The organism is Streptomyces sp. NPDC127106 (assembly GCF_042677605.1).
In the GTDB taxonomy this organism is placed as follows: domain Bacteria; phylum Actinomycetota; class Actinomycetes; order Streptomycetales; family Streptomycetaceae; genus Streptomyces.
Genome location: NZ_JBHXTC010000001.1, coordinates 458,011 through 515,507 on the forward strand (window position 1 = coordinate 458,011; position 57,497 = coordinate 515,507).

A 57,497-nucleotide genomic window follows, 5' to 3' on the forward strand; every position below is an offset into this window, starting at 1 on the left:
GCGGCGCAGCCCGTCCTCGGCCGCCACGCGCGGCTCCCACTGGAGCTTGTCCCTTGCCAGCGTGATGTCGGGGCAGCGCACGGTCGGGTCGTCGGTCGGCCGCTCGATGAAAGTGATCTCCGAGGAGGAACCGGTCAGTTCGACGATCCAGCGGGCCAGCTCCAGCATGGTGAGCTCGTCGGGGTTGCCGAGGTTCACGGGCCCCCGCATCCCGTGGTCGGCCGCCGCGAGGATGCCGGCGACGGTGTCCTCGACGTAGCACAAGGAACGGGTCTGCAGACCGTCACCGGTGACGGACAGTGGGGTCCCCGCCAGCGCCTGGCGGATGAACGTGGGAACAGCGCGACCATCGTAGCCCCGCATACGCGGACCATAGGTGTTGAACAGCCGTACGATGCACGCGTCCGTGCCCAGGGCCGAGGCGTGGGCGCTGGTCAGCGCCTCACCGAAGCGTTTGGCCTCGTCGTAGACGCTACGCGGGCCGACGGGATTGACGTGCCCCCAGTACCGCTCGCTCTGCGGGTGCTCCTGCGGATCCCCGTAGACCTCGGACGTGGAGGCGAGGACGAAGCGGGCCCCGCTGCGGTGTGCCAGCTCCAGGGCGTTGCGCGTGCCGAGACTGCCCGCCTCCAATGTGTGGAGCGGCAGCCGGAGGTAATCGGCGGGGGAAGCCGGGGAGGCCAGGTGCAGAACGAGGTCCGGAGCCGTTCGTATCGTGAAGGGCCGCGAGACGTTCGTCTCCAGCAGGGAGAATCCGGGATGGTCCCCCAGTTCTGAGATGTTCTCCGGCCGCCCCGTGCTGAAGTCGTCGACGCAGGTGACGGCGGTCCCCGCGGTCAGCAGGGCGGAGCACAGGTGGGAGCCGACGAAGCCCGCACCGCCGGTGACGACGGCGTGCTTCCAACGCGGCGCATGCGATGAGCCCATGGTGATCTCCTCGTACGGCAGGGACAGCGCGGGACGCAGCAACCGGGAGGGGCGACACACGGCCCCGCTCACGCAGGGAAGAAGCCCGCAGGTACGGCCTCCAGCCTGCTGGAACCGTAGTAGTGCGGCACGTGGGATCAGGCAGTCGGGTGACGGCGGCCGTGTTCAGCCGAGGACGACGCAGGCGGCGGCTGGGACGTCCAGCCTGCCGGCCGGGTGCAGGCGTCCGGTCTCGGGATCGGTGCCGAGCCAGGTGACGTCGCCGGACCACTCGTTGGACACGTACAGATGGCGCCCCGACGGGCCGGCCGCCAGGTGCCGCGGCCATTGACCGCCGCAGTTCGCCACATCGGTGATCCGTGGCTTTTCGGGGCCGTCGGACAGCGACAGGGTGGTGATGAGGTTGCTGCCCCGGACCGCCGCCCAGATGAAGCGACCGTCCGCCGAGACGAGCGTGACCGACGGGTACTCCCTGGGGTCCGCCGCGGCGTCGGCCGAGCCAAGCGCGACCTCACCCATGGGGTACAGGCGCCCGGAGCCGGCGTCCCACCGGCAGACGGTCAGCTGCGGCTCCAGCTCGTGGATCACGTACGCCACGTCTCCGCGGGGGTGGAAGGACACCTCCCGGGGGCCGCTCCCAGTACGCAGCGGCGTCTCGGCCCGTACACGGAGGGGCCCGCCGGCCGGGTCGGGCAGGCACACGCGTACCGAGTCGGTGCCGAGGTCCACGCTGAGCACCCAGCGGCCGCTCGGATCCGGCGTCACGTGGTGGGCGTGCGGGCCGGCCTGGCGCTCGGGGTCGGGCCCACGGCCGCGGTGGTCCAGGACGACGGCGGGGCCCTGTGGCCTGCCGTCGGCCGCGATCGGGAGGCTGCTCACGTTGCCGGAGGTGTAATTGGCGATCAGCAGCTGGTCCCCGACGACGCTCAAGTGCGCGGGACCGAGGCCCGCGACAGGAACGGGCTCTCCGAGCGGAGCGAGGCCGTCTGCGGTGATCCGGTACGCGGCCGCCATGCCGTGGTCGGTCCCCCCGGCGGCGTAGAGCACCTGCCGGTCGGCGGACAGGGCCAGGCACGGGGCGTCCCCCGCGCTCTCGACGACGCCCAGTACGGTGAGCGCCCCCGTGACGGGGTCCACGGCCGCCGTGGTGATCCCGCGGCCTCCGCCGGAGGCGAACGAACCGATGTGAGCGCGCTGTCCGGCGCCCCGGTACATGCTTCCCGCGCCGCCTACCGGGTGGTCTTTCCGCCGTCGGTCCCCTGCCACCGGGCGAAACTAACACCCGGCCGCCAGGCACCCGCCCGACGGGGCCGGTAGGGGGCCTCAGGTTCGGCCGCCAGGGGGAAACACAGATCGGGATGGTCTGCCCGGCAGCCAGCGGACCTGCCCGGATGGGACCGGCACTCAGGGCCGGCGCCACCGGTCGTGGTCCATGTGTGACCCGGCCATGCGTCCCGTCCGCAGCATGCCCCCGTCCACCGCCCAGGAGGCGCCGGTGACGCAGGAAGCCGAGGATCCGGCCAGGAAGGCGATGACGGCGGCGACCTCGTGGGCGTCGCCCGGCCGGGGTTCCGTACGCACGTCCTCGTCCTCCTGGCCGGTCATGGGGTGGCGATCTCGCCCGGAGCCACGGCATTCACGGCGGTCAACGGGCGGCCCGGCGCCGATTCCGGAGTCGGAGCCGGTGACCACCGCAGTGGTGGGGGAAAAGTCCAATGGGCTGATCATGGTCGAGCCTTCCGTCACGGCCAGGAGGGTTCCCGGCGGGGCACCACGACCAGTTCGCCGACCACGCTCCCGGCGGGCACGGACAGCGCGTACATCACCGTGTCGGCAACGATCTCCGGACTCTGGAGCAGGGCGGTGTCGGCGTCCGGGAAACGGTCCATGATGAAGGCGGTCTCCATTCCGCCGGCGATGATCCCGGTGACGCCGATCCCGGTGCAGTCCCGCTGGGCCTCCTTGAACAGGGTGTGGGTGAACGCACGCAGCCCGGACTTGCTCGCCGCGTAGGGGCCCGCTTCCGTCCACGTCCGGTTCGCTGCGGTGGAGAGGATGTTCACGATGTGGCCCCCGCCTGCGGCCACCATGCGCCGGTACGTGTGCAGGCAGAGGTACATCGGGCCGAGCAGGTTGGTGGTCACCACGTGCCTGACCTCCTCTGCGGTCAGGTGCTCGACGGACTTGGACACATCGACCGCCGCATTGTTGACCAGGACGTCCACCCGACCGCCGTCCGCCGCGACGTCCCCGAGGACGGCCGCGACCGCGTCGGGGTCACACACGTCCATCTCGACGAAGCGGGCACGGCCGCCCGCCACGACCAGGTCCGCACAGAGCTCCTGAGCGAGGTCCTTGCGTACGTCGGCGACAAGGACGGAGGCGCCGGCCGCTGCGAGCCGCCGCGCGATGGCGGCGCCCAGACCCCGGGCCCCGCCGGTGACCAAAGCCTGCTTGCCCGTCAGGTCGACCTGTACCGCGCTGTTCATGCTGTGCCTTGCCTTCCCTGGGTTCCACCGCCCGACGCCGCCCGCCCTCGGAGTAGAGGGGCCGGGGGCCGTCGCGTCTCGTGGGACCTACTTTGGGCAGGGACCGGGCACCCGGCGCGCGGGATTAGGCCACCAGGCGGCGCTTAGGGCCGCATCCAGCGTGCCTGCGCATTCTGCGAAGGCGTCCGCGCTCCTACTGCAGCACACGGGCGGCCACGGACAGGTCGGCCACGAGTCCCGCGAAGGCCGCCTCCCGGTCGTCGGCCCGCAGAACGGCGGAGGGATGGACTGTGGCCAGCAACTGGCCAGGAGCAGCTCTGGACAGCTCACCGAAGGGGTCCGGCATGGGCAACAGGACACCACGCCGCTCGCCCACCCGGAACGAGGACCCGAGCAACGCCTTGCCCGCCGTCCCTCCCAACACCACCAGCACCTCGGGTGCGACGCGTTTCAGTTCCTCCACCAGCCAGGGCCTGCAGGCGGTCATCTCCCGCAGGCTCGGAGACTTGTGGATCCGGCGCTTGCCGCGCGGGGCCGGTGTGAACTTGAAGTGTTTGACCACGTTGGTGAAGTACGCCTTCTCGTCACCCAGCCCGGCCTCCTCAAGCGCCCGGCGCAGCAGTTGCCCCGCCGGGCCGACAAAGGGCTCCCCCTTCACATCCTCCTGGTCGCCCGGCTGCTCCCCGACCAGCATCAGCCGGGACCCGCCCGGGCCCCTTCCGAAAACCGTCTGCGTCGCTTCGAGGAAGAGCGGGCACCCGTGGCAGTCGGCCGCCGCCCGGCGCAGAGCCGCCAGGCCGCCACGCGAGGGCAGGTAGGGCGTGGCGTCGTACCCCTGGCCGCTGTCCGCGGCCGAATCAACCTCCGCGAACGCGTCCGCGTCCATGACAGCCACCTTCAAGCCGTGGAAGCCGTTCGTAGGTTCTTCGGTCGGTTTCGTGAGCGACCCACCGAACGGCAGTCGGCTTCTGCCCGAGCGGCCGGGGCCGAAACCACCCCACGCGCGCCCGGTGTCGCCGGGCCGTTGAGAGTGACCGGCCGCAGGTCGGGCGTGCCGTCCGCCCGCCGACGGCCGTCACCCGCGGTCGAAGGCCGGCGGACGGCCTCCGAGATGGCCCAGCCGCTTGCGGTTCGCGGCCTTTCGGGCTGCGGAATCACTGTCCGGATCCCGCGCGGCCGCAGATGACAACGGATCGCCCGGGAGGAATAGGCCCTGCCTTGGCGTTGGCCCTCGGCCGTAGCGGGGCCGTAGGCCGTTGTGCCTGCGGCCCCGCCCGAGCGTCGGGGTCAGGACGGGTCGCCGTACTGGAGGCCACGTCCGTTGGTGCCCACGTACACGCGGCCGAAGGCGTCGGGGTCGCCGGTGATGACGCCGACGCCGCCGATGCTGCCCCACTGGTGGGCGTCGTCGTTGACGCGGACCCAGGTGGCGCCCTTGTCGATGGAGCGGAAGACGCCGGTGACGTCCTTGACAGTGCCTATCAGGTACAGGGCCTGGTAGGAGGCGCCCGGCGCAGCCTTGCCGAAGCCGAGGGCGGAGGCGGACTTCACTGGGGCGAGCCTGGTGAAGGTGCGGCCACCGTCGGTGGAGTGCAGGAGCCCCTGGCCACCGCCGGCGATCCACAGGTCCCCCGCGACTCCGGGGACCGCCTCGAGCCGGCCGTCGGCGGGCAGGTTGGCGGCCCGGGCGCTGAAGGTCGCCCCGCCGTCGGTGCTGGCGTAGAGCGTGCCGCCGGCCAGTGAGTAGAACGTCCCGGCCGAGGAGCGGTCGGCGACGACGACGGCGTCGGTGCCCAGGCCGCTGACCTTCGACCAGCTCGCTCCCTTGTCGGTCGAGCGGTACGGGGCCTGGCCGGTCTGCGTCCAGACGATGGCCGAGCCGTCGGCGGAGAGCGCTGCACGGCCGCTGTCGGCGCCAGCCACCGGTTCTGACGCGAAGCCGTTCCAGCTGCGGCCACCGTCGGTGGAGTAGGCGCCGTCCTGCGCGCCGCCACGGCCGACGCGGACCATCATCGAGGGGTTGGACTGTGCGAAGTCGATGGATGTGCTGTTGGTCATCATCGGGTTCTTCAGTCGCCCGGCGGGCACCTCGGTCAGGGAGTCGTGGCGGAATCCGCCCAGGTCGCCCATGGCCGTGATGACGTGGGCGCCGCCGGGCGGGGCAATCGCGTCCAGCAGTGCGGTCTCCTCCAACCCGCGGGCCCCCACGCTCCAGTGGCTGGTGCCGCCGCTGTCGAAGGCGTTGGCGTCCTTGCTCCGCAGGATGCCGCTGCCGGTGCCGTACAGCACGTGCCCCGAGTCGAAGGGATCGATGGCCAGGGCGGTCATCCAGTGCCCGGTGCCGGTGCCCACGTACGGAGCGGCGGAGGCGTCCCGCACCGACTTGTCGGCCAGTGCCTTCCATGTCGTGCCGCCGTCGGTGGTCCGGTAGATCTCGTCCTCCGGCCACCAGCGGCCGAGCGTGGTGACCATCACCGTGGAGGGCTTGCGCGGGTCGACGGCCAGACCGGAGAACCCGTAGTTGCCCTGGGACGGGGAGATGTTCTTCCACGCCCCGCCGGCCGGGGTGTGCTTCCACACCGAGCCCCCCGTCACGCCGTTGGGGCCGGGGGCATTGGTGTACGTCAGGTACAGCGAGCCGTCACCGGAGAGCACGCCGTGCTGCGGCATCTGTCCGGTGGGCTGCCCGGGCACGGCCTGCCAGGTGCTGCCGCCGTCGGTGGAGCGGTAGAGGGAGGTGGACCTGTCGGCGACGCCGACGTAGACCGTCTTACTGCCGACCGGGCCGTACGTCACGAAGGAGATGCCCGCGCCGCTGCTCGCCCCGTCCTTGACGGGGAACGAGGAGACCTGGCTCCATGTCGCGCCGTGGTCGGTGCTGCGCCACAGGCCGTTCTTGCGTGTGCCCAGCAGCAGGGTGCCGTTGTCCGCGGGGTCGATCGCCAGCCGTTCGCCCGCCCCGCGGCCGTCCTCGTTGCCGCCCAGCTTGAAGGGCAGGTCGGTGCGCTGGAAGGTGCGGCCGCGGTCCTTGGAGCGCAGGATCGCGCCGTTGCCGGCCCAGTCGTTGGTGTAGGTGCCGGTGGCGAGGTAGAGCCGGTTGGGGTCGACCGGATCGGTGGCCAGCGCGTCGATGCCCAGCAGGTTCCAGTCCTTCTCGCCGAGCCAGTCGGTCAGCGGGATCCACTGCTCGGCCCCGGTGTCCCAGCGGTAGGCGCCGCCCATGTCGGTACGCGCGTACAGCAGGCCCTTCTCCCGCGGGTTGAACACCAGCCCGGTGACGTAACCGCCGCCGACAACCTGGGCGTTTCGCCACGTGTACGGTCCGGATCCGGGCGCCGGGGTCTCGGCCGTCTTCACCAGCTTCCACTGCTGGTTGCTTCCGCCATGGCCGCGGTACTGGATGACCGCCGCGCCGTCGGTCGTGGCGCCTCCGGAGACGTCCAGGACCTGGCCGCTCCTGCGCGAGGTGAAGACGACGGCGCCGGAACCGCTCACGTCGTCGATCCGCCATTCCTGGGAGGTGGAGGAGCTGTCGGTCTGCTGCTCGGCGGCGGCCGCCTGGGCGGTCGAATCGCCCGCTATGCCCAGCACTTTGCCGCTGTTGCGGTTCACCAGCTCGTAGTAGCCGTCCCCGGTGGGTCGCAGCTTCCACTGCTGGTTGGCCGTGTTCTGGTCGGTCCACTGCTGGATGCGGGTGCCGTCGGTGGTGGAGAAGGCGTTGACGTCCAGCGCCTTGCCGCTGCGTACGGAGACCAGCCGGTAGTAGGCATTGCCGTCGACCGTCGCGGCCTGCGAGTCATCCTGTACGAACAGGAGATACGGCACGACGACGGCGGGCGCACCGAGCAGCAGTCCGGTCCCGGTCCAGCGGCGGCGGTGACGTCCGCGGCGCCCGCCGTTCGTGGGGTTCTTCATGGGGAGTTGTTCTCCTTGCATATCACCGTGGATCGGACAGGTCAGCGCTGCAGGGTGAGGAGACCCGGCCGGTACGGCAGTCGGTCGTAGGGGCCGCCCGCTGAAGGGGACTTGCCCTGGTAGAGGAACCGCAGGTTGCAGGGGTCGATGGTCATGGTCTGGTCCGGGTTGTCGCGGACCAGGTCACCGTGGCTGATGTCGTTGGTCCAGGTGGCACCGCTGTTCGCCTTGCCCGCGAAGGGGTTGCTTTCGCTGCCGGCCTGCGGGGTCCACGAACCGCTCAGGCTGGAGGCCGTGAACGAGCGGAAGTAGCGCGCCTGGTTCGCGCCCCTCGCCTCGACGATCATGAGGTACTGGTTCTGGCCCTGAACCTTGTAGACCTGCGGCGCCTCGAACAGGTTCTCGGGCGTGTCGCTCATGACCGTCGTGTACGAGGAGCCGAAGTTGCCCGGGAAGTTTCCGATCGGCATGCTCGCCCGGTAGATCTTGCCGTTGTCACCGGCGAAGAACAGATACATGTTCTGGTCGTCGGCGATCAGGGTCTGGTCGATCGGGCCGGTGGGGGAATCGGTGCGGGGGATGCTTCCGGTGAACAGCGGCTGCGGCGCGGACCAGCCGTTGGGGTTGGTCGGGTCGCTCGACGTGCGGTAGATGAAGGGCCACGGACCCCACTGGTACGCCAGCACCCAGATCTTCTTGGGCGCGAAGTAGAACAGCGTGGGAGCCACCGCGGCCTGGCTCATCCCGTTCTGGCCGGCCGCCGCCATGTCCGACCAGTTCGTGAAGGGCCCGACCATCATCGAGCCGTACGAGGAACCCGAGAAGTTCGACCCGTAGACCAGGTGCTTGCCGTTGTACGTCACGTGGGTGAAGTCCTTCAGCGAGGCCCACCCGTTCGCCGGCTGCGCCAACGCACCCGTCGAGGTCCACCGGTACGTCGACGGAAGAGCACACGTGCCGCCCGTCGGCGCGGGGGTTGTCGGGGTCGACGTCCCGGACAGGCCGGTCCACTTCTGGTTGCCGCCGGACCAGCAGGAGTGCAGCTGGATCTTGGTGCGGTTGGCGGTGGCCGCGCCGACGGCGTCGAGGCACAGCCCGGACTGGACCCCGGCGATCGTGCCGTGGGTGTTGATGTTCCACTGCTGGCTGACGCCGCCGTTGCAGTCCTCGATGACCACCGCGGTGCCGTTGCTGGTGCCCTTGGCCCTGGCGTCCAGGCACTTGTTGCCGTAGATCATCAGCTGCTTGCCGGAGGTGTAGGTCCAGCGCTGGTTGGTTCGTCCGTGGCAGTCCCACAGCTGCGCCTGGGTGCCGTTGACGGTGCTGGAATTGTTGATGTCGATACAGCGGCCGGAGGCGACGCCCTTGATCGCCCCGGTACTGGTCCCGCCGGTGGTGGCGGGGGCGGTCTTGAGGGCGTTCACGACGGCGGTGTAGGCGGCCTTGGGGTTGCCGTTGTTGTCGAACAGCAGGGGGTTTTCGCCTCTGCGCCAGGAGTCGCTGTCACGGATGCCCCATACCGTGATGCCGGTACACCGGGCCACGGACAGGCAGGCCTTGACCGTGTTGGCGTAGTGGGTGGGCGACGCCTGGGCAATGTCCAGCTCGGTGATCTGGACGTCGACACCCAGGGCGGCGAAGTTCGACAAGGTGGTCTGGAAGCTGGACGGGGGGCCGCCGGTGCCGAAGTGGCTCTGGAACCCGACGCAGTCGATCGGCACGCCACGTGACGTGAAGTCCTTGACCATGCTGTAGACGCCCTGGGTCTTGGCGTCCGACCAGTTCTCGATGTTGTAGTCGTTGTAGCAGAGCTTGGCGGAGGAGTCGGCCGCCCGGGCGGTGCGGAACGCTTCCTCGATGAAGCCGTTGCCCAGCACGTTCTGGAACACCGAGCTGCGGTGCTGGGTGGAGCCGTCGGCGAACGCCTCGTTGACCACGTCCCAAGAGTGGATCTTGCCCTTGTAGCGGGTCATCAAGGTGCTGATGTGGTTGTTCATCACGCCGCGCAGCGTGTTCGCATCGCCGATGGAGCTGACCCATGACGGGAGCTGCGCGTGCCAGACCGCGGTGTGGCCGCGCAGGCGCTGGCCGTGTGCCGCGGCATGGTTGACGATCTGATCGGCGGGGCCGAAGGCGAATGTGCCGCGGGACGGTTCGATGGCGTCCCACTTCATCTCGTTCTCCGGGGTGACCATGTTGAACTCCCGGTCCAAGATGGCGGCGTACCTCGAATCGCCGAGCCTGCCGGCGGCCACAGCGGTGCCGAAGTACCTGCCCGAGGGCGCTGCCTGCGTGCCCAGGGGTGTTGCAGCTCCGGCAGAGCTGGGGAGGAGCGTCATGACCCCGGCCACCAGCGCCGCGGCCGACAGTCCGATCGTCAGTGTCCGGCGACGCCGACCGCGCCGGTGCAGGCCCTTCATGATGCTCCTCGGGGGTCTCGGGTCGCCTTGGGTTCCGTGATCGTGCGTGCATCGGCCGGTACGGCCTGATCCGCCGGGAGCCGGGTGCGGTGCAGGTGGTGGCGCCGATCCTGCATACCGGTCGCCCGGGGTTCACGGGTATGTCGCGTCATGGGGGCGCTTTCTTCAGGGGATGTGCCGACGGGGAAGTGGGCGGCCTCCCACGCCGGCACGCATGGTGAGCGGCGGGAAGAACACCTCACGAAGTGGAGGCTTCCGGAGCCGAGGCCGCGTAACAGAAATGTGGCGCCACCCCGACGATCGCCCCGTGATGCATCTCGCAGGCAAAAAGTGTTACGCCAGGCGCCGCGATCTGGTCGTCCCTGTGAAAGGGGAGGCCGCCCTGCTCAGCAGTGGTGTCTGTAACGGCACCGGTGGGCGGTTGCCGTGCTCGGACTTCAGGCCGTCCGGTTCAGCGAGGCACCAGTCGACGCATGCGGACCGACCCCGGATTCGGCGCGGCACGCGGGCGGCTCACTGCCGGGTTGTGAACTGCGCAGTGCCGGAACCGGGTGCAGGTCGCCTGTCACTACGCGGCTCCGTCCGGAATGTTCAAGGAGCGGTTCTCAAGACCAGGCCTTGCGGACGACGAAGGAGGCCTGGCCTGCGAAGGCCCGAGTGCCGTCGGAACCATCGAGCCAGATGCCGCCGTCGCGGTGGCGGATGACCGATCCGGGGTAGTTGTGGGAGTGCAGGGTCACCGACCCTGCGACCGCCCCGGGGCGCGGACAGAAGGTGGCGTCTTCCCGGAACAGTTCGCTGCCGTCGTCGGTGCTCAGCCGCAGCCGTAGATAGTGATGCCGCAGATAACGGCCGTCGGCAGCACGGAAAGTGACGCACCGTGTGTCGGCCAGACCCCGGACCACCGTGAACGTGACTCGCTGCCGTGTCTGCGCGCTGCTGGACGCGGAGACCCGGCCCAGCGTCGCGAAGTCGTCCGAATACGTCAGGTACCGGGCGGGTTCGTCCACGGACTCCAGTGATTGTGCGCCCAGCGGAACAGTGCCTGCAACGGCGGACGGACTCGCCGACGGCGGTCCGGCCGACGTGGGGGTGCTCGACGGGATCGGCGTGGGATTGCCGACCGTGGGAGCGGCGCTGACGCCGGGCGCCCGGTGCGCCGGTTCCGGCCAGGTTGCGTAGGTGGCGGCCCCGGTGATGAGCACCGCGCCGGCGGCGAGGCTCGCCAGCGGATGAGCGGTCACCGCGTGGAGTTTGCCGGTCAGCGCCCCGTGCAGACTGCCTCCCCCCGTCGCCGTGCCGACGGCGACGGGTGCCGTGGCCAGCCCGGCGGCGCTCGCCGCCGAACCCGACACCAGGCCCTTGGCGGTCAGCGCGGCGATGAGTCCGGCAGGGACGGCCAGGGGTACGAGGCTGAGGAGTAGTAGCTCGGCAGGGACCCGGCTCGCCGTCGTCGCCGTGCAGTCCGGGCAGTCGCGGGTGTGCCGCGCGATCCGCTTCCGCCACACCGATGTACGCAGACCGTCCCAGCCGGCGACGGTCTCCCCCAGTTGTGGACAGCGCGGGTCGGCCTCCAGCGCGGCGACGATCGTCCGGCTCAGGTCCAACTGCTCGCGCATGCGTTGCAGGCGCACTCCCACGTGGGCGACCGTGAGGCCCGTCGCGGCGGCTGTGTCCTCACGGCTCAGCAGTCCGGCGCGTTCCTGCCACCACAGTGACAGCAGCACCCGGTGGTCCGGGTCGAGCCACCGGCCGGCTTCGGCGATCTGACGGCGCTCGTCCGACACATGGAGACGCAGGATCGTCGCGTCCTCGGGTTCGGGGCGGGCGTCCGGTATGTGGAGTGCCTCGTCGATGACCGCGGTCCGGTCGGCGAAGGCGCGTTGCCGGTTCCAATGGGTGTGTATCTGGCGGAGCGTGATCGACACCAGCCAGGAGCGGAAGCTGTCGGGGGCGCGCAGGGCAGGCAGGTCGCGCACCACGCGCATCAGCGTTTCCTGGACGACGTCGTCGACGTCGGCATGTGCGTTCAGCGCTCGTCGGACGATGTTGTAGATCAACGGCAGGTAGGCGGCGATCAGCTCTTCTCGCGCCCGGTCATTCCCGGCCTGCGCCGCGACAACCAGCCCCGCGTGGTCCGCACCCATGAGCCTCATTCCCACCTTCCTCCTTACGGCGTCAGACCCTAGCGTCCGCAAAGGTGTGCGGCCAAAGCCTGTGCCTTGGGCCGAGGATCGGGCCCCTGCCGGTGGGGAGGGCCCGGTACGGCGGCCTCGCAACCGAGAAACGGGCGGCAGGAGTCGGGCAGAAATGTCGGTGCATGCGATGCGCCGCTCCCACCAAGTAGATCGACGAGTCGTGCACGGAAAGCGAGTGTTAGCGCTCACAATATCCCCGACACTTCCGCCGGGTCGCCGCACCCCGCCTGTGGCCGGAGCCCCCGATGGAGGTCACCTGTGCAGCCGGCGCCTCGGCCAACTGCCAGCGTCTGCACGTTCCAGGAACCTCCCAGGTCGCCCCTCCCCGATCGCTCTGCGCATCAAGAACGGGTAACGGCCGTTAGAGCCCTTGAGTTACAAGCCTGTTAGCGCTCACAATGTCTCGCGTTCGCCAGGCACCGCTCTTCGGGGGCCGACGCTTCACTCTGCCTCCGCCCCCGGCTCGACCCCCGTTGCGCAGCGCTGCCTTCGCCGGGCCCATCTCCCTGAGGGCTCCGCCTGGTACGACGCACGTCCCGAGAGGATCCACGACATGGCCCACAGAGCCCTCCGCATCATCGCCGCCACCGCCCTGGCCGGCAGTGTGCTGACCGCCTGCACCACCGAGCCCGCGCCCACCGACGGCCCCGGCGGCGCCGGCAAAGGCTCCTCCGACGGCAAGCTGGTGCTCGGGTTCGCCCAGGTGGGAGCCGAGAGCGGCTGGCGCACCGCCAACACCAAGTCCGTACGCGAGGCGGCCGAGAAGGCCGGCGTCACCCTGAAGTTCTCCGACGCGCAGCAGAAGCAGGAGAACCAGATCAAAGCGATCCGCACCTTCATCCAGCAGAAGGTGGACGTCATCGCCTTCTCGCCGGTGGTCGAGTCCGGCTGGGACACCGTCCTGAAGGAGGCCAAGAACGCCGGCATCCCGGTGATCCTCACCGACCGCGCCGTCGACTCGCAGGACACCTCCCTCTACCGGACCTTCCTCGGCTCCGACTTCGTCAAGGAGGGCCAGGAGGCCGGCAAGTGGCTGGTGAAGGAGTACCAGGGAACCTCCGAGCCGGTCAACGTCGTCGAGCTCCAGGGCACTACCGGCTCCGCCCCCGCCAACGACCGCAAGGCGGGCTTCGCCGACGCCATCAAGGGCGACCCCAAGTTCAAGGTCGTCGACTCCCAGACCGGGGACTTCACCCGCGCCAAGGGCAAGGAGGTCATGCAGGCCTTCCTCAAGTCCCACAAGGACATCGACGTCCTGTACGCCCACAACGACGACATGGCTCTGGGCGCCATCCAGGCCATCGAAGAGGCCGGCAGGAAGCCGGGCACCGACATCAAGGTGATCTCCGTCGACGGCATCAAGGACGCCTTCGTCGCCATGCAGGAGAAGAAGATCAACGTGGTGGTCGAGTGCAACCCGCTCCTCGGCGACCAGCTGATGGAACTCGCCAAGAAGGTGGCGGCGGGCGAGAGCGTCCCGCGACGGATCGAGGTCAAGGAGGGCGTCTTCACCCAGGACCAGGCCGCGGCAGCCCTGCCCGGCCGCCAGTACTGACCTCCCGCCCGCACCAGACCGGGGGCGGCTCCCGCGCCGCCCCCTTCCTCAGGAGAGGAGGGCGGATGGCAGCCCCGCCTACCCCCCGCACACCCACCCGCACCGACCGGCCGGCCCTGGAAGCCCACGGCATCCGCAAGGCCTTCCCCGGCGTCCTCGCCCTCGACGGCGTGGACCTGCGCCTCTTCCCCGGCGAGGTACACGCGCTGATGGGCGAGAACGGCGCCGGCAAGTCGACCCTCATCAAGGTACTCACCGGGGTCCACACACCCGACGCGGGAACCGTCTCCGTCGACGGCAGCCTCCAGTGGTTCGCCGAACCCCTGGAAGCACAGCACGCCGGAATCAGCACGGTTTACCAGGAGGTGAACCTGTGCCCCAACCTCTCGGTCGCCGAGAACATCCTCATCGGCCGTGAACCGCGGCGCCTGGGACTGATCCACTGGGCGGCCCTCCACGAACGCGCGGCACGACTCGTCACCGAACTGGAACTCGACCTCGACGTCCGCCTGCCGCTGAGCGCGCAGTCCCTCGCCGTCCAGCAACTGGTGGCGATCGTAAGGGCCGTGGACATCAAGGCCAAGGTCCTCATCCTCGACGAGCCCACCTCCAGCCTCGACCGGGACGAGGTCGCCCAGCTGTTCACCCTGGTGCGCCGGCTGCGCGACCGGGGCGTCGCGATCCTCTTCGTCACCCACTTCCTCGACCAGGTCTTCGACCTGTGCGACCGGGTGACCGTCCTGCGGAACGGCCGCCTCGAAGGCGAGTACCGGATCGACGAACTGACCCCCGTCACCCTCGTTCACCGCATGGTCGGCAGCGCACTCCGCACCCTCGACGAACTCGCGGAGACCTCCCGCACCGGCACCGCCGCCCCCGCTCCTGCGGAATCCCCCTTCCTCAGCGCCCGCGGGCTCGCCCGGTCCGGTGCCGTCCAGCCCTACGACCTGGACATCCACCGCGGCGAGGTCATCGGCCTGGCCGGACTGCTCGGATCCGGACGCACCGAGGCAGCCAGGCTGCTCTTCGGAGCCGACCACGCCGACGGAGGAGAGCTCCGGATCGACGGCGAACGTGCCCACCTGCGGTCCCCACGGGCCGCGATCGCCCGCAGGATCGCCTTCTGTTCGGAGAACCGCAAGGAAGAGGGCCTGATCGCCGAGCTCACGGTCCGCGAGAACATCGTGCTCGCCCTTCAGGCCGCCCGTGGCTGGACCAAGCCCCTCTCGCGCGCTCGCCAGGACGAGATCGCCGCCCGGTGGACCGGGGTTCTCGACATCCGTCCGGCCAACCCCGAGGTCCGGGTCCGCAATCTCAGCGGAGGCAACCAGCAGAAGGTCCTGCTCGCCCGGTGGCTGCTCACCGACCCCGAGCTGCTGATCCTGGACGAACCCACCCGGGGCATCGACATCGGCGCCAAGACGGAGATCCAGAAGCTGGTCACCCGCCTGGCCGCGGAAGGCACTGCGGTTGTCTTCATCTCCGCCGAAATCGAGGAAGTACTGCGGCTGAGCCACCGCGTGGGTGTCCTGCGCGACCACCGACTCGTCGCCACCCTCCTCAACGACCCGGCCCTGACGCCCGACCGGATCCTGGGCACCATCGCCACCGGAGCCGTCTCATGACACCATCTGACGACATGGGCACCGGGGGACGTCCGGCCCGGGCGCCTGTCGCCCGGCAGCTCACCGGTCACCGCCTGTTCTGGCCCGCCACCTTCCTGGCCGCCCTGCTGCTCGGGAACGTCGCGTTCACCCATGATTTCTTCGCCGTCCGCGTCCAGAACGGACACCTGTACGGCAGCTTGATCGACATCCTCCAGTTCGGCGCCCCTCTGATCCTGGTGTCGCTCGGCATGACGCTGGTCATCGCCACCCGGGGCATCGACCTCTCGGTCGGCTCGACGGTCGCCATCGCCGGCGCCCTCGCATGCGAGCACATCGCCAACGCGAAGAACCCCGGAAGTCTGCCCACCGTCATATCGGCGATCACGGTGGCGGTCGGCGTGGCCGCTGTCATCGGACTGCTGAACGGCTTCCTCGTCGCCCGACTGGGCGTCCAGCCCATCGTCGCCACGCTCGTGCTCATGGTCGCCGGTCGCGGCGTGGCCCAGCTGATCACCGACGGCCAGATCATCAGCGTGTCCAGCAGCGCCTACAAGATGATCGGCGGCGGCTACTGGCTCACCCTCCCCTTCGCCGTCCTGCTGGCCTCGGCCGTCGTCGCCGTCACCTCCCTCATCGTCCGGCGGACCGCGCTCGGCATGCTCATCGAGTCGGTGGGCGGCAATCCGGTCGCGAGCCGACTCGTGGGCGTCAGGGCGGCCGGCCTTCTGGTCATGGTCTACGTCGCCAGCGCCGTGTGCGCCGCGGTGGCCGGCCTGATGATCAGCTCCAACGTGTCCAGCGCCGACGGCAACAACGCGGGCCTGTGGATCGAGCTGGACGCGATCCTCGCCGTGGTCATCGGCGGCACGGCCCTCACCGGCGGCCGCTTCTCCCTCGGCGGGACGGTCCTGGGCGCGCTGATCATCCAGACCCTCTCGACCACGATCTACACCCTCGGCGTGCCGCCGGAGACCACCCTCGTCTTCAAGGCCCTGGTCGTCATCGTCGTGTGTCTCGTCCAGTCGCCCGCGTTCCGCGCGCGATTCCCACGCCGTCGCCGCCCCGCCGCCCCGGCCCCCGCGGTCGGCGACGCAGGAGTCCGCCAGCAGGAGGTCCACCCGTGAGCACCACCCTCAGCTCCCTCAGCAGGCCGCTCCAGCGGTTCTCGGTGCGGCATGCCGCCCGTCTGCCGCTCATGGTCACGGCCGCTCTGCTGATCGCCATGTTCTCGATCGGCTCCGTGCACTACGAGGGCTTCTTCTCCGGGCAGGTCCTGCTCAACGTCCTGATCGACAACGGCTTCCTGCTCGTGGTGGCGATCGGCACGACGTTCGTCATCCTCACCGGCGGAATCGACCTCTCGGTCGGCTCCATGGTGGCCTTGTCGACCATGCTGACGGCCTGGCTCGTCGAACGGAACGGCGCACCGCTCGCCCTGGTGGTGCCGCTGGTCCTGCTGGTGGGAGCAGGAGGCGGCGCACTGATGGGCTGGGTGATCCACACCTTCGAGATACAGCCCTTCATCGTCACCCTCGCGGGCATGTTCCTCGCCCGCGGCCTCTGCTACACGATCAGTACCGAGTCCATCTCCCTCACCGACCCGACGACCACGCGGATCGCCCAGACGCGGGTGCTCCTGCCGGGAGGACTGTTCATCTCGCCCGCCGTGGTCATCGCCCTGGTCGTGCTGGCGCTCGCCTTCGTCGTCCTCCACCACACCCGCTTCGGCCGCACCGTCCACGCCATCGGCGGCAGCGAGTCCTCGGCCCGTCTCATGGGCCTGCCCGTGGGACGCACGAAGATCGCGGTGTACGCCGTGAGCGGCCTGTGCTCCGCCCTCGGCGGTCTGCTGCTGACGTTCTACATGCTGTCCGGCTACGCCCTGCACGCCGTCGGCATGGAACTCGACGCCATCGCGGCCGTGGTCATCGGAGGGACGCTGCTGACCGGGGGCTCCGGGTTCGTCCTCGGCACCGCCCTGGGCGTGACGGTCCTCGGCCTGATCCAGACCATCATCAGCTTCCAGGGCACGCTCAGCTCGTGGTGGACACGCATCGTCATCGGCGGCCTGCTGTTCGTCTTCATCCTCCTCCAACGGCTCTTCGGCGGACCCCGCCCGGCGCCATAGGGTGTCCGCTCCTCCCCCGTGCTTCTTCCACACGTCGAAGCCGACCGCCGCGAGCAGCACCAGGCCATCGACGGCCTGCTGCCAGACGGTGCTCACCCCGACCAGAAGCGTGTCCTCGCCCCATGGGGACGGCACCGTTCCGCCGGGGTGGCCAGGGCACCGACGCCCTGGCCGAGCTGGTTTGTTAGCGTTCACAATGACGTGATGCGAAAGGCGCTAAGGTTCTCTCGCATCGATGTGCAGCCGTGATCAGGGAGAAGGGAGGCGAACGTGGCGCATCCCGCGGAAGAAGTCCGCCCGCCGACGATGGCCGACGTCGCGCGGGAGGCGGGGGTCTCCCACCAGACCGTCTCCCGGGTGCTGAGCGGCCACCCCAACGTACGCGCGGCCACCCGGGAACAGGTCACCCGGGCCATCGAGCGGCTGGGATACCGCCGCAACTCGGCCGCACGCGCCCTGGTGACGCGCAGGACGAGGACGCTGGGCGTCATCGCCGTCAACACCGCCCTGTACGGACCCGCAAGCACCCTGACCGGCCTGCAGGAGGCGGCCCGGGAGCAGGGCTACCTCGTCTCCACCGTCAGTCTGCGCACCGGCGAGGGGCAGGGCCTCAAGGGCGCCATCGACCACCTCGCGTCCTGGGGGGTGGAGGGTGTGGTCGCCATCACCCCGCAGCGCTCGCACGTGCAGGCGCTCGCCGAACTGGACGCGCCCTTCCCCGTGGTCACCGTGGAGGGCGGTCATCAGCTCGACCTGCCCGGCGTCTCCCTCGACCAGGAGCTCGGGGCCCGCATGGTCACGGAGCACCTGCTCGTCGCCGGGCACAGCACCGTCTGGCACGTGGCGGGTCCCGACGACTGGTTGGAGAGCGAGGCCCGCACCGCGGGATGGCGCGCGGTCCTGCAGGAGAGCGGCATCAGACCTCCGCGCGTACTGACGGGGGACTGGAGCCCGCTGTCCGGATACCGGGCGGGACAGGAACTCGCCGGGCTCGCCCTGGCCCGTCGGGGAGCGACACCGGTCACCGCCGTCTTCGTCGCCAACGACCAGATGGCCCTCGGCGTCCTGCGGGCGCTGCGCGAGGCGGGGATCCGCACTCCCGGACAGGTGGCCGTCGCCGGCTTCGACGACATCCCCGAAGCCGAGTACTTCCCCCCGCCCCTGACCACGGTCCGCCAGGACTTCGCCGCCATCGGACGCCGGAGCATCGGACTCCTCGTCGACCACATCGAGGGGCGCGCCCGGAAGGCCGAGCACCTCCTCGTGGAACCGCAGCTCATCATGCGCGCGAGCACGCGCCCCCCAGGCGAAGACTGACGCACTGGGCGGCTCTTGCCACCGCCGTCTGACCCCCAGCGGTGGGCCTCGTGCCGGCCGTTCGGCCTCTGGCTGCGCGCGGCCGCCGATCCGCCGGCGCCGGCACCGGCACCGCACCGGACTCCCCGGGCTGGCGGCACACCCCTCCGGCCACGGCAGCAAGGGCGCGCACACATCAGCGGCCCCATTCCTTGCCCGATGCTCGACAGAACTGTCCCCGGCTCTTGCCCCACAGAATTGTTAGCGTTAACAATCGGAGCGTTTATCCGACCGCTGCTCATGACGAGAGAGACCGCATCGTGACCCCACACGCGCTTTCCGGCCCCGCAACCCGTCACCATCCCGAGGCCTGCACCCTCGGCATCGACTTCGGCACCCTCTCCGGGCGCGCCGTCGTGGTCAGGGTCCGGGACGGCGCCGAACTCGGTTCATCGGTCCACGAGTACCGGCACGCCGTCATCGAGGACCGCCTTCCCTCCACCGGCGTCCCCCTGCCCCCCGACTGGGCCCTGCAGCACCCGGAGGACTGGCGCGACGTCCTGCGTACCGCCGTTCCCGCGGCGGTCGCCGACGCCGCCATCGACCCCGACCGCGTCATCGGCATCGCCACCGACTTCACCGCCTGCACGGTCCTGCCGACCACCCCGGACGGCACCCCGCTCGCCCTGATCCCCGAGTGGGCCGACCGCCCGCACGCCTGGCCCAAACTGTGGAAGCACCACGCCGCCCAGGGGCAGGCCGACCGCATCAACGCCCTCGCCCACGCCCGCGGCGAGAAGTGGATCTCACGGTATGGCGGCAAGATCTCCTCCGAGTGGCAATACGCAAAGGCCCTGCAGGTCCTGGAGGAGGACCCGGCCGTCTTCGCCGCCTGCGCCCGCTGGATCGAGGCGGCCGACTGGATCGTCTGGGAGCTGACCGGCACCGAGTCCCGCAACACCTGCACCGCCGGCTACAAGGGCATCCACCAGGACGGCGCGTATCCGTCCCCGGGCTTCCTCGCCCAACTCCACCCGGACTTCGCCGACTTCCCCGCCACGCGCCTGGAGCACCCGCTGTCCCCACTGGGCTCCCGCGTCGGCGCCCTGAGCGGGCTGGCCGCGCGCTGGACCGGCCTCCCCGAGGGCATCGCCGTCGCCGCCGGCAACGTCGACGCCCACGTGGCCGCGCCCGCGGCCGGCGCCGTCGAGAACGGCCGGATGCTCACCATCATGGGCACCTCCACCTGCCACGTCCTCAACGGCGCCGTCCTCGCCGAGGTCCCCGGCATCTGCGGGGTCGTCGACGGCGGTATCGTCGAGGGCGCTTACGGCTACGAGGCCGGCCAGAGCGCGGTCGGTGACATCTTCGCCTGGTGGCTCCGGCAGGGCGTCCCGGACCACTACCGTGCCGAGGCGGCGGCATCCGGCGAGGACCTCCACCAGCTCCTGACCCGCAAGGCCGCAGCCGGCCCGGTCGGCGCGCACGGTCTGGTCGCCCTGGACTGGCTGAACGGCAACCGCTCCCCCTTGGTCGACCACCACCTCTCCGGAGTCATCGCCGGCCTCACCCTCGACACCCGGCCCGAAGACGTCTACCGGGCCCTGCTCGAGTCCACCGCCTACGGCACCCGGATGATCGTCGAGAACTTCGAGGGCGCCGGGATCCCCGTAGAGGAGTTCATCGTCACCGGCGGCCTGAAGAAGAACGCGCTGCTCATGCAGATCCACGCCGACGTGCTCCGCCGCCCCGTCTCCCTCGGCACCTCCGACCAGGGGCCGGCGCTCGGCTCGGCCATTCACGCCGCCGTCGCCGCGGGCGCCTACCCCGACGTCCGCTCCGCCGCCTCCGTCATGGGAAGCGTCCAGCGCCAAGCGTACGTCCCCGACCCCGCCCGGGCGGACGCCTACGACGCGCTGTTCAGCGAATACCGCGCCCTGCACGACCACTTCGGCACCGGTGCGGACCTCCTCCTGCACCGCCTGCGCCGGATCCGCAACACCGCACGCCGCGCCACTGCCCGCTGACCGGATCACCCTCCACCCCCAGCCTCCATCGGCCCGACCTCCGCCCGAGCACCTCCGAGGAGCACACCCGACATGACGCCCGCCCAGCCCGACCGCGAGGTCTGGTTTCTCACCGGCAGCCAGTCCCTCTACGGCGACGACACCCTCGCCCAGGTCGCCGACCAGTCCCGCGCCATCTGCTACGTCCTCGCCTCCCGGCCCCAGATGACCGTCCGCCTCGTATGGAAACCCGTCCTCACCGACGCGGCCGCCATCCGCGCGGTCTGCCTGGAGGCCAACGCCGACGACTGCTGCATCGGCCTGATCGCCTGGATGCACACCTTCTCCCCGGCCAAGATGTGGATCGCCGGCCTCGACGCCCTGAGCAAACCCCTGCTGCACCTGCACACCCAGGCCAACCGCCGACTGCCCTGGTCCACCATCGACATGGACTTCATGAACCTGAACCAGGCCGCCCACGGCGACCGCGAGTTCGGCTTCGTCCAGACCCGCCTCGGTGTACCGCGCAAGACCGTGGCCGGCCACGTCTCCACCCCCGACGTCGTCGACCGCATCGCCGGCTGGGCCCGCGCCGCCGTCGGCCGCTCCGAACTGACCACCCTCAAACTCGCCCGCTTCGGCGACAACATGCGCGACGTCGCCGTCACCGAAGGCGACAAGGTCGAGGCGCAACTGCGGTTCGGGGTCTCGGTCAACACCTACGGCGTCAACGACCTCGTCGCCGCGGTCGACGCCGCCCCCGAGGACACCGTGGCCGCCCTCGTCAAGGAGTACCAGGACCTCTACGCCCTCGCGCCCGAGCTGCGGCCGGGCGGCGAGCGCCACGCCTCCCTGCGCTACGCCGCACGCATCGAAGCCGGTCTGCGCAGCTTCCTCACCGAAGGCGGCTTCCATGCCTTCACCACCAACTTCGAGGACCTCGGGGGCCTGCGTCAGCTGCCCGGCCTCGCCGTGCAGCGCCTGATGGCGGACGGCTACGGCTTCGGCGGCGAAGGCGACTGGAAGACCGCCACCCTGCTGCGCACCCTGAAGTCGATGGCCCAGGGCCTGCCCGGCGGCACATCCTTCATGGAGGACTACACCTACGACCTCACGCCCGGCCGGGAACTCATCCTCGGCGCCCACATGCTCGAAGTGTGCCCCTCCCTCACGACGGCCACGCCCACCTGCGAGATCCACCCCCTGGGCATCGGCGGACGCGAAGACCCGGTCCGTCTCGTCTTCGACGCCGACCCCGGTCCGGCCGTCGTCGTCGGTCTCGCGGACATGGGCGACAGGTTCCGCCTCGTCGCCAACCACGTCGACGTCGTCGCCCCGACCGAGCCGCTGCCCCAGCTCCCCGTCGCACGAGCCGTCTGGCACCCCCGCCCCGACCTGCGCACTTCCACCGAAGCCTGGCTGACGGCCGGAGCACCGCACCACACCGTCCTGACCACCGCTCTCGGCGGCGAGGAGCTCGAAGACCTCGCCGAGATGCTCCGTACCGAACTCGTCGTCATCGACGAGGACACCACCATCCGGCGCTTCACGCGCGAGCTGCGCTGGAACCAGGCGTACCACCGTCTGGCCCAGAGCCTGTGAGCACCCACCCCACCGCCCCCGCCCCTGCCCTGCGGGGCGCCGTGACCACCTCCACTCACACCAGGACGGAGCCCGCGTGAGCACCGCCGTTTCCAGGGAACTGCGCCGAGAGGTACTGGAGGCCAACCTCCGCATCCCCCGAGCCGGCCTGGCCACCCTCACCTGGGGCAACGTGAGCGGTGTGGACCGACGAGCCGGTGTCTTCGTCATCAAGCCCTCGGGGGTGGCCTACGACGTACTGAGCGAGGAGGACCTGGTCGTCGTCTCCCTGTCCGACGGCAGCGTCGTCGAAGGCCGTCTGCGCCCGTCCACCGACACCGAGACGCACCGCAGCCTCTACCTCGCCTTCCCCTCCATCGGAGGCGTGACCCACACGCACTCCACCCACGCCGTCGCCTTCGCCCAGTCCCGGCGCCCGATACCGGTGCTCGGCACCACCCACGCGGACACCTTCAACGGTCCCGTCCCCGTCACCGCGCCCCTCACCCCCCAGCAGTGCGCCACGGACTACGAGTACAACACCGGCCAGGTCATCGTGGACCTGCTGGGCGGTGACGACACCCGGGCCAAGGAAGTCCCCGGCGCCCTCGTCGCCCACCACGGCCCCTTCACCTGGGGCACCGACGCCACCGCCTCCCTGGAGCACGCCATCGTCTGCGAGGCGGTGGCCGAGATGGCCCTCCACACCATCGTCCTGGGCACGGTCGAACCCCCGCAACACGTCCTGGACCGCCACTTCACCCGCAAGCACGGCCCGAACGCCTACTACGGCAATCCCCACTCCGCCTGACCCCACGTCCCCGACGCGGCCGCTCCGCGGTCCCGCGGGGTCGCTTCACCCCCACCTCCCAAAGGAGATCCTTTGATGTGGATTCGCCATCGGCCACCGGCCGGCCTGACACGCCTGGTCGCCGCCCTCGTGCCGTTGCTGCTCGTGGCAACCCTCTTCAGTGCCCAGCCCGCCAGTGCCGCGACCGTCGACACCAACGCCTGGTACGTGCTGGTCAACCGCAACAGCGGCAAGGCCCTGGACGTCTACAACCTGGCGACCGGCGACGGCGCCCGCATCACCCAGTGGACCAGGAACGACCAGAACCAGCAGCAGTGGCAGTTCGTCGACTCCGGCGGCGGTTACTACCGCATCAAGTCCCGCCATTCCGGCAAGGTGCTGGACGTCCACAACGGGTCCACCGCCAACGGCGGCCCGATCGTCCAGTGGGCCGACCGGAACGGCACCCACCAGCAGTGGAAGCCGGCCGACAGCCCGGACGGCTACGTGAGGCTCGTCGCGCGCCACAGCAACAAGGCCCTCGAAGTGCAGGGGGGCTCTACGGCCGACGGCGCGAACATCGTCCAGTACGACGACTGGGGCGGCGCCAACCAGCAGTGGCAGCTCGTCAAGGTCGGCGGCGGCAACCCCGGCGCGTGCGCCCTTCCGTCGACGTACCGCTGGACGTCGACGGGCGCGCTGGCGCAACCCAAGGCCGGATGGGCCTCGCTCAAGGACTTCACCGTCGCCCCCTACAACGGCAAGCAGCTCGTCTATGCGACGACGCACGGCGCGGCGGGAACGGGGGCTGGCTGGGGTTCGACGAACTTCACGCCGTTCACCGACTGGTCGGAGATGGCCTCGGCCGGCCAGAACACGATGGCGAGTTCCGTCGTCGCGCCCACACTGTTCTACTTCGCGCCGAAGAACGTCTGGGTGCTCGCCTACCAGTGGGGCAGGACCGCCTTCTCCTACCGGACATCGACCGACCCCACCAACCCGAACGGCTGGTCGGCGGAGCAGGAGCTCTTCTCCGGAAGCATCGCCGGCTCCGTGACCGGGCCCATCGACCAGACGCTCATCGGTGACGGGACGAACATGTACCTGTTCTTCGCCGGTGACAACGGCAAGATCTACCGGGCCAGTATGCCGATCGGTAACTTCCCGGGCAGTTTCGGCGCGACCTCGACAGTGATCATGAGCGACACGACAAACAACCTGTTCGAGGCACCGCAGGTCTACAAACTTCAGGGCCAGGACCGCTACCTCGTGATCGTCGAGGCGATCGGCTCGCAGGGCCGGTACTTCCGCTCGTTCACAGCCACCAGCCTGAACGGCTCCTGGACGCCCCAGGCCGCGACCGAGAGCAACCCCTTCGCCGGAAAGGCCAACAGCGGCGCCACCTGGACCAACGACATCAGCCATGGCGAACTGATCCGCACCAGCCCCGATCAGACCATGACGGTCGACCCCTGCAACCTGCGGTTCCTCTACCAGGGACGCGATCCCAACTCCGGCGGCGACTATGGGCAGTGGCCCTACCGCCCAGGTCTGCTGACGCTGCGACGCTGACGACGTCAGTCACTGCGCCGGCTCGGGAACGACCGAGTCCGGCGCGGCCCGCGACCTCTCCGCAGGGCAGGAGGGGCCGCGGCGGCCACGCCGCGAACCCTGTGCGCAGAACGGCCACACTGGCATGCCCACCCATCGGCGTACCGGCATCCCTCCCCGCCGTGGGCTGCCGAGCGGGGTGCGCGTGGTGTGGTCTTTCGCCGGTGAGCTGTCGCGCGGACCGTATGCGCGGGTCGATGAACTGGCGGTCGCCTCGCGGTAAGGCTGTGCGGATTCACCTGGGTCTTGTGCTGGGGCGACTGCGGGATGTGGAGCTGGAGCTCGACCGGGCACCGGGTCCTGCGTTGCGCAAGCTGGCCAACATGATGGTGACGATCGCAGACCGGTACGCGGAGGGACGGCTCGGGGCGTTGCTCGACGACGACCTGTCGGCGGTGGACCCCTACCGGAAGTGGCTGAGCGACGGTAAGCGGCACGCGTTGGCCTTGGTGCTTACTGTGGGTTCGGTGTTCATGGTGGCGGTACTCGACATGCCGCAGGCGCTGGAGCCGTACGTGGTTGCCGGTTCTGCTGCTGCGGCCCTGGCCTTGCTCAAGGGCCCGCAGACGATCGCCGACTTTCGGCGGCGGGGCTGACCGATATCCGAACGAACGCGCAGCCCCGCTGGCACAAGTTCCGCCACGCACACTCATCCACGGATCGAACGTCCCGGCCGGGTCCGACGGCACGATCGTGGGAGCCGACGGCGCAGCGGTGGCCACCACTGCCCTTCGGAGGCAAGAGGACTCGACCAGCCAGGGGCCCTGCGAAGTCGAAACCGGAGGGCCGGTGGCGAGCACCGCACCCGACCCTCGTCACACACAAACAAGCAGGTCAACGCACCCTTCCCCTGGGTTTCAGGTGTGTCGGCGGGAGCTCGGGGGCCGGAATCGGAGGGCCGTCATAGCCCTTTACCTCACCGAATCGCGACCCGTTCATCCAGTCTTCGCGGGCCTGTGCGATCTCGTCGTGCGACCGTCCGATCCAGTTCCAGAACATCACGATCTCCTCCTCGAACGGTTCGCCGCCCAGGAGCATCAGGCCCGCGTCCGAAGCCGCGCGCAGCGGGAGTTCGCTGCGGCCGCAGCCGAGGTAGAGCATGGAGCCCGGGAGGACCGGGACGCCGTCGACGTGGGCCTCGCCGGACATCGACAGGACCGCGTACTCGAAGTCCGGCTCCAGCGGGAGCCTGGCCTCGGTGCCCGCCGCCAGGGCGATGTCCGCGCCGACGATCGGGGTGTACGCCGTGCCGGGCGAGGTCGCCGTGTCGAGGGTGCCCAGGATCACCGTGGCGCTGAGGCCGGGGGCGGTCACGTGCGGCAGCTCGGCGTGGTGCTGGAAGTGCGGGTCCACGTCGCGGTGGGCGTCGGGGAGGGCCACCCACAGCTGGGCGCCGTGCAGGAACCGGCTGTGGGTGCGGGGGCTCTCCTCGGAGTGGCTGATCCCGCGGCCGGAGGTCATCAGGCCCAGCTCGCGCGGCCGGATCGTCTGGAGGCTGCCGACGCTGTCGCGGTGCAGCACCTCTCCGTCGTGGAGCCAGCTCACCGTCTGGAGTCCGGAGTGGGGGTGGGGCGCAACCTGCATGCCGGGTTCGCCCGCGATGTCGTCCGGGCCGTAGTGGTCGACGAAGCACCAGGCGCCGACCATGCGGCGGCCCAGGTTCGGCAGGAGTCGACGGACATCGGTGGATTCACCGAGCTTGACCGTGCGCGGGCTGAGGAGCTCGCGCACCGGTTCGGCCACGACGAAGCCGCGGCCGCCGCAGGCGGAGAGTGCGGGCTGGCGATCGAGATTGCTCATGCGGACCAACTTAGTACCGCCGCCGTCGCCGTGTTCCGTGGAATGACAGGCTCCCTTCCCGTGTTGGAGGGGGCGCAGGCAGCACCGGAGCAGTGGAAGGAAGCAGATGGACGCGCCGACGACGTACTACGAGCACGGGGCCGCGGCCGAGCGCTGGGCGCGCGCCCAGCTCTTCTTCGACGCGAAGGAGTACGCGACGGCCGCGCAGGTCCTGCAGACGCTGGCGGCCGAGGTCCCCGAGCAGCTGGCCCCGCGGCTGCTGCTGGCCCGCGCCTACTACCACTCGGCGCAGCTCTCGCGCGCCGAGGAGGAGCTCCGCGCCATCCTGGAGCGTTGGCCGGTGGAGGACTACGCGCAGCTGATGCTCGGCCGGACCCTGGAGCGCCGGGGCCGCGCCGCCGAGGCGGCTCCGTACCTTCGGTTGGCCGGCGCGATGGCCGGCCGGTTCCCCGACCAGCAGCCCGAGAGCGGTCGGCAGTAGCGAGAGCGGTCGGCAGTAGTACGGAAGGCCCGCTCCGGCCGTCCCCGCCCGCGCCGCACCGCGTGTGTGCGGGGACGGGCGGGGAGCTCGGATAGCCTGGGGGCACGATGAACCGTCTGACCACGCCTTTCGGCTCCTACGAGCTCACCCGCTTCCCCGCCGACCCGCGCGACCGGCTCCGCGCCTGGGACGCCGCCGACGAGTACCTGCTGCGCCACCTGGACGCCGGTACGGGCGAGCGCGGCCCGGTCGACCTGGCCGGCGCCGGGCAGATCACGGTGTTCGGGGACCGCTGGGGGGCACTGGCCACGGCGCTGGCCGCGCACCGGCCGACGCAGATCACCGACTCCGCGCTCACCCGCGCCGCGACCGAGGCCAACCTGGCGCGCGCCGGGGCCGCGGAGGGCACGGTCACGCTGCTGACCACGCAGGACGCACCACCGCAGCGGATCGACGTACTGCTGGTGCGGGTGCCCAAGAGCCTGGCGCTGCTGGAGGACCAGCTGCTGCGGCTGGCCCCGCACGTCCACGCCGGCACGGTCGTGGTCGGCACGGGCATGGTCAAGGAGATCCACACCTCCACGCTGAACCTCTTCGAGCGGATCCTCGGCCCGACGAGGACCTCCCTCGCCGAGAAGAAGGCCCGGCTGATCTTCTGCACGCCGGATCCCGCGGTCATCGCGGCCGCGTCCGCCGCCGCGCCGGCCGGGGGCGGCTGGCCGCTGACGTACACGCTGGACCGGGACGCCGGTTCGGGGGCGGGCCTGACCGCCGTCAACCACGCGGGGATCTTCTGCGCGGACCGCCTCGACGTCGGCACCCGGTTCTTCCTGCAGAGCATCCCGACCAACACGGACGGCGCCCGCGTCGTCGACCTGGGCTGCGGCAACGGCGTCGTCGGCACGGCGGTCGCGGTCGCGGACCCCGACGCGGAGGTCGTGTTCGCGGACGAGTCGTACCAGGCGGTGGCCTCCGCCCGGGCCACGTACGAGGCGAACGTCCGGCACGGCCGCCGCGACCGGGCCGAGTTCCTCGTCGGCGACGGGCTGTCGATGCTGCCCGCCGGGTCGGTGGACCTCGTCCTGTGCAACCCTCCGTTCCACTCCCACCAGGCCACCACGGACGCGACGGCGCTGCGGATGTTCGCCCAGTCGCGGCGGGCACTGCGGCCGGGCGGCGAGCTGTGGATCGTCGCCAACCGCCACCTCGGCTACCACACGCACCTGCGCCGCCTCTTCGGCAACAGTGAAGTCGCCGCGAGCGAACCGCGGTTCGTGGTCCTGCGGGCCGTGAAGCAGGAGAAGCGTCCGCGCCCCATGTGACCAGCCGGTACGTCCTACACTCGGCCGCGTGAGCAGCCTGGTGCGGGACGACGTGGACAGCGGGGCCGAGGACGGCAGCGGCGCGGGGCGCTACCGCCGGGAGGAGCTGGCGCAGGCGGCCGGCGTCAAGGTGCGCAACCTGCGCTACTACCAGGAGCGCGGACTGCTGCCGCCGCCGCGCCGGGAGGGCCGGATCGCCTGGTACTCCGAGGACCACCTGACCCGGCTGCGCCTGATCAGCGATCTGCTCGGGCGCGGCTACACGGTCAACGGCATCGGCGAGCTGCTGCACGCGTGGGAGGCGGGCGGGGGCCTGTCCCAGCTGCTGGGCCTGGAGCGGGCGATGACCGGGGAACGGGTGCAGGAGGAGCGGGTCACCATGACCCTGACGGAGCTGGCCGAGCTGTTCGGGCCTGCGGCGACCGCCGAGGACACCCGGCGGGCGGCCCGGCTGGGGTACGTGCGCATCGAGGGCGAGGTGGTGACGCACCGGAGCCGACGGCTGCTGGACGCGACGCTCACGCTGGTGCGGCAGGGCGTGCCGCTCACGGAGATCCTGGACGCGGGGGACCTCGTCCAGGCACAGGCGGCGGCGCTCGCGGACCGGTTCGTCGGACTGTTCCGGCGGCATGTGATCGGCCCGGACGGGCTGGAGCACCTTTCGGCCGCGCAACTGGATCACATCAGCAGTGCGGCGGCGGCGCTGCGTCCGGTCGCCGGCGAGGTCGTGGCCGCGGAGTTCGCCCGTGCGATGGCCCGGAGGGTGGAAGCCGAGGTCGCCGAACTCCTGGGCACGGAGCGGTAGGTGGGGCAGGACCGACGAGTAGGACTCGGCCGAAACGGTACGCCCGAGCAACCTTGCCAACCCCCATTGGCACTCTTACATTCAACTCGTCGGTAACAACGGTGCACAGCCGAAATAAGGGACGATCCCATGACCGATTCCCCGCACTTATCGGATGTATCCGGCCCGCCCGGCAGAGGGGCGTCGGCCCCGGCCGAGGGGGCCGGCCGGATCCGCTGGCGTCGCTTCGCCGTCCTGACCCTCCCCGCCGTCGCCGTGACCGCCGGCCTCGGCATCGCCCTCGCGCAGGGTGCGCTCGCCGCCTCCTTCGCCGTCTCGGGGCAGCAGTTCAAGGTCGCTGCGTCGAGCCTGGACGGCGAGGGCTTCGCCCAGTACGGAAGCGTCGACGTCAACGCCCGCCAGGAGCTCATCCCGGTGGCGGTCACCGCCATCAAAGAGGCCCGGCTGCACAACCTCTGCCAGTCGGTGGTGACCTCGCTCCCCCTGGTCGGTGACATCTCCCTCAACCTCACCGCGGGCAAGAAGGCCCCGGTCGAGGCGAGCAACCTGTTCGTCGACGCCACCCAGCTCTCCGGCAACGCCGTCTTCACCAACATCGAGATCGGCCGCGACGCCTCCACCCTCGACAAGGGTCCGGCCGAGGCCGTGGGCATGCAGGACCTGTTCGCCCAACAGGCGGACACCGTCAGCATCACCGATCTCCAGCAGACCGCGTGGGCGACCAACGCGGGCACCTTCAAACTCTCCGGGCTGAGCATGAACATCAGCAAGGGCAAGAAGGAATGCTTCTGAGCCGCTGGCGGCGGTGGCGGCGTACCAGGCCGTTCTGGGGCGGGCTCTTCGCCGTCCTCGCCGGGGCCGAGATATGCGTCCTGCCGCTGGCACCGCTGAAGGTCATGCTCCAGCAGGGCGTGGCGGGCATCCCGTCGGTCCTCATGGGGATCGTCATGATCGTGCTCGGCCTCACCGCCTGGTTCGCCCCCGCCCAGCGCGGCCTCGCCGGGGTCCTGACCACGCTCATCGCAACCGCCGCGCTGGTGCTGTCCAACCTCGGCGGTTTCCTGATCGGCACCCTGCTCGGGATCCTCGGCGGCGGCCTGATGTTCGCCTGGCAGCCGTACGCCGCCCCGCGCCCCGCGCCCGCGGAGGGCTCCCCCACACCCCCGCAGGCCCCTGCTCCGTCCCCTCCCGCTCCCGATTCCGCTCCCGATCCCGCCCGCACCCCCACCCCGCACCACAATCCCCAAGGAGCACAGCCATGAGCCGAAAGCGCACCGCGCTCGCCCTCGGGATGGCAGCCGCCGGAGTGCTGTCGGTGGCCTCGGCCACCGCCACCGCCGTGCCCCGGCCGGCCGCCGGGTCGACGACCGTCACCCCGGCCGGCCACTCCTTCAAGGCCACCCTCAGCGGGAAGGCCACCCTCAAGGCCGGCGCCGTCACGGTGACCTGCACGGTCTCCGTCGCCACCGGGACCGTCCCGGACGCCCCCGGCAACCACAACCCTGCCGGGCCGGTCTCCTCCCCGATCACCCCGCCGACGTACAGTTCGTGCACCGCCAGCCTGCCGGGCGTGACCCCGACGGTCACGACCAGCGGTTCCTGGTCGGTCTCGATGCAGCACGGCTCCCCCGTCACCGCGACGATGACGGTCCCGGCCGGCGGGCTCGTCCTGCAGACCAGCGGCCTGGCCAACTGCACGGTCACCGCCGCCCCCTCCGGCCCGGCGAACGTCTCCGGGACCTGGGTCAACGGGGCCCCGCCGAGCCTGACCTTCACGGGTGCCACGGTGCCGGTGACGGTCACGGGCGGGTTCGGCTGCCCGACGAGCGCGACCACGTCCGCGTTCAACGCCGTCTACAAGATCACCGATACGACCGACCCGGCGCAGCAGATCACCGTCGGCCCCTGAGCCTTCCGGGCCCCCGGCCACTCCGGGCCCCTGAGCCCGGGCACCCCCGCCGGCCCGCGTACCGGCCGGGCCCGCCCGCCCCGGACCGTTCCGGGCGGGCGGGCCTGCCGCGCGTACGGGCAGGAGCGCGCGAGCGCGCTCCGAGGCAGGCAGATGGGGCAGCCGGGCGGGGGGCTATCCCCGATAGGCCTCCAGCAGCCTCAGCCACACCTCGCTGATCGTCGGGAACGCCGGAACCGCATGCCACAGCCGACCGACCGGAACCTCTCCCGCGACCGCGACCGTCGCCGCGTGCAGCAGCTCCGCCGCGCCCGGTCCGACGAAGGTGGCGCCGAGCAGCACCTCCCGGTCCAGGTCGACCACCATCCGGGCCCGCCCGCGGTAGCCGTCGGCGTACAGGCCGGCGCCCGATACCTTGCCGAGGTCGTAGTCGACGGCCCGGACCCGGTGGCCGGCCCGTTCGGCCTCGGCCAGGGTGAGGCCCACCGCCGCCGCCTCGGGGTCGGTGAACACCGCCTGCGGCAGGGCCCGCCGGTCGGCGGTCACCGCGTGCGCGCCCCAGGGGCCGGTGTCGGGCTCGGGGGCGCCAGCGCCGGCGCCGGCCGCACGGGCGGCGATGGCGGCGCCCACCATCCGGCCCTGGTACTTGCCCTGATGGGTGAGGAGGGCCCGGTGGTTGACGTCGCCGATCGCGTACAGCCAGTCGTGCCCCGGCACCCGGCAGCTCTCATCGACGTCGATCCACTCGCCCGGCACCAGCCCGACGGTCTCCAGCCCCAGGTCGTCGGTGCGCGGCGCGCGGCCGGTCGCCATCAGCAGCTCGTCGCCCTCCACGATCTCGCCGCCCTCCAAAACCACCCGGACCGGCCCGGCGGGCCCGTCCCGGACGACCGCCTCGGCCGATACGTCCGTACGGATCTCCGCGCCGGCCTCGCGCAGCGCGTCGGCGACCAGCTCCCCTGCGAAGGGCTCCATCCGCGGCAGCAGCCCGGAGCCGCGCACGAGCACGGTGACCCGGGAGCCGAGCGCCTGCCAGGCCGTGGCCATCTCGGCGGCCACCACCGAGCCACCGACGATCAGCAGCCGGCCCGGCACCTCCCGGGCGGAGGTGGCCTCGCGGCTGGTCCACGGGCGCGCCCCGGCGATTCCCGGCAGCGGCGGGATCACGGCTCGGCTGCCGGTGGCGACGACCACCGCGTGCCGGGCGGTCAGGACGTGGTGCTCGCCCTCGGCGCCCTCGACGGCGACCGTCCGCGGCCCGGCGAGGCGGCCGTGGCCCCGGTAGGTGTGGGCTCCGAGCGAGTCGAGCCAGTCGACCTGGCCGTCGTCCTTCCAGTTCCCGGTCCAGTAGTCGCGGTGCGCGAAGACCGCCTGCGCGTCGAGGGCACCGGTGACGGCGCCCGCCAGCCCGGGCACCCGGCGGGCGTCCGCCCTGGCCAGCGCGGGACGCAGCAGCGCCTTGCTGGGGACGCAGGCCCAGTACGAGCACTCGCCGCCGATGAGCTCGGCCTCCACCAGGGCGGTGCTCAGCCCGAGGGAGCAGGTCCGGTCGACGACGTTCTCGCCGGCCGGTCCGCCGCCGAGGACCACGACGTCGTACTCCACCGCTTCCGACATGCGCGCCTTCCAGGGGGTGTCGGTGGCCGGGGCCAGCCCCCGCCGGTCCCCGTCACATTAGCCGCGGTCCTGCTGCGAGGCGGCGATCTTCGCGCGGACGTCGTCCATGTCGAGGGAGCGGGCCTGGCCGATGAGGTCCGCCAGGGCCGGCTCGGGCAGCGCGCCGGGCTGTGCGAAGACGGCCACCCGGTCCCGGACGATCATCAGGGTCGGGATGGAGGTGATCTGGAAGGCCGCGGCCAGCTCCGGCTGGGCCTCGGTGTCCACCTTGGCGAACACCAGGTCGGGGTGGGCCTCGGAGGCCTTCTCGTAGACCGGGGCGAACTGCAGACAGGGCCGGCACCAGCCCGCCCAGAAGTCGATCAGCACGAACGGGTTCTCGCTGACCGTTTGGTCGAAGTTCTCTTTGGTGAGCTCGACGGTAGCCACGTTTCCAGACCTCCTCATTGCTTCGTACGGTCCTTGAACGAACGGCCCGCCCCGCGCATTCCGGCCACGGGGACCGGACCGCCGACCGGGCGCGCCGGGCAGCGGGCGCCGTGCAGCGGGGCCGACGGGCCGTGGGGCGGACGTGCCGTGGGGCGGACGTGCCGTGGGGCGGACGGGCTAGAACGGGTGCGGGGCGGGGCCGGACCGCAGCGTGGTCCAGCGCAGCTCGGTGAACGCGTCCAGGTTCGCCTCCCCGCCGAACCGGACCCCGGTGCCGGAGGCGGCGACCCCGCCGAAGGGGGCCACGGCCTCGTCGTTCACCGTCTGGTCGTTGACGTGCGCGATCCCGGTTGGGATCCGCCCGGCGAGCTCCAGCCCGCGCGCCGCGTCGCGGGTGACGATGCCGAGGGAGAGCCCGTACGGGCCGGCCGAGGCCAGCGCCACCGCCTCGTCCTCCGTCGCGAACGACCGGACGGGCGCCACGGGCCCGAAGACCTCCTCCGCGTAGGCGGGAGTGTCGTCGCCGACGCCGGCCAGCACGGTCGGCCGGTAGAACAGGCCCTCGTGGGTGCCGCCGGCCACGAGCTTGGCGCCCTGCTCGGCACTGGCCTCGACCAGCGCGTGGACCCGGTCGAGCTGGGTGCGGTCGATCAGCGGCCCCAGGTGCACCCGCTCGCGGTACGGGTCCCCCACCGCCAGCGACTCGGCGCGTGCGGCGAGGCGTTCGACGTACTCGTCGTACAGGGAGGCGTGGACGAGGTGCCGGCCCGTGGTCATGCAGATCTGGCCCTGGTGGAAGAAGGAGCCCCAGGAGGCCTGCGCGACGGCGGCCTCGACGTCGGCGTCGCGCAGGACGACGAGGGCGGAGTTGCCGCCCAACTCCAGGTGCAGCCGCTTGAGGTGACGGCCGCCCAGCTCGCCCACGGCCCGGCCGGACGCCGTCGACCCGGTGAACGACACCACCCGAACCAGCGGGTCGGCGACCACCGCGGCGCCCGCGTCGGCGCCGCCGGGCAACACCTGCAACAGCCCGGCGGGCAGACCGGCCTCGGCGAACACGGCGGCGAGCGCGAGGCCGCCGCACACGGCGGTCCGGTGGTCGGGCTTGAGGAGGACCGCGTTGCCGAGGGCCAGCGCGGGCGCGACGGAGCGGACCGACAGGATCAGCGGGGCGTTGAACGGGGCGATCACCCCGACCACCCCGGCGGGGACCCGGCGCGTGAAGGAGAGCCGGGGAGCCTCGCTCGGCAGCACCTGCCCGGCGGGCCGGGACGCCAGGGCCGCGGCCTCGTAGCACTCCTGGGCGGCGACATGCAGCTCGAAGTCCGCCTTGCCGGGTATGGAGCCGGACTCGCGGACCAGCCAGTCGCGCAGCTCGGCGGCATGGGCGGTGAACAGGTCCCCGGCCCGGCGCAGGACCGCCGCGCGCTCGGGATGGGGGGCGAGGGCCCAGTCCTGCTGCGCCGCCCGGGCGCGGACGGCGGCCTCCGCGACGTCGGCGGGTGCGGCCAGGTCGAGGGTGGCGAGCGTGCGGCCGGTGGCGGGCTCGACGACCGGCGCGGTACCGCCGGTGAGGGTCGGCCCGTCCTGCCAGAACGTGGGTTCGAGGAGCGGCATGGCGCGGGGCCTCCGGAAGGGGGTCGGCGGAGCGGCTGGCGGCGGGGGCGGCGGAACAGCACGCGCCATCGTGCCAGACCGGAGGCACCACATCTGTTCAGTTATTGGGCAGTTGAGGGTCCGCGGTGACCGGAAACGATCGCCGCGGCCCCGTCGCCGCTCAGCGCTCCAGAACCAGCGCGATGCCCTGCCCGACCCCGATGCACAGCGCCGCCAGGCCCTTGCCCGAGCCGGCCGCGGCCAGCTGGTGCGCCACCGACCCGGCGAGCCGGGCTCCCGAGGCGCCGAGCGGGTGCCCGATCGCGATGGCCCCGCCGCGCGGGTTCACGACCTTCGGGTCCAGCTCGGGCCAGGCGGCGAGGCAGCCCAGCGCCTGCGCGGCGAAGGCCTCGTTCAGCTCCATGACGGAGAGGTCCGCCAGGCCGGCGCCCGCCTTGCCGAGCGCCCGCTGCACGGCCTCGACCGGGCCCAGCCCGAACAGCTGCGGCTCGATCCCGGTCACCGCGGAGGCGCTGATCCGGGCCAGCGGCTCGCGGCCGGTCGCCGCCAGCCCCGCCTCGTCGGTCAGCAGCAGCGCCGCGGCGCCGTCGTTGAGCGGGGAGGCGTTCGCCGCGGTGACCGTGCCCGTGCCGTCGGTCCGGAAGACCGGCTTCAGGCGGGCCAGCGCCTCGGGGGTCGAGCCCTCGCGGATGCACTCGTCGCGGACGAGGTCGATCCCCGGGTACGGCACGACCTCGTCGTCGTACAGCCCGGCTGACCAGGCCTCGGCCGCCTTGCGGTGGCTCTCCAGCGCGAACAGGTCCTGCGCCTCGCGGGTGATGCCGTGCTTCTCCGCGATGAGCTCGGCGCCCTCGCCGAGCGAGACGGTCCACTCGTCGGGCATCCGCGGATTGGTCATGCGCCAGCCGAGCGCGGTCGACCACATCTGCTGGTGCGTGGAGGGGAAGGGGCGCTCGGGCTTCTGCACCACCCAGGGGGCGCGGGTCATCGACTCCACGCCGCCCGCGATGGCCACGGACGAGTCGCCCAGGGCGATGGAACGAGCGGCCTGGATCACCGCCTCCAGCCCCGATCCGCACAGCCGGTTCACGGTCACGCCCGGCACGGTGACCGGCAGGCCCGCGAGGAGGACGGCCATGCGGGCCACGTCCCGGTTGTCCTCACCGGCGCCGTTGGCGTCACCGAAGACGACGTCGTCGATCCTGGCCGGGTCGAGCGAGGGCGTACGGTCCACCAGCGCGCGCACCACGTGCGCGGCGAGGTCGTCCGGGCGGACCCCCGCGAGGGCGCCGCCGAACTTGCCGATCGGGGTGCGGACGGCGTCGACGACGTACACGTCGCGGACGGTGCGGGTGCTCATGGCGTCTCTCCTGGGCGGATCCGTACGGGCGGCGGCGAGACGGTGCCGCCGTCGGCACCGGGCGCGACGCCGGGCGCGCCCGGTGGGGCGCGCCCGCAGTGTCCGTCCGCAGGTCACCGCCTGTCAACGGCGCCCGGGTGCCGGTGGCACGGCGTGCCGGGGATGAACGGACCAGCGGACGGAACCGGCGGGCGGCACCGGTGGGCGGCACCGGTGGGGCGGCAGGGCCGCGGCGGCAGGATCAGGTGGAGTCGCGGTGGACAGCCGTGGCGGCCACCCGGCCGTGCCGGTCGGCGGTCCCGGCGGGCTCCCGCACCGCCCGGTCCACGAGCTCGGCAAGCTGCTCCCCGGTCGGCATCTCGATCCGCACCGTGCTCAGCCGGGGCCGCAGCAGCCGGCCGAGGAGCAGGTCGTCCGCACCGATGACGGCGACGTCCTCCGGGATCCGCAGCCCCGCGTCCAGCAGGGCGCGCATCAGCAGCGCCGCGTACTCGTCGTCGTACGCGAACACCCCGTCCAGGCCGAGGGAGCGCCAGCGGCCGGCGAGCTCCCCTGCCGACTCCTCCGTGGAGGCCATCGCGAGCGGTACGACGCCGGGGCCGGAGTCCGCCCCGCCGGCACAGGGGCGCACGGGCGGGCCGGGCGCGGGGACGGCCGGGCGGGCGGCCCCACGGGCGGCCGCGCGGGCGCCTTCGAGACGGGCGCCGGCGAAGAGCGCCGGTCCCTCCTCGGCCGGGACCACGACCCCGATCCGCCGGCAGCCGCGTTCCAGCAGATGGGCGGCGGCCCGCGCGCCGACCTCGGCCTGGTCCGTGATCAGCGCGTGCGCCCCGGTGACCCGGGCCGGACCCATCGTGATCACCGCACGGGCCCCGGCCCGTTTGAGGGTGTCGACGTCGTGTGCCGACAAGGCGATCCGCCCGAGGCAGACCACTGCGACGGGACGCAGCTCCGCCCAGGCACGGGCCGCCGCGCCGCCGCTCAGGCCGAGGCTGCCGTACTGGACCACCGTGTAGTCGAGCCGGCGCAGCGCCTGCTGGAGCTCGTTGAGGAAGGCGCTGTGGCGCGGGCCGACCGGGTCCTCGGGGGCGGGCAGCAGGACGATCCGGGTGTGGCCGGCGCGCAGGCTGCGCGCGGCGGCGTGCGGGACGTACCCGAGCTCCTCGGCGGCCTGGCGGACCTTGCGGCGGGTCGGCTCGCTGATGCGGACCGCTGCGGCGTTGTTCAGGACGTACGAGACCGTCGCGCGCGATACGCCGGCGAGGCGGGCCACGTCGGCGCTGGTGGGCACGGACCGCGGCGTCGGCACCGGGGTGGAGCGCTCCGGCGGCTTCGATGACTGTGACATTGCCGTGGCATCCTTCCAGACCGCCTGCGACCGGGGTCGGGCGTTTGGCCTGATACGGGTCCGCGGCGCGGCGCCGTCGCACCGGCCCGCCGGGCGCCGGCCCGCCGTGGGGAAGGGGCCCGCCCGGACCGGTCCGAACTCCCCTCGGAGCGCCCCCGGGAGCGGATGCGGAGCTTCTCCGACCGGTGCCGGTGTCCCGTCCCCGCGGTCGCGGGGCTCTGGCGCGATCACGCCCTTCGCCGGCGGGCGGCGACGACGACGCCGGTGTACCGCACGCCCGTTCGCGCTCGGGAAGCGCGGACGCGGGACGCATACGGTCGCGGGCGCCGGACACACCGTCCGCCGCGACGACCTCGCGAGATTCACGGCCTCGTGGGAGGGAGGGGTCTAGGGAATCCCAGGCCCTGGCGTTACCGTCGGTTCTACTGATCGGTAACAGGGAGGGGTTGAGGGGCCGTGGCCGTCTCATCGGGTACGCAGGCACCGACCGCCGGCCTGGCGGCCACGGCGCAGGATCTCGCCGACGGAGTGGTCACCTCACGGGAGTTGACCGAGCGGGCGCTGGAGCGGATCGCCGCCGCCCAGCCCCGCCTGAACGCCTTCCGCGTGGTCCGCACCGAGGCCGCGCTGACCGAGGCGGACGCCGCGGACCGGCGGCTGGCCGCGGGCGAGCGGCTGCCGCTGCTCGGTGTGCCGTTGGCCGTCAAGGACGACATGGACGTGGCCGGGGAGCCGACCGCCTTCGGCTGCGCCGGGGAGTTCCCGCCGAAGGCCGCCGACGGCGAGGCGGTACGCAGGCTGCGCGCGGCCGGCGCGGTCATCGTGGGCAAGACCCACACCCCCGAGCTGGGGCAGTGGCCGTTCACCGAGGGGCCCGCGTTCGGGGCGACCCGCAACCCGTGGAGCCCGGAGCACACGCCCGGCGGCTCCTCCGGCGGCTCGGCCGCCGCCGTCGCGGCGGGTCTGGTCCCGGCGGCGCTCGGCTCCGACGGGGCGGGGTCGGTACGGATCCCGGCGGCCTGGACGCACCTGGTCGGGGTCAAGCCGCAGCGCGGGCGCATCTCCACCTGGCCGGAGCCGGAGTCGTTCCACGGGCTCACCGTGAACGGCGTACTGGCCCGCACGGTCGCCGACGCCGCCCTGCTGCTCGACGCGGCCAGCGGCCCGCACCCCGGCGACCGGCACCGCCCGGCCCCGATCCCGGCGGTCGAGGCCGCCCGCCGCGCCCCGCGGCGGCTGCGGATCGCCCTGTCGTTCGGGATGGCCTTCACGGCCACCCCGAAGTCCCTCGACCCGCAGATCCGTTCGGCGGTGGAGCGACTCGCCGGGCGGCTGGAGTCGCTGGGCCACGAGGTGGTCCCGGAAGACCCGCGGTACGGCCAGATCGGCCTGACCTTCGTCCCCCGGGCCACCAGGGGCGTACGGGACTGGGCCTCCCGCGTGCCGGACACCGGGCTGCTGGACCCCCGCACGCACGGCGCGATGCGCACGGGCCGGATCCTGGGCGGGCTGCCGCTGCGCGTGTCGCGGCGGGCGGAGTCGTACCTGCGGTGGCGGATCGGCGAGCTCTTCGGCCGGTTCGACGTGGTCCTGACCCCGACCACGGCCGCGCCACCGCTGCGGATCGGGGCCCTGGCCGGCCTGAGTGCGATGGCCACGGACCGTGCGATGATCGCCGCCTGCCCGTACGCCTGGACCTGGAACGTCCTGGGCTGGCCGGGGGTGAACGTTCCGGCGGGATTCACGGCCGAGGCCCTGCCGATCGGAGCCCAGCTCCTGGGCCCGGAATCCTCGGAGCCCCTCCTCCTGAGCCTGGCAGCCCAACTGGAGGCGGCGGAGCAGTGGCAGCGACGGTGGCCGGAGGACGGGGTGTCGGAGGCCCGTCGCGTCATGTAAGTTCCCATTGGGAACTTACATGGATGAGGGAGCAGCCGTGGATCAGCAGACCTGGACGGCCGTCGACGCGTACTTCGACGGGCTGCTCGTCGACGAGGACGAGGCGCTGACCGGCGCCGTCACCGACTCCGTCGCCGCCGGGCTGCCCGCGCATCAGGTCGCCCCGAACCAGGGGAAGTTGCTGAACCTCCTCGCCCGCATCCACGGCGCCCGCCGCATCCTGGAGATCGGCACGCTCGGCGGCTACAGCACCATCTGGCTGGCCCGGGCCCTGCCCGACGGCGGGGAGTTGGTGACGCTGGAGGTGGACGAGGTGTGCGCCGATGTCGCCGCCGCGAACATCGCGCGGGCCGGGCTCGACGACGTCGTCGACATCCGGCGCGGGCCGGCCCTCGACCTGCTGCCCGGGCTCGCCGGCAGCGCCCCCTTCGACCTCGTCTTCATCGACGCCGACAAGCCGTCCAACCCGGCCTACCTGGCATGGGCCCTCCGGCTCACCCGTCCGGGCAGCGTCATCATCGGCGACAACGTCGTCCGCGAGGGCGCCGTCGTCGACGGCAGCAGCGCAGACCCCCGGGTGCAGGGTGTCCGACGGTTCGCCGAACTCATCGCCGAGCACCCCCGGTTGACCGCCACCGCCCTGCAGACCGTCGGCAGCAAGGGCTACGACGGCCTCGTCCTCGCCCTCGTCACCGACTGACGCCCCCGTCCCCGGCTCCGGCTCCGCCCCCGTCCCGGGCTCCGGCTCCGGCTCCGGACACGAAGCCCGCGAAGGCCTGTTCGAAGGCCTCCCGCGGCGCCGGGTCGCGGTCCAGGACCGCGAAGACCACCCGTTCGAAGGCCCCGGCGAAGCGGCCCGTCAGCAGCCCCCGGAAGGCTTCCGCGACGTCCGCGGGGTCGTTGCGGAACACCCCGCACCCCCACGCGCCCAGCACCAGCCGCGGGTACCCGTGCAGGGCCGCCGTCTCCAGGACGCGTTCCGCGCGCCGGGCCAGGGCGGCCGGGATCTCGGCGGCGCGCTCCGGCTCCTGTCGGCGGATCGTGCCGGCGTTCGGCGCCGGGGAGGTCAGGAAGCCGGCCCGGAAGGGCTCTTCCAGGAGCTCGCCGCGGTCGTCGCGGAAGACGGGCACCCCGGGCGAGTGAATCACCCGGTCGGTGTAGAAGGTGCTGCGCTCCGCACGGTGGACCTCGTAGTACTCCGGGGCTTCGAGCAGCGTCTCGTACAGGGCGGACGCCCGGCACAGGGCCTCCTCCTGGGCCTTGGCTCCGCGGACGTAGCCGCCCCCGGGATTCCTGGCCGAGGCGAAGTTCAGGACGGCCACCCCGCCCGGGCCGGGGGCGTCCACCGCGAGCCTACGGGCCGCGACCGTGCTGCTCTCCCCCGTCACCTCGATGGCCGTGCGGTACCGCCTGGCCGGAAGTTGTCCGCCTGGAACAACCTGGTTCGGCCCATATATCCTGGTTCCTGCCCTGGCTTCCGCCAGGGCGGCGGCCAGGGAGACATGCCGCCCCGACCGCGTCCGGTACCCACCGGACGCCAGGATCGTCGCGTTCTCCCGCGCGATTTCGCGCAATCTGCTGCTCATCGGGCCATCATCGGCGCCGGGCACGGCCTGCAACCACTCATATTTGCGCAAACACGACCGGATTCGGCTCTTGAGCCCTACGAGGTCGGGTAGGCATGGTCAGGTCACAGTCCAGGACAGGAGATTCGGCCATGCCCCAGGGCTCACCCGCTTCATCTGCTTCCTCCGCTTCACCTGCATCAGACACAACAGCTACATCAGCCCCACCGCCACCCCCGCACTCCCCGTCCCCGGCCCCCTCCCCCATCACCGAAGCCGCCGCCGAGGACCTCGTCCACGGCATCTGCTTCAAGACCGGCCCGCCGCGCGTCCTCGGCGCCGAGCTCGAATGGCTCGTGATGGACGCCGAGCGGCCCGGTGAGCCGCTTCACCCCGACCGGCTGACGGCTGCGCACGAAGCGGCCCGCGCCCTCCCCCTGCACTCCCGCCTCAGCATCGAGCCCGGCGGCCAGCTGGAGCTCAGCTCGGCCCCCGCCGGCTCCCTCTCCGCCTGCGTGGACAGCCTGCAGGCCGACCTCACCGCCGTACGGAGCGCCCTGCACTCCCGGGGCCTGGTGCTGCGCGGCATCGGCCGCGACCCCCGCACCCCCGTGCGCCGACTGGTCAGAAGCCCCCGCTACGACGCCATGGAGGCGTACCTCGACCGCTTCGGCCCGGCCGGGCGCGCCATGATGCGCACCTCCGCCTCCGTACAGGTCTGCGTGGACGCCGGCTACGAGGAGCCGGGCCCGCTCGGTTACGGGCGGCGGTGGCGGCTGGGCCACCTGCTGGGCGCGGTGTTCGTGGCGGCGTTCGCCAACTCCCCCGCGACCGGGGGTCCGTACGCCGGATGGCGGTGCGCCCGGCAGGGAATCTGGCGGGACCTGGACGCCCGGCGGGCACTCGCCCCGCCGCTGGACGCCAAGCCCCGGTCGGGATGGGTCCGGCACGCGCTGGACACCGAGGTGATGTGCATGCGGTCGTCCGGCGACGGGCCGTGGACGGCGCCCCGCGGAATGACGTTCCGCGACTGGCTGCGCGCCACGTCCACGTCCCCGTCGCGGTCCGCCTCCCCGTCCGCGTCCGCGCCACCGCCACCGCCCGGCAGGCTGCGCCCGCCGACCGCCGAGGACCTCGCGTACCACCTGACCACGCTGTTCCCACCGGTGCGCCCGCGCGGCCACCTGGAGCTGCGGATGATCGACGCACAGCCCGGGGACGACGGCTGGCTGGTCCCGGTGGCCGTGGTGCACGCACTGTTCGACGACCCGGAGGCCGCCGAGACCGGGTACCGGGTGGCGAAGGCACTCGCCGACCGGTACGGGCCGGTGCGCGCGCCCCGCAATCCGCTGTGGCAGTCGGCGGCCCGGTACGGCCTGGCCGATCCCGAGCTGAGGGCGGCGGCCGCCCTCTGTTTCCGGGCCGCGGCCGAGGCGCTGCCCCGGCTCGGGGCGAGCTCGCACGTGCGGAACGTGGTGGGCGACTTCACCGAGCGTTTCGTGCTGCGCGGGCGCTGCCCGGCCGACGAGAACGCGTACCGACTCACCGGGACGGGGGCCCGCCCATGACCGCAGAATCCTTCGTGTCCCAACCCTTCGCAACCTCCCCGCCCCTCGAATCCTTCGTGCCCGGCGAGCCCGCGGACCTTCGCGAGCGGGCACTCGACGCCCTGACCGCGGCCCGGATCCGTACGGCCGGGCTGACCGACGCGGTGACCGACGAGGACCTGACGGCGCAGCACTCGCCGCTGATGTCCCCGCTGGTGTGGGACCTCGCGCACATCGGGAACCAGGAAGAGCTGTGGCTGCTGCGCCGGGTCGGCGGCCGCGAGGCCATGCACCCGGAGATCGACCCGCTGTACGACGCGTTCGAGCATCCGCGCTCCGAGCGGCCGAAGCTGCCGCTGCTCGGGCCCGCCGAGGCCCGCCGGTACGCGGCCGACGTGCGCGGACGGGTCTTCGACCTGCTGGAGCGGACCCCGCTGGAGGGCACCGCGCTGCTCGACTCGGGCTTCGCCTTCGGGATGATCGCGCAGCACGAGCAGCAGCACGACGAGACGATGCTGATCACGCATCAGCTGCGGCGGGGCGCCCCGGTGCTGGCCGCCCCCTACCCGTCCCCGCCAACGGGGCCGCCGCCGGCGGTGTCCGAGGTGCTGGTGCCGGGCGGCCCCTTCACCATGGGGACCTCGGCGGAGCCGTGGGCGCTGGACAACGAGCGGCCCGCGCACGTCCGGGAGACGGGGCCGTTCTGGATCGACACGGTGCCGGTGACGAACGCCGCGTACCAGGCGTTCATCGCGGACGGCGGCTACCTCGACGGCCGCTGGTGGGCGCCGGAGGGCTTCGAGCAGATCCGCCGGCACGGGATCGGTGCGCCGCTGTTCTGGTACCGGGAGGCGGGCCAGTGGCTGCGCCGCCGGTTCGGGGTGACCGAGCCGGTGCCGGAGGGGGAGCCGGTGCTGCACGTGAGCTGGTACGAGGCGGACGCGTACGCGCGCTGGGCGGGGCGGCGGCTGCCGACGGAGGCGGAGTGGGAGAAGGCGGCCAGGCACGATCCGGCGACCGGGCGCTCCACCCGCTACCCGTGGGGCGATGCCGATCCGACGCCCGCGCACGCCAATCTGGGGCAGCGGCACCTGCGTCCGGCGCCGGCGGGCAGCTATCCGGCGGGGGCTTCCCCGCTGGGGGTGCGCCAGTTGATCGGCGACGTGTGGGAGTGGACGTCCTCGGACTTCCTGCCGTATCCGGGGTTCCGGGCGTTCCCGTACCGGGAGTACTCGGAGGTGTTCTTCGGGCCCGAGTACAAGGTGCTGCGCGGCGGTTCCTTCGCGGTGGACCCGGTGGCCTGCCGGGGCACGTTCCGCAACTGGGACCTTCCGGTGCGGCGGCAGATCTTCTCCGGGTTCCGGACGGCGAGGGATGCCTGATGTGTCGCCACATCGCCTTCGTGGGACCGGAGGTGCCCCTGGGGCGGCTGCTGAGCGATCCGGAGTACTCGCTCGTGCGGCAGTCGTGGGGGCCGCGGCGGCAGCGCCACGGCACGGTCAACGCCGACGGTTTCGGGGTGGGCTGGTACGCGGAGGGGGATCCGGTGCCGGCCCGCTACCGGCGGGCGGGGCCGATCTGGGGGGACCTGACCTTCGCGGACCTGGCCCGGGTGGTGCGGGCCGGGGCGGCGCTGGCCGCCGTACGGGACGCCACGCTGGCGGGGGCCGAGGGGGAGGCCGCGGCCGCCCCCTTCACGGGCGGGCGGTGGCTGTTCAGCCACAACGGCGCGATACGGGGCTGGCCGGGCACGGCGGCCGAGCTCGCGGCGGCCCTGCCGGCCGGCGAGGTGCTGACGCTGGCCGCGACCACGGACTCGGCGCTCGTCTGGGCGCTGGTGCTGCACCGGCTGCGCCGGGGGGACGACCTCGGCACGGCGCTCGCCGAGCCGGTACGGGAACTCGCCGAGGCCGCGCCGGGTTCCCGGCTGAACCTGCTGCTGACCGACGGCCGGGCGATCGCCGCGACGGCCTGGGGCGATTCGCTGTGGTACCTGGCCGACCCGGCGGCGCAGCGCGTCGTGGTGGCGTCGGAGCCGTACGACGACGACCCGCGCTGGCACGAGGTGCCCGACCGGACCCTGCTGACCGCCCACCGCACACGGGTCGACCTGACCCCGCTCAAGGAGACCGTCCAGTGAGTGACTTCCAGTTGACCCGCACGCTCGACGAGCACACCGCCGATTCCGCGCTGCGCGAGGACGTGCTGAACGGGCTGACGCAGTCGCCGAAGGTGCTGCCGCCCAAGTGGTTCTACGACGCCCGCGGCAGCGAGCTGTTCGACGAGATCACCCGGCTGCCGGAGTACTACCCGACGCGCGCCGAACGGGAGATCCTGCTGGCGCGGGCCGGGGAGATCGCCGCGGTGAGCGGGGCCCGTACGCTCGTGGAGCTGGGCTCCGGTTCCTCGGACAAGACCCGGCACCTGCTCGCGGCGATGCCCGCGCTGGACACGTACGTCCCGGTGGACGTGAGCGCGAGCGCCCTGGAAGGGGCGGCGCAGACCCTGCAGGAGGAGCATCCGGGGCTGCGGGTACGCGCGCTGGTGGCCGACTTCACCAAGCCGCTGCGGCTTCCGCAGGCGCCCGGGCCCCGGCTGGTGGTGTTCCTCGGGGGGACGATCGGGAACCTGTTGCCGGCGGAGCGGGGGGCGTTCCTGTCCTCCGTTCGGGCGACGCTGTCGCCGGGGGACGCGCTGCTGATGGGGACGGACCTGGTGAAGGACGAGTCCGTGCTGGTGGCGGCCTACGACGACGCGCAGGGGGTGACGGCCGAGTTCAACCGGAACGTGCTGGCCGTCATCAACCGGGAGCTGGGTGCGGACTTCCGTGCCGAGGACTTCGCGCACGTCGCCGTGTGGAACCGGGAGCAGGAGTGGATCGAGATGCGGCTGCGGGCCCGGTCGGAGCTGGTGGTGAAGGTCCGGGCCCTGGACCTGCTCGTGCCGTTCGAGGAGGGTGAGGACATCCTGACGGAGGTGTCCGCGAAGTTCCGTCAGGAGGGCGTACGGAAGGAGCTGGCGGCGGCCGGGCTGGAGCTGACCCGGTGGTGGACGGACGCCGAGGGCCGTTTCGCGCTGTCCCTGTCGGTGGCCGAGGGCGAGTTCGGCTGGGCGGGCAGGCCTGGCAGCGGTGCCGAGGGGGTGGGGACGGAGGCCGGGTCGGCCGAGGTGATCGCGGCCTGAGCCGCGGCCGCGAGGTCCCGCCGGTGCGCGTACCGGCCCGGCGGGATCCGCGGCAGCAGCCGTACCTCGGCCCGGATGCCGCGGGCGCGGGCGATCCGCCAGAGGGAGGCGGTCAGCGGGTCGTCGCCGACGAAGGAGGCGGCCCCGGCGGTGTCCCCGCCGGGCAGCCGGTAGTCGAGCCGGACCGGCTGGACGGGGACGCGCGCGTCGAGGGCGGACTGGAACGCGGCCCGGCGGAAGGGACCCCGGGCGCGCCCGCACCAGGTGCTGCCCTCGGGGAAGACGGTGACCCGGTCGCCGGCCAGCAGGGCGCGGGTGAGGGCGGCGACGGTGTCCGGGAGGGCGCGGATCCGGTCGCGTTCGATGAACAGGGTCCCGGCCCGTGCGGCGAGCCGGCCGAGGCCGGGCCAGGCGCGGATGTCGCTCTTGGCGAGCATCCGGGAGGGCAGGACGGCGGCGACGAGCGGGATGTCCAGCCAGGAGACGTGGTTGGCGACGACGAGGCGGGCGCCGTCCGGGCCCGCGCTGCCGTGGACGGTGATCCGCAGCCCGAAGGCCCGTACCAGCGCGGCCGACCAGGCCCGGATCACGGTGTGCCGGGGGCCGGTGGGCAGCAGCCGGACCGGGGGCGCGCCCAGGATCCCGACGAGGATGAGGGCGACTGCGCCGGTGAGCCGCAGGACTGCGCGCGGGACGCCCACGGTGTGCCCGTCGTGGCCGGCGCAGTCCTGCGGGGTGCAGGGTGAGGTGGGGAGCCAGACGCTCATGCGGTCGGGGCGAGCGCGAGGAAGTGCTTGAGGTAGCGGGGGTTGGTACGTCGCAGGGAGAGCAGGACGTACAGGTCGGCGCAGCCGAACTCGGCGTCGAGGGCGGGCTCTCCGCAGACCCAGGCGCCGAGGCGCAGGTAGCCGCGCAGCAGCGGCGGGAGCTGGGTGCGCTCGGGGAAGGCGATGCCCTCGGGGTTCCAGGGGATGTGCGGGGTGACGCGGTACTCGGCGGGGGCGAGGCTGCGGGGCAGGACGTTGTCACGGGTGGCGGCGGCGAGGAGCCCGCCGTCGGCGAGCGGTATCGAGCAGCAGCCGGCGAGCCAGTTGTGCCCGGAGCGGTCCATGTAGCGGGCGAGGCCGGCCCAGATCAGGGCGATGGCGGCGCCGTTGCGGTGGTCGGGGTGGACGCAGGAGCGGCCGACCTCGACGAGGTCGGGGCGGATGGGGGCGAGGGCCGAGAGGTCGAACTCGCTCTCGGAGTAGAGGCGTCCGGCGACGGCGGCGCGCTCGGGGGGCAGCAGCCGGTAGGTGGCGACGACCTGTTCGGTCTCCTCCTCGACGACGAGGAGGTGGTCGCAGTAGGCGTCGAAGGCGTCGGAGTCGAGGCCGGGCTCGGGGCCGTCGAGGCGGGCGCCGAGCTCGCCGGCGAAGACCTGGTGGCGCAGCCGCTGGGCGGCGCGCACCTCGTCCTCGTTGCGGGCCAGGCGGACGGCGTACCGGGGAGTGACGGCGGGATCCGCGGCGGGGGCGGGCACGAGGGCAGGGGCGGGAGCGGCGATGGGGGGAACGGCGGACGGCGAGAGGGGGGCGATGGTCATGGCGGCTCCTGATCCGGGCACGGAGTGCGGGCCGCAGGTGTGGCGACCCGGCTCCTCTACTTCTTCCGTGACCGGCTGGATTCGACATGACCGCTTCGCGGCCCGCGGATGTGCGGAGTCTGAACTCGCCGGGGTCGGCGGGCGGAGCTCGGTACCCTGCTGGTCGACTCGGCGGCGGCCGGGCAGCCTTCCGATGGTCCTGGCCGGTGAGGACGGCCGTCAGGTGCGGGTGGTGCAGCCGGGACGGACCACCGTCTGCCAGCGGTGAACACCGGCCCGCCCGGGCTCGACGGTCACTACGGTCCAGCCTCATGACGACGATCACCACGCGTACGGTCGAATACCCGGCCGACGCCCTCACGATGATCGGGCACCTCGCGCTCCCCGCTGGTGTCGACCGCCGGCCCGCAGTCCTGATCGGGCCCGAGGGGCCGGGGCTCAGCGACGTCGAACGCCGCCGAGCCGACGCCCTGGCCGAGCTGGGATACGTGGCGCTGGCCTTCGACCTCCACGGCGGGCGCTATCTGGGCGACCCCGAGGAGATGCTGGCCCGTTGCACGCCGCTGCTCGCCGACCCGGACCGGATGCGGGACATCGGCCACGCGGCGTACGACGTGTTGCGTGCCGAACCGCGGGCCGACCCCGACCGGATCGCCGCCGTCGGCTACGGCACCGGGGGCGCGATCGCACTGGAACTGGGGCGCCACGGCGTCAACCTGCGCGCGATCGGGACGGTCAACGCCCTGACCACGGGCCGACCGGGCGAGGCGGCACGCATTCGCTGCCCGGTGTGGGCCGGGGTCGGGTCGGAAGACCCGATCATGCCGCCCGCGCAACGGGAGGCGTTCACCGCCGAGATGCAGGCCGCGGGCGTCGACTGGCGCCTCGTGGTCTACGGCGGAGCCCTGCACGCCTTCCACCACCCACCGGTCGACCACCCCGTGCTCCCCGGCGTCGGCCACCACCCGCGGCACGCACAGCGGGCCTGGCGCGACATCGTCGACCTGCTCGCCGAGTGCCTGCCCGCACCGGAATGATCCGGTCGGCTCCCGGGGACCCTCACTGGTGATCAGGCCGGTGGTGTGGTCGGTTCACCCGGGAGTTTTCGTGGCAAAGTTCGCGGAAAGGGGCGTACTGGGGCACCGTAGAACGCGACAAAGCCCCCACTCTCGGGAGACCTCCATGTCCAACCACACCTACCGGGTGACCGAAATCGTCGGCACGTCCACCGAGGGCATCGATCAGGCCATCCGCAACGGGATCGCCCGGGCCAGCATGACACTGCGCAATCTGGACTGGTTCGAGGTCACCCAGATGCGCGGCCACCTGGAGAACGGCCAGATCGCGCACTACCAGGTCGGTCTGAAGGTCGGCTTCCGGCTCGACGAGGGGGACTGACGTCCGACGGGGCCCCGGGGGTGCGCCCCCGGGGCCCCGCGGCATGACGGCCCTCCGGCCGGGCGCCGGCGGCTCGGCGGCCCATCAAGCCCGGCGGCTCGGCGGCTCGGCGGCCGGGATCAGGTGCGGCCCTCCGCCTCCTGCGCGGCCCGGAGCTCCGGCGCGTCCGCCGACCAGGTCGCCGGCACCACCCGGAATCCCGCGGCGCGCGCCGCCTGGCACACCAGCTCGTCGTCGTCCACCAGCATCCGCACCTCCCGGCGACGGGCGATCTGCTGGAGCACCTCGATCTTGGTGGTGCGGGCGGGCCGGCGGTCACCGTTCCGGCGCATCCACAGCCGCCCTTCCGGAAGCCCGTGCCGGGCCAGCCACTGCACCGTGTCCTCCCGGCACCGCTCGGGGCGGCCGGTCAGGTACACGATCTCGCAGTCGGCCGCGCGTTCGACGGCCAGGGCGACCCCGCGCGCGAGCGGCGGATCGGTCGGGGCCGCGGCGAAGAAGCCCTCCCAGTCCCGGGGGCGGCGCTCCAGGAAGTGCTGGCGGTGATCGGTGTCGGCCAGGGTGTTGTCTATGTCGAAGACGGCCAGCGGCCTGCGGTCGGTTCGCTCACTCATACGGGCCAGCCTAAGGAGTTGTGTCCCGGCGGCAGCGGGGTCGGCAGTCGACCGGCCGGCTGCCGGAAAATCGTTACGCGGTGCGGAGCCGGGAGTGCGAGGCTGGCGGGCTGACCCACCGTCCGTCCCTCCCGCGCCGCCGGGCGCGGCCGGCCCGCCACCGGAGCACCCGTGATACCTGCCCGCCTGATCCCGTTCCTCCAGCAGTTCGACTTCGCGTACGAGCGCCTCTCCGGCCGCATGTCGGGGCCCGTCATGGACAGTGGCGACGGGACGCAGACGCAGGTCGGCGCCCCGCTGACCGACGCGGAGTACCTCTGGGAGCCGGTGCCGGACTGCTGGTCCGTACGACGCCGCGCGGACGGGCCGGGTCCTCGGGCGACCCTCCTGGCCGGCGCCGGCAGCGGCGACTGGGGACGCGACGCCGCGGCCTACCCGCACCCCTGGCCGCCGCCGTTCACCACGCTGGCATGGCGCCTGAGCCACCTCGGCGAGATGCTGACCCTGCGCGCCGACCACACGGCCGGCACCCACACGTTGACCCGGGACGACCACCCGGTCAGCGGGACCGCGGCGGAGGCCGTCGCGGCGTTCGAGGCCGGGGCCGGGGCCTGGCGGAAGGCGCTGCTGAGCCTCGACGACACCGCGCTCGACACCACGGGGTACTGCACCTACCCGCACGGCAGCGACGCGGAGGAGCCCCTCCTCGACATCGTGTGGTGGGTCAACCAGGAACTCCTGCACCACGGAGCCGAGATCGCCCTGCTGCGCGACCTGTACCGCTACCGTGCACCGCAGCACTGACACCACCGCGCCCCGCCGGGCAGGCGGCGCCGCCCGGTGGCCGGGAATCCTGACGGGCACAGGACGTTGAGAGCTTTGTGATCCGCAGACTCTCCGTCCTCGACCGGTCCCGCACCCGCGAGGGGCACCCCGCGCCCCAGGCCCTGCGCGACACCGTCGAGCTCGCCCGCCGGGCGGACGTGCTCGGCTACCACCGGTTCTGGGTGTCCGAACACCACAGCGTGCCCGGCGTGGCCGGCTCCGCACCGACGGTGCTGGCCGCAGCCGTCGCCGGCGCGACCCGCCGGATCCGGGTGGGGACCGGCGGGGTGATGCTGCCCAACCACCGACCGCTGGTCGTCGCCGAGCAGTTGGGGGTCCTGGAGTCCCTCTTCCCGGGCCGCATCGACATGGGGCTCGGCCGCTCGGTCGGCTTCACCAGCGGGATCCGGCGGGCCCTCGGCCGGGACACCGACGACGCCGACCGGTTCGAGGAGCAGCTCGCCGAGCTGCTGGGCTGGCTCGACGGCACCCAGCGGGCCCACCCCGAGGTGCACGCCCGCCCCGCAGAGGGGCTGTCCGTTCCGGCGTTCGTCCTGGCCACCGGCGAGGGCGCGCAGATCGCGGCCCGCGCCGGGCTGCCGCTGGTGGTGGGCGACCTACGGCGCCGGGACCGGGTCGCCGGGATCGTGGACGGGTACCGCGCCGGATTCCGGCCGTCCGCGCGGCACGCCGAACCGTACGTCGTGGTCTCCGGGACGGTCGCCGTCGCCGCCACCGCGGAGGAGGCCCGGCGGATCCTCGTACCGGAGGCCTGGTCGGTCGCGTACTCGCGGACCCGGGGCAGTTTCCCGCCGCTGCGCCCGGCGCAGGAGATCGAGGCCCTGGAGATGACCGCGAAGGAGCGGGAGCTGTACGAGGGCGCGCTCGCCGGGCACATCCACGGCACCGAGGAGCAGGTGGCGGCCGAGCTGGCCGAGGTGTCCGCGCTGACCGGCGCGGACGAGCTGCTGGTCACCACGTCCACGTACGACCGCGGCGCCCTGCTGGACTCCTTCGGACGGCTGGCCCGCCTGGCGGGGCTGGAGGGGGCCTGCTCTGCGGAGCCCCCGTAAAGTGGGGCGAATGCACCAGACCGCCGAGCCGCCACCGGCCGCCCACCCCCGCAGCCATGACCCGTTCATCCGTGTGCGGGGTGCCCGGGAGCACAACCTGCGCGGCGTCGACGTGGACATCCCGCGCGACGCGCTGACCGTCTTCACCGGGGTCTCCGGCTCCGGCAAGAGCTCGCTCGCCTTCGGCACGCTCTACGCCGAGGCCCAGCGCCGCTACTTCGAGTCGGTGGCCCCGTACGCGCGCCGCCTGATCCACCAGATCGGCGCGCCGAAGGTCGACTCGGTCACGGGCCTGCCGCCCGCCGTCTCGCTGGAGCAGCGGCGTTCCTCCCCCGGTTCCCGCTCCTCGGTCGGCACGGTGACGTTGCTGTCCAACTCCCTGCGCATGTTGTTCTCCCGGGCCGGCACCTACCCGGAGGGTGCGCCACGGCTCGACTCGGACGCCTTCTCCCCCAACACGGCTGCCGGGGCCTGCCCTTCCTGCCACGGACTGGGCAGCATCCACCGCACCAGCGAGGAACTCCTCGTTCCCGACCCGGGGCTGTCGATCCGTCAGGGTGCGATCGCGGCGTGGCCCGGGGCCTGGCAGGGCAAGAACCTGCGGGACATCCTGGAGGTGCTCGGCCACGACGTGGACGTGCCGTGGCGGGAGCTGCCGGCGGCCGACCGGGAATGGATCCTGTTCACCGAGGAGCAGCCGGTGGTGACCGTGCACCCGGTGCGGGACGCGGACCGGATCCAGCGGCCCTACCAGGGCACGTACATGAGCGCACACCGCTATGTGATGCGGACGTTCTCGGACAGCAAGAGCGCCACGCTGCGGACCCGCGCCGAGCGGTTCCTCACCGACTCGCCCTGCCCGGGGTGCGAGGGGCGGCGGCTGCGGCCGGAGGCGCTGGCCGTGACCTTCGGGGGCCGGACGATCGCGGAGCTGGCGGCGCTGCCCCTGACCGCCCTGGACCGGCTGCTGGCGGGAACTGCGCCGGGGGCCCCGGGGGCCCCGGGTGGGGCAGACGGGACGGGCGGGGAGGCGGCTCGGGTGCTCGCCGAGGACCTCCGGTCCCGGATCGGGCCCGTCGTCGAGCTCGGCCTCGGCTACCTGAGCCTGGACCGCACCGCGCCGACCCTGTCGGCGGGCGAGCTGCAGCGGCTGCGGCTGGCGACGCAGCTGCGGTCGGGGCTGTTCGGCGTGGTGTACGTGCTGGACGAGCCGTCGGCGGGACTGCATCCGGCCGACACCGAGGCGCTGCTCGGCGTCCTGGACCGGCTCAAGGCGGCGGGGAACACGGTGTTCGTGGTGGAGCACCACCTGGACGTGGTGCGGCATGCGGACTGGCTGGTGGACGTGGGTCCGCGGGCCGGCGAGCACGGCGGGCGGGTACTGCACAGCGGGCCGCCGCACGAGCTGGCCGGGGTGGCGGAGTCGGCGACGGCGCGGTACCTGTTCGGCGCGGACGGCGACCGCCCGGTACGGGACGGGCGCGAGGGGCCCGAGGGGCCCGAGGGGCGAGAGGGGCGCGAGGAACTAGCGGTGCGGGACGGGCGCGCGGTGCGGGAGGCGGCCGGGGCCGTCCGGCTGGAGGGGGTCGACCGGCACAACCTGCGACGTGTGGACGTGGAGTTCCCGCTCGGGGTGTTCACGGCGGTCACCGGAGTGTCCGGATCGGGCAAGTCGACCCTGGTGGGGCAGGTGCTCGCCCGGGAGGTCGGCGAACGGCTCGCCGAGCCGGACTTCCCGGTGCGGCGGCTGGTGGAGGTGGACCAGAAGCCGATCGGCCGCACCCCACGGTCCAACCTGGCCACGTACACCGGGCTGTTCGACGTGGTGCGCCGGCTGTTCGCGGCTGCTCCGGAGGCGCGGGCGCGCGGTTGGAAGGCGGGCCGGTTCTCCTTCAACGTGGTGGGAGGCCGGTGCGAGACCTGCCAGGGCGAGGGCTTCGTGTCGGTGGAGCTGCTGTTCCTGCCCAGTACGTACGCCCCGTGCCCGGAATGCGGGGGCGCTCGGTACGACGCCGAGACCCTCCAGGTGCGCCACGAGGGGCTGAACATCGCGGAGGTGCTGGCGCTGACGGTGGAATCCGCGGCTGCGTTCTTCGCCGGGGTCCCGGCGGCGGCGCGGAGCCTGCGGGCGCTGGAGGAGATCGGGCTGGGCTACCTGCGGCTGGGGCAGCCGGCGACCGAGCTCTCGGGCGGGGAGGCGCAGCGGATCAAACTGGCGACGGAACTGCAGCGGCAGCGCCGTGACCACACCCTCTACCTCTTGGACGAGCCGACGACCGGGCTGCATCCGGCCGATGTGCGGGTACTGCTGCGGCAGTTGCACGGGCTGGTGGACGCCGGCCACTCGGTGGTGGTCGTCGAGCACGACATGGACGTGGTGGCGGGCGCGGACTGGGTGGTGGACCTGGGGCCCGGTGGCGGTGCGGACGGCGGCCGGATCGTGGCCGCCGGCACGCCCCGGCAGGTCGCCCGGGCGGGGCAGGGCCGCACGGCGGGCTATCTGGCCCGGGCACTGGGCACGGCGTAGGGGGGTGCCGGGGTGCACGAGCTGCTGCGCGGTGCGGGCCGGCGCCGGCTGCGGTTCCCGCTGCCGAGGGGTCTCGGGGAGGCCGCTCAGGCGTCGCCGGCGAGCAGGTGCTGCGGGAGCTCGCGGAAGCTCCAGCGGCCCCGGCTTCGGGTGAACAGCCACACCAGGTCGTAGCGGTCGGGCCAGACGGCGGGGACGCCGAGCACCCGGTGTGCCCCGAGGGAGCGGATGAGGCGGGGCACGCCCTGGTGTTCCCAACAGACCAGCACCGGCATCGGGGCGGCCAGCACGGCGCCGGCCAGGGCGGCTTCGGCGCCGACGGCGAACTCGGCGCGGACGCGGGTGTGCAGTGCGGCGGCCAGCGGGGCGACGGTCTGACGGCAGCGGGCCGGCGCCGCGGCCCCACCGGCGGCGAAGACGGCGGCGGGGCGGGGCAGCAGGGCACTGCGGGTCGGCGTGAAGAGGCGGGGCAGCGCCTGGGCCCGGCGTCGGCCGCGTCCGGCGAGGAAGCCGGGGCTCTGCTTGCCGTCACCGTCCTCGCCGGTGTCCCCGGCGTACGGCTTCTCCCCGTGCCGGATCACCATCACCAGGGCGTCCTTGTCCGCGGCTCCTTCGGGGCCCTGTGCCGGGGGGCGGGCCGGTTCCTCCGTGGAGCAGCCGGCGGCCGTGGCGAGCGCGGTGAGGGTGGCGGCCAGCACGGTTCGGCGGCGCGGCCCGGACCCGCGGAGGGCTTCTCGCATGGGGCCACTGTTCCCCATGGGGCGGAGCGCTCGGGGCTGCGGCGCGTCGTGGCCCGGCATGAGCGCCCGGTCGGCCGATCGGATCGGCCGACCGGATCAGCCGACCGGATCAGCCGATCGGATCCACGGGCCGTATCCACCGGCCGGCGCAGTCCGTCGGACCCGCGGGGCGGCGGGGGTCAGCTGCCGGTCTTCCCGCGCTTGCCGAGGGCGCGGAGCCACTCCCGGTTCATGGCGGCGATGGACGGCAGCGGAATGCCCTTGGGGCAGGCGGTGGCGCACTCGCCGGTCAGGGTGCAGCCGCCGAAGCCCTCCTCGTCCATCGCGGCGACCATGTCCAGGACGCGGGTCTCCCGTTCGGGCGAGCCCTGCGGCAGCACGTTGAGGTGGTTGATCTTGGCGGAGGTGAAGAGCATGGCGGAGCCGTTGGGGCAGGCCGCCACGCAGGCGCCGCAGCCTATGCACTCGGCGTGCTCGAACGCCTGCTCGGCGGCGTCCTTGGGCACGGCGGTGGCATGGGCCTCGGGGGCCGAGCCGGTGGGGGCCGTGATGTAGCCGCCGGCCTGGATGATCCGGTCGAAGGCGCTCCGGTCGACGACGAGGTCCTTGACCACCGGGAAAGCGGCGGCGCGCCAGGGTTCGACGTCGATGGTGTCGCCGTCGGTGAAGGACCTCATGTGCAGCTGGCAGACGGTGGTGCGCTCGGGACCGTGGGCGTCCCCGTTGATCACGAGGCTGCAGGCGCCGCAGATGCCCTCGCGGCAGTCGTGGTCGAAGGCCACCGGGTCCTCGCCGCGCAGGATGAGGTCCTCGTTGAGGGTGTCGAGCATCTCGAGGAAGGACATGTCCCGGGAGACGCCGTCGACCTCGTAGGTGACCATGGCGCCGGGGGTGTCGGGGTTCTGCTGGCGCCAGACGCGCAGGTTGAGCCTCATGCGTAGCTCCGCTGGGTGGGGTGGACGTACTCGAAGACGAGGGTTTCCTTGTGGAGGACGGGCGGGGCGCCGGTGCCGCGGAACTGCCAGGCGGCCGCGTAGCCGAACTCCTCGTCGCGGCGGGCGGCCTCGCCGTCCGGGGTCTGGGACTCCTCGCGGAAGTGGCCGCCGCAGGACTCGGCGCGGTGGAGCGCGTCGAGGCACATCAGCTCGGCCAGTTCGAGGTAGTCGACGATGCGGTTGGCCTTCTCCAGCGACTGGTTGAGCTCCTGGCCGGTGCCCGGGACCTTGATGCGGCGCCAGAACTCCTCGCGGATCCGGGGGATCCGGGCGAGGGCCTTGAGCAGTCCGGCCTCGTTGCGGGCCATTCCGCAGTACTCCCACATGAGTTCGCCGATCTCGCGGTGGAACGAGTCGGGCGTGCGGTCGCCGTCGACCGAGAGCAGCCGCTCCAGGCGGTCGCGGGTCCCGCGGACGGCGGCGGCGACCTCGGGGTGGTGGTCGTCGACGGGCTCCTGGTGGGGGTTGCGGGCCAGGTAGTCGTTGATGGTGGAGGGCAGGACGAAGTAGCCGTCGCCGAGGCCCTGCATGAGGGCGGAGGCCCCGAGGCGGTTGGCGCCGTGGTCGGAGAAGTTGGCCTCGCCGATGGCGAACAGGCCGGGGACGGTGGTCTGGAGGTCGTAGTCGACCCAGAGGCCGCCCATCGTGTAGTGCACGGCGGGGTAGATCCGCATCGGGACCTCGTACGGGTTCTCGGCGGTGATCCGCTCGTACATCTCGAAGAGGTTGCCGTACTTCTCGGCGACCTTGTCCCGGCCCATGCGGCGGATGGCGTCGGCGAAGTCCAGGTACACTCCCTGGCCGCCGGGGCCGACGCCGCGGCCCTCGTCGCAGACGTTCTTGGCGGCGCGGGAGGCGATGTCGCGGGGGACGAGGTTGCCGTAGGACGGGTAGATCCGCTCCAGGTAGTAGTCGCGCTCCGCCTCGGGGATGTCGGCGGGCGGGCGGGTGTCGCCCTTGGCCTTGGGGACCCAGATGCGGCCGTCGTTGCGCAGGGACTCGCTCATCAGGGTGAGCTTGGACTGGTGGTCGCCAGTGCGCGGGATGCAGGTGGGGTGGATCTGGGTGAAGCAGGGGTTGGCGAAGTACGCTCCGCGGCGGTGGGCCCGCCAGACGGCGGTCGCGTTGGAGTTCATGGCGTTGGTGGAGAGGTAGAAGACGTTGCCGTAGCCGCCGGTGGCGAGGACGACGGCGTCCGCGTGGTACGTGGAGATCGCGCCGGTGACCAGGTCGCGGGCGACGATGCCGCGGGCCCGGCCGTCGACGACGATCAGGTCGAGCATCTCGGTGCGGGCGTGCATCTCCACGTTGCCGGCGGCGATCTGCCGGGACAGCGCCTGGTAGGCGCCGAGGAGGAGCTGCTGGCCCGTCTGCCCTCGGGCGTAGAAGGTGCGGGAGACCTGGACGCCGCCGAAGGAGCGGGTGTCGAGGAGGCCGCCGTACTCGCGGGCGAAGGGGACGCCCTGGGCCACGCACTGGTCGATGATCTCGACGGATATCTGGGCGAGGCGGTGCACGTTCGATTCGCGGGCCCGGAAGTCGCCGCCCTTGACGGTGTCGTAGAAGAGCCGCTGGATGGAGTCGCCGTCGTTGCGGTAGTTCTTGGCGGCGTTGATGCCTCCCTGCGCGGCGATGGAGTGGGCGCGGCGCGGGGAGTCGGAGTAGCAGAACTGGACGACGTGGTAGCCCTGTTCGGCGAGGGTGGCGCCGGCGGCGCCGCCGGCCAGGCCGGTACCGACGACGATGACGGTGTGCTTGCGGCGGTTGGCCGGGTTGACGAGCTTGGCCTCGAAGCGGCGGCGGTCCCAGCGTTCGGCGATGGGGCCGGCCGGGGCCTTGGGGTCGGCGAGGGGCTCGCCAGTGGTGTAGTGCGTGTAGTCGTTCACGGTCAGTTCACCACTCCGGTCATGACGGCGACGGGGACGGAGACGAACCCCGCGAAGAGGAGCAGGGCCAGGGCGTTGGCGAGGGCTTTCAGGGTCCGGTCGCGGCGGGCGCTGCCCGCGCCTAGGGTCTGGGCGGCGCTCCAGAAGCCGTGCCGGACGTGCAGGCCGAGAGCGGCCATCGCGGTGATGTAGATGGTGTTGCCGTACCAGGTGGAGAAGGTGGCGAGGACGTTCTCGTACGGGTGGCCGGCCCAGGCGCGCTCGTTGACCGTGAGCGTGGTGAGGTCGAGCAGGTGCCAGACGATGAACAGGCCGAGGATGACGCCGCCCCAGCGCATGGTGCGGGTGGCGTAGCTCGCGCGGCGGCGCTTGTGGGCGTACCGGACCGGGCGGGCCTTGATGTCGCGGCGGCTGAGCTGATAGGCGGACACGGCGTGGGCGACGACGGCGGC

At 72.4% G+C, this 57,497-nt stretch carries 47 protein-coding genes and 3 pseudogenes (2 of these 50 only partly in view); 27 read left to right on the top strand and 23 right to left on the bottom strand.

The window, feature by feature from the left end; all coding sequences use genetic code 11:
* The 9 genes and pseudogenes from ACFVGY_RS01950 to ACFVGY_RS01990 form a co-directional block, all read right to left on the bottom strand.
* Positions 1–927, bottom strand: the 5' portion of a protein-coding gene (locus ACFVGY_RS01950) for an NAD-dependent epimerase/dehydratase family protein (RefSeq protein WP_385669422.1). Its footprint begins 36 nt before the window's first position; 927 of the gene's 963 nt are visible here — the first part of the coding sequence; it begins with the start codon at positions 925–927; the stop codon falls past the left edge of the window.
* Positions 928–1,092: 165 nt separating this feature from the next.
* Complete coding sequence (locus tag ACFVGY_RS01955; protein WP_385669425.1) at positions 1,093–2,064, bottom strand: lactonase family protein; 972 nt, start codon at positions 2,062–2,064, stop codon at positions 1,093–1,095.
* A 267-nt stretch (positions 2,065–2,331) separates the two neighbouring features.
* Positions 2,332–2,567 (bottom strand): annotated as a pseudogene (locus tag ACFVGY_RS01960) (SDR family oxidoreductase); the annotation flags it as partial.
* A gap of 102 nt (positions 2,568–2,669) precedes the next feature.
* Entirely contained in the window at positions 2,670–3,416 is a 747-nt protein-coding gene (locus tag ACFVGY_RS01965) for an SDR family oxidoreductase (RefSeq protein WP_385669428.1), read from the bottom strand.
* Between the two features lie 193 nt (positions 3,417–3,609).
* Positions 3,610–4,302, bottom strand: a complete 693-nt coding sequence (locus ACFVGY_RS01970; protein ID WP_385669431.1) for a UdgX family uracil-DNA binding protein — start codon at positions 4,300–4,302, stop codon at positions 3,610–3,612.
* A 198-nt stretch (positions 4,303–4,500) separates the two neighbouring features.
* A pseudogene (locus tag ACFVGY_RS01975) lies at positions 4,501–4,631 on the bottom strand (IS5/IS1182 family transposase); the annotation flags it as partial.
* Positions 4,632–4,703: 72 nt separating this feature from the next.
* A complete protein-coding gene (locus ACFVGY_RS01980) occupies positions 4,704–7,331 on the bottom strand; it encodes an RICIN domain-containing protein (protein ID WP_385669434.1) in 2,628 nt (875 codons plus the stop codon).
* Positions 7,332–7,372: 41 nt separating this feature from the next.
* The gene (locus tag ACFVGY_RS01985; RefSeq protein ID WP_385669437.1) at positions 7,373–9,751 is read right to left on the bottom strand and encodes a non-reducing end alpha-L-arabinofuranosidase family hydrolase; all 2,379 of its coding nucleotides are present in this window, start codon (positions 9,749–9,751) and stop codon (positions 7,373–7,375) included.
* A gap of 605 nt (positions 9,752–10,356) precedes the next feature.
* A complete protein-coding gene (locus ACFVGY_RS01990) occupies positions 10,357–11,907 on the bottom strand; it encodes a sigma-70 family RNA polymerase sigma factor (protein WP_385669440.1) in 1,551 nt (516 codons plus the stop codon).
* A gap of 595 nt (positions 11,908–12,502) precedes the next feature.
* On the opposite strand from ACFVGY_RS01990, the gene ACFVGY_RS01995 reads away from it, so the two are divergent.
* From ACFVGY_RS01995 to ACFVGY_RS02040, 10 genes are all read left to right on the top strand, one after another.
* A complete protein-coding gene (locus tag ACFVGY_RS01995; protein ID WP_385669443.1) occupies positions 12,503–13,504 on the top strand; it encodes an ABC transporter substrate-binding protein in 1,002 nt (333 codons plus the stop codon).
* A gap of 65 nt (positions 13,505–13,569) precedes the next feature.
* Positions 13,570–15,129, top strand: a complete 1,560-nt coding sequence (locus ACFVGY_RS02000) for a sugar ABC transporter ATP-binding protein (RefSeq protein ID WP_385669446.1) — start codon at positions 13,570–13,572, stop codon at positions 15,127–15,129.
* Positions 15,126–16,235, top strand: coding sequence for an ABC transporter permease (locus ACFVGY_RS02005; protein ID WP_385669449.1), 1,110 nt, complete (start codon positions 15,126–15,128; stop codon positions 16,233–16,235). Before ACFVGY_RS02000 ends, ACFVGY_RS02005 begins: the two co-directional genes overlap by 4 nt.
* Positions 16,232–17,239: a galactofuranose ABC transporter, permease protein YjfF gene (yjfF, locus tag ACFVGY_RS02010; RefSeq protein WP_385669452.1), complete on the top strand. Its 1,008-nt coding sequence runs from the start codon at positions 16,232–16,234 to the stop codon at positions 17,237–17,239. The genes ACFVGY_RS02005 and yjfF overlap by 4 nt, the downstream gene beginning before the upstream one ends.
* A gap of 270 nt (positions 17,240–17,509) precedes the next feature.
* A complete protein-coding gene (locus ACFVGY_RS02015; protein ID WP_385669455.1) occupies positions 17,510–18,556 on the top strand; it encodes a LacI family DNA-binding transcriptional regulator in 1,047 nt (348 codons plus the stop codon).
* A 299-nt stretch (positions 18,557–18,855) separates the two neighbouring features.
* Complete coding sequence (gene araB / locus ACFVGY_RS02020) at positions 18,856–20,562, top strand: ribulokinase (RefSeq protein ID WP_385669458.1); 1,707 nt, start codon at positions 18,856–18,858, stop codon at positions 20,560–20,562.
* Positions 20,563–20,634: 72 nt separating this feature from the next.
* On the top strand, positions 20,635–22,143 hold the full coding sequence (gene araA / locus ACFVGY_RS02025) for an L-arabinose isomerase (RefSeq protein ID WP_385669461.1): 1,509 nt from the start codon (positions 20,635–20,637) through the stop codon (positions 22,141–22,143).
* A gap of 76 nt (positions 22,144–22,219) precedes the next feature.
* Positions 22,220–22,933 (top strand): L-ribulose-5-phosphate 4-epimerase AraD, encoded by a 714-nt coding sequence (gene araD, locus ACFVGY_RS02030; RefSeq protein ID WP_385669464.1) that lies wholly within the window; start codon positions 22,220–22,222, stop codon positions 22,931–22,933.
* 75 nt (positions 22,934–23,008) lie between these two features.
* On the top strand, positions 23,009–24,484 hold the full coding sequence (locus ACFVGY_RS02035) for a non-reducing end alpha-L-arabinofuranosidase family hydrolase (RefSeq protein ID WP_385669466.1): 1,476 nt from the start codon (positions 23,009–23,011) through the stop codon (positions 24,482–24,484).
* A 308-nt stretch (positions 24,485–24,792) separates the two neighbouring features.
* Positions 24,793–25,119 (top strand): hypothetical protein, encoded by a 327-nt coding sequence (locus tag ACFVGY_RS02040; protein ID WP_385669469.1) that lies wholly within the window; start codon positions 24,793–24,795, stop codon positions 25,117–25,119.
* A 238-nt stretch (positions 25,120–25,357) separates the two neighbouring features.
* On the opposite strand, the gene ACFVGY_RS02045 is transcribed toward ACFVGY_RS02040, so the two are convergent.
* Positions 25,358–26,323: a pirin family protein gene (locus ACFVGY_RS02045; protein ID WP_385669472.1), complete on the bottom strand. Its 966-nt coding sequence runs from the start codon at positions 26,321–26,323 to the stop codon at positions 25,358–25,360.
* A gap of 106 nt (positions 26,324–26,429) precedes the next feature.
* Between ACFVGY_RS02045 and ACFVGY_RS02050 the strand changes: the two genes are divergently transcribed.
* The 6 genes from ACFVGY_RS02050 to ACFVGY_RS02075 all read left to right on the top strand — a co-directional run bounded on the left by ACFVGY_RS02050 (position 26,430) and on the right by ACFVGY_RS02075 (position 30,840).
* Positions 26,430–26,804 (top strand): tetratricopeptide repeat protein, encoded by a 375-nt coding sequence (locus ACFVGY_RS02050; RefSeq protein WP_385669475.1) that lies wholly within the window; start codon positions 26,430–26,432, stop codon positions 26,802–26,804.
* A gap of 116 nt (positions 26,805–26,920) precedes the next feature.
* Positions 26,921–28,126 carry a methyltransferase gene (locus ACFVGY_RS02055; protein WP_385669848.1) on the top strand — a complete coding sequence of 402 codons (1,206 nt, stop codon included), beginning with the start codon at positions 26,921–26,923 and terminating at the stop codon, positions 28,124–28,126.
* Between the two features lie 28 nt (positions 28,127–28,154).
* Positions 28,155–28,931: a MerR family transcriptional regulator gene (locus ACFVGY_RS02060; protein ID WP_385669478.1), complete on the top strand. Its 777-nt coding sequence runs from the start codon at positions 28,155–28,157 to the stop codon at positions 28,929–28,931.
* Between the two features lie 129 nt (positions 28,932–29,060).
* On the top strand, positions 29,061–29,723 hold the full coding sequence (locus tag ACFVGY_RS02065) for a DUF6230 family protein (RefSeq protein WP_385669481.1): 663 nt from the start codon (positions 29,061–29,063) through the stop codon (positions 29,721–29,723).
* Positions 29,714–30,193 carry a DUF6114 domain-containing protein gene (locus ACFVGY_RS02070; RefSeq protein WP_385669484.1) on the top strand — a complete coding sequence of 160 codons (480 nt, stop codon included), beginning with the start codon at positions 29,714–29,716 and terminating at the stop codon, positions 30,191–30,193. The genes ACFVGY_RS02065 and ACFVGY_RS02070 overlap by 10 nt, the downstream gene beginning before the upstream one ends.
* On the top strand, positions 30,190–30,840 hold the full coding sequence (locus ACFVGY_RS02075) for a hypothetical protein (RefSeq protein ID WP_385669487.1): 651 nt from the start codon (positions 30,190–30,192) through the stop codon (positions 30,838–30,840). Before ACFVGY_RS02070 ends, ACFVGY_RS02075 begins: the two co-directional genes overlap by 4 nt.
* A 174-nt stretch (positions 30,841–31,014) precedes the next feature.
* Here the strand turns inward: ACFVGY_RS02075 and ACFVGY_RS02080 are convergent, their stop codons facing one another.
* From ACFVGY_RS02080 to ACFVGY_RS02100, 5 genes are all read right to left on the bottom strand, one after another.
* Positions 31,015–32,457 carry a dihydrolipoyl dehydrogenase family protein gene (locus tag ACFVGY_RS02080; RefSeq protein ID WP_385669489.1) on the bottom strand — a complete coding sequence of 481 codons (1,443 nt, stop codon included), beginning with the start codon at positions 32,455–32,457 and terminating at the stop codon, positions 31,015–31,017.
* A 57-nt stretch (positions 32,458–32,514) separates the two neighbouring features.
* Entirely contained in the window at positions 32,515–32,904 is a 390-nt protein-coding gene (locus tag ACFVGY_RS02085; protein WP_385669492.1) for a thioredoxin family protein, read from the bottom strand.
* 159 nt (positions 32,905–33,063) lie between these two features.
* Positions 33,064–34,503, bottom strand: a complete 1,440-nt coding sequence (locus ACFVGY_RS02090; RefSeq protein ID WP_385669495.1) for an aldehyde dehydrogenase family protein — start codon at positions 34,501–34,503, stop codon at positions 33,064–33,066.
* 160 nt (positions 34,504–34,663) lie between these two features.
* Complete coding sequence (locus tag ACFVGY_RS02095) at positions 34,664–35,863, bottom strand: thiolase family protein (RefSeq protein ID WP_385669498.1); 1,200 nt, start codon at positions 35,861–35,863, stop codon at positions 34,664–34,666.
* A gap of 241 nt (positions 35,864–36,104) precedes the next feature.
* Positions 36,105–37,211, bottom strand: a complete 1,107-nt coding sequence (locus ACFVGY_RS02100) for a LacI family DNA-binding transcriptional regulator (protein WP_385669501.1) — start codon at positions 37,209–37,211, stop codon at positions 36,105–36,107.
* 456 nt (positions 37,212–37,667) lie between these two features.
* On the opposite strand from ACFVGY_RS02100, the gene ACFVGY_RS02105 reads away from it, so the two are divergent.
* Together ACFVGY_RS02105 and ACFVGY_RS02110 are read left to right on the top strand one after the other, a co-directional pair.
* On the top strand, positions 37,668–39,107 hold the full coding sequence (locus tag ACFVGY_RS02105) for an amidase (RefSeq protein ID WP_385669504.1): 1,440 nt from the start codon (positions 37,668–37,670) through the stop codon (positions 39,105–39,107).
* Between the two features lie 37 nt (positions 39,108–39,144).
* Positions 39,145–39,807 carry an O-methyltransferase gene (locus tag ACFVGY_RS02110; RefSeq protein ID WP_385669507.1) on the top strand — a complete coding sequence of 221 codons (663 nt, stop codon included), beginning with the start codon at positions 39,145–39,147 and terminating at the stop codon, positions 39,805–39,807.
* On the opposite strand, the gene ACFVGY_RS02115 is transcribed toward ACFVGY_RS02110, so the two are convergent.
* Positions 39,797–40,693 (bottom strand): TIGR02452 family protein, encoded by an 897-nt coding sequence (locus ACFVGY_RS02115; protein WP_385669510.1) that lies wholly within the window; start codon positions 40,691–40,693, stop codon positions 39,797–39,799. The two genes, ACFVGY_RS02110 and ACFVGY_RS02115, sit on opposite strands and share 11 nt — an antisense overlap.
* A gap of 131 nt (positions 40,694–40,824) precedes the next feature.
* Here ACFVGY_RS02115 and egtA point away from each other — a divergent pair, with 131 nt between their 5' ends.
* The 4 genes from egtA to egtD are packed head-to-tail and all read left to right on the top strand — an operon-like array spanning position 40,825 to position 45,402.
* Positions 40,825–42,240: an ergothioneine biosynthesis glutamate--cysteine ligase EgtA gene (gene egtA / locus ACFVGY_RS02120; RefSeq protein WP_385669512.1), complete on the top strand. Its 1,416-nt coding sequence runs from the start codon at positions 40,825–40,827 to the stop codon at positions 42,238–42,240.
* Positions 42,237–43,601, top strand: a complete 1,365-nt coding sequence (gene egtB / locus ACFVGY_RS02125) for an ergothioneine biosynthesis protein EgtB (protein WP_385669515.1) — start codon at positions 42,237–42,239, stop codon at positions 43,599–43,601. Before egtA ends, egtB begins: the two co-directional genes overlap by 4 nt.
* A complete protein-coding gene (egtC, locus tag ACFVGY_RS02130; RefSeq protein WP_385669518.1) occupies positions 43,601–44,359 on the top strand; it encodes an ergothioneine biosynthesis protein EgtC in 759 nt (252 codons plus the stop codon). The genes egtB and egtC overlap by 1 nt, the downstream gene beginning before the upstream one ends.
* Entirely contained in the window at positions 44,356–45,402 is a 1,047-nt protein-coding gene (gene egtD / locus ACFVGY_RS02135) for an L-histidine N(alpha)-methyltransferase (RefSeq protein ID WP_385669521.1), read from the top strand. The genes egtC and egtD overlap by 4 nt, the downstream gene beginning before the upstream one ends.
* Positions 45,403–45,641: 239 nt before the next feature.
* Here the strand turns inward: egtD and ACFVGY_RS02140 are convergent.
* Positions 45,642–46,169 (bottom strand): annotated as a pseudogene (locus ACFVGY_RS02140) (lysophospholipid acyltransferase family protein); the annotation flags it as partial.
* Complete coding sequence (locus ACFVGY_RS02145; protein WP_385669524.1) at positions 46,166–46,987, bottom strand: GNAT family N-acetyltransferase; 822 nt, start codon at positions 46,985–46,987, stop codon at positions 46,166–46,168. The pseudogene ACFVGY_RS02140 and the gene ACFVGY_RS02145, both read right to left, overlap by 4 nt.
* A 311-nt stretch (positions 46,988–47,298) precedes the next feature.
* Between ACFVGY_RS02145 and ACFVGY_RS02150 the strand changes: the two genes are divergently transcribed.
* Positions 47,299–48,024: a dienelactone hydrolase family protein gene (locus tag ACFVGY_RS02150; protein WP_385669527.1), complete on the top strand. Its 726-nt coding sequence runs from the start codon at positions 47,299–47,301 to the stop codon at positions 48,022–48,024.
* 145 nt (positions 48,025–48,169) lie between these two features.
* Positions 48,170–48,385, top strand: coding sequence for a dodecin (locus tag ACFVGY_RS02155; protein ID WP_385669530.1), 216 nt, complete (start codon positions 48,170–48,172; stop codon positions 48,383–48,385).
* 119 nt (positions 48,386–48,504) lie between these two features.
* On the opposite strand, the gene ACFVGY_RS02160 is transcribed toward ACFVGY_RS02155, so the two are convergent.
* Positions 48,505–48,999 (bottom strand): HAD family acid phosphatase, encoded by a 495-nt coding sequence (locus ACFVGY_RS02160; protein ID WP_385669533.1) that lies wholly within the window; start codon positions 48,997–48,999, stop codon positions 48,505–48,507.
* Positions 49,000–49,170: 171 nt separating this feature from the next.
* Between ACFVGY_RS02160 and ACFVGY_RS02165 the strand changes: the two genes are divergently transcribed.
* From ACFVGY_RS02165 to ACFVGY_RS02175, 3 genes are all read left to right on the top strand, one after another.
* The gene (locus ACFVGY_RS02165; RefSeq protein WP_385669536.1) at positions 49,171–49,803 is read left to right on the top strand and encodes a DinB family protein; all 633 of its coding nucleotides are present in this window, start codon (positions 49,171–49,173) and stop codon (positions 49,801–49,803) included.
* Positions 49,804–49,880: 77 nt separating this feature from the next.
* Positions 49,881–50,897 (top strand): LLM class flavin-dependent oxidoreductase, encoded by a 1,017-nt coding sequence (locus ACFVGY_RS02170; protein WP_385669539.1) that lies wholly within the window; start codon positions 49,881–49,883, stop codon positions 50,895–50,897.
* 10 nt (positions 50,898–50,907) lie between these two features.
* Entirely contained in the window at positions 50,908–53,424 is a 2,517-nt protein-coding gene (locus tag ACFVGY_RS02175) for an ABC transporter (protein ID WP_385669542.1), read from the top strand.
* Positions 53,425–53,510: 86 nt separating this feature from the next.
* Here ACFVGY_RS02175 and ACFVGY_RS02180 read toward each other — a convergent pair whose 3' ends face one another.
* From ACFVGY_RS02180 to ACFVGY_RS02195, 4 genes are all read right to left on the bottom strand, one after another.
* A complete protein-coding gene (locus ACFVGY_RS02180; protein ID WP_385669545.1) occupies positions 53,511–54,164 on the bottom strand; it encodes a hypothetical protein in 654 nt (217 codons plus the stop codon).
* Between the two features lie 179 nt (positions 54,165–54,343).
* Positions 54,344–55,099 (bottom strand): succinate dehydrogenase/fumarate reductase iron-sulfur subunit, encoded by a 756-nt coding sequence (locus tag ACFVGY_RS02185; protein WP_385669548.1) that lies wholly within the window; start codon positions 55,097–55,099, stop codon positions 54,344–54,346.
* Positions 55,096–57,045, bottom strand: coding sequence for a fumarate reductase/succinate dehydrogenase flavoprotein subunit (locus ACFVGY_RS02190; protein WP_385669551.1), 1,950 nt, complete (start codon positions 57,043–57,045; stop codon positions 55,096–55,098). Before ACFVGY_RS02190 ends, ACFVGY_RS02185 begins: the two co-directional genes overlap by 4 nt.
* A 2-nt stretch (positions 57,046–57,047) precedes the next feature.
* On the bottom strand, positions 57,048–57,497 hold the 3' portion of the coding sequence (locus tag ACFVGY_RS02195; protein ID WP_385669553.1) for a succinate dehydrogenase. Its footprint extends 255 nt past the window's final position; only the last 450 of its 705 coding nucleotides appear in the window; its start codon lies off the right edge, out of view; its stop codon occupies positions 57,048–57,050.

What these genes read in the sequence shown, in the direction of transcription:
- ACFVGY_RS01965 (WP_385669428.1), bottom strand. Translation starts at nt 3,416, where the DNA reads ATGAACAGCGCGGTACAGGTCGACCTGACGGGCAAGCAGGCTTTGGTC.
- ACFVGY_RS01970 (WP_385669431.1), bottom strand. Translation starts at nt 4,302, where the DNA reads ATGGACGCGGACGCGTTCGCGGAGGTTGATTCGGCCGCGGACAGCGGC.
- ACFVGY_RS01980 (WP_385669434.1), bottom strand. Translation starts at nt 7,331, where the DNA reads ATGAAGAACCCCACGAACGGCGGGCGCCGCGGACGTCACCGCCGCCGC.
- ACFVGY_RS01985 (WP_385669437.1), bottom strand. Translation starts at nt 9,751, where the DNA reads ATGAAGGGCCTGCACCGGCGCGGTCGGCGTCGCCGGACACTGACGATC.
- ACFVGY_RS01990 (WP_385669440.1), bottom strand. Translation starts at nt 11,907, where the DNA reads ATGAGGCTCATGGGTGCGGACCACGCGGGGCTGGTTGTCGCGGCGCAG.
- ACFVGY_RS01995 (WP_385669443.1), top strand. Translation starts at nt 12,503, where the DNA reads ATGGCCCACAGAGCCCTCCGCATCATCGCCGCCACCGCCCTGGCCGGC.
- ACFVGY_RS02000 (WP_385669446.1), top strand. Translation starts at nt 13,570, where the DNA reads ATGGCAGCCCCGCCTACCCCCCGCACACCCACCCGCACCGACCGGCCG.
- ACFVGY_RS02005 (WP_385669449.1), top strand. Translation starts at nt 15,126, where the DNA reads ATGACACCATCTGACGACATGGGCACCGGGGGACGTCCGGCCCGGGCG.
- araA (WP_385669461.1), top strand. Translation starts at nt 20,635, where the DNA reads ATGACGCCCGCCCAGCCCGACCGCGAGGTCTGGTTTCTCACCGGCAGC.
- ACFVGY_RS02035 (WP_385669466.1), top strand. Translation starts at nt 23,009, where the DNA reads ATGTGGATTCGCCATCGGCCACCGGCCGGCCTGACACGCCTGGTCGCC.
- ACFVGY_RS02045 (WP_385669472.1), bottom strand. Translation starts at nt 26,323, where the DNA reads ATGAGCAATCTCGATCGCCAGCCCGCACTCTCCGCCTGCGGCGGCCGC.
- ACFVGY_RS02050 (WP_385669475.1), top strand. Translation starts at nt 26,430, where the DNA reads ATGGACGCGCCGACGACGTACTACGAGCACGGGGCCGCGGCCGAGCGC.
- ACFVGY_RS02065 (WP_385669481.1), top strand. Translation starts at nt 29,061, where the DNA reads ATGACCGATTCCCCGCACTTATCGGATGTATCCGGCCCGCCCGGCAGA.
- ACFVGY_RS02070 (WP_385669484.1), top strand. Translation starts at nt 29,714, where the DNA reads ATGCTTCTGAGCCGCTGGCGGCGGTGGCGGCGTACCAGGCCGTTCTGG.
- ACFVGY_RS02075 (WP_385669487.1), top strand. Translation starts at nt 30,190, where the DNA reads ATGAGCCGAAAGCGCACCGCGCTCGCCCTCGGGATGGCAGCCGCCGGA.
- ACFVGY_RS02080 (WP_385669489.1), bottom strand. Translation starts at nt 32,457, where the DNA reads ATGTCGGAAGCGGTGGAGTACGACGTCGTGGTCCTCGGCGGCGGACCG.
- ACFVGY_RS02085 (WP_385669492.1), bottom strand. Translation starts at nt 32,904, where the DNA reads ATGAGGAGGTCTGGAAACGTGGCTACCGTCGAGCTCACCAAAGAGAAC.
- ACFVGY_RS02090 (WP_385669495.1), bottom strand. Translation starts at nt 34,503, where the DNA reads ATGCCGCTCCTCGAACCCACGTTCTGGCAGGACGGGCCGACCCTCACC.
- ACFVGY_RS02095 (WP_385669498.1), bottom strand. Translation starts at nt 35,863, where the DNA reads ATGAGCACCCGCACCGTCCGCGACGTGTACGTCGTCGACGCCGTCCGC.
- ACFVGY_RS02100 (WP_385669501.1), bottom strand. Translation starts at nt 37,211, where the DNA reads ATGTCACAGTCATCGAAGCCGCCGGAGCGCTCCACCCCGGTGCCGACG.
- ACFVGY_RS02115 (WP_385669510.1), bottom strand. Translation starts at nt 40,693, where the DNA reads ATGAGCAGCAGATTGCGCGAAATCGCGCGGGAGAACGCGACGATCCTG.
- egtA (WP_385669512.1), top strand. Translation starts at nt 40,825, where the DNA reads ATGCCCCAGGGCTCACCCGCTTCATCTGCTTCCTCCGCTTCACCTGCA.
- egtB (WP_385669515.1), top strand. Translation starts at nt 42,237, where the DNA reads ATGACCGCAGAATCCTTCGTGTCCCAACCCTTCGCAACCTCCCCGCCC.
- egtC (WP_385669518.1), top strand. Translation starts at nt 43,601, where the DNA reads ATGTGTCGCCACATCGCCTTCGTGGGACCGGAGGTGCCCCTGGGGCGG.
- ACFVGY_RS02145 (WP_385669524.1), bottom strand. Translation starts at nt 46,987, where the DNA reads ATGACCATCGCCCCCCTCTCGCCGTCCGCCGTTCCCCCCATCGCCGCT.
- ACFVGY_RS02150 (WP_385669527.1), top strand. Translation starts at nt 47,299, where the DNA reads ATGACGACGATCACCACGCGTACGGTCGAATACCCGGCCGACGCCCTC.
- ACFVGY_RS02155 (WP_385669530.1), top strand. Translation starts at nt 48,170, where the DNA reads ATGTCCAACCACACCTACCGGGTGACCGAAATCGTCGGCACGTCCACC.
- ACFVGY_RS02160 (WP_385669533.1), bottom strand. Translation starts at nt 48,999, where the DNA reads ATGAGTGAGCGAACCGACCGCAGGCCGCTGGCCGTCTTCGACATAGAC.
- ACFVGY_RS02175 (WP_385669542.1), top strand. Translation starts at nt 50,908, where the DNA reads ATGCACCAGACCGCCGAGCCGCCACCGGCCGCCCACCCCCGCAGCCAT.
- ACFVGY_RS02180 (WP_385669545.1), bottom strand. Translation starts at nt 54,164, where the DNA reads ATGCGAGAAGCCCTCCGCGGGTCCGGGCCGCGCCGCCGAACCGTGCTG.
- ACFVGY_RS02185 (WP_385669548.1), bottom strand. Translation starts at nt 55,099, where the DNA reads ATGAGGCTCAACCTGCGCGTCTGGCGCCAGCAGAACCCCGACACCCCC.